The sequence below is a fragment of the Streptomyces sp. NPDC052225 genome, from assembly GCF_040679615.1.
Lineage (GTDB): Bacteria > Actinomycetota > Actinomycetes > Streptomycetales > Streptomycetaceae > Streptomyces.
In genome coordinates this window covers 1-56,709 of sequence record NZ_JBFAVD010000035.1, presented here as the reverse complement: position 1 = coordinate 56,709, position 56,709 = coordinate 1, and the positions used below count along the sequence as shown (strand labels likewise).

Annotated in this window: 50 protein-coding genes (1 of these 50 only partly in view); 20 read left to right on the top strand and 30 right to left on the bottom strand. The window is 71.0% G+C overall.

Going from position 1 to position 56,709, the window contains the following annotated elements; genetic code table 11:
- Both AB0L37_RS34175 and AB0L37_RS34170 read right to left on the bottom strand, forming a co-directional pair.
- On the bottom strand, positions 1-1,326 hold the 5' portion of the coding sequence (locus AB0L37_RS34175; RefSeq protein ID WP_365514532.1) for an Ig-like domain repeat protein. The gene continues 411 nt to the left of window position 1, outside the view; only the first 1,326 of its 1,737 coding nucleotides appear in the window; its start codon is at positions 1,324-1,326; its stop codon lies off the left edge, out of view.
- A gap of 159 nt (positions 1,327-1,485) precedes the next feature.
- The gene (locus tag AB0L37_RS34170) at positions 1,486-3,330 is read right to left on the bottom strand and encodes a phosphoenolpyruvate carboxykinase (GTP) (RefSeq protein ID WP_365514530.1); all 1,845 of its coding nucleotides are present in this window, start codon (positions 3,328-3,330) and stop codon (positions 1,486-1,488) included.
- Positions 3,331-3,628: 298 nt separating this feature from the next.
- Between AB0L37_RS34170 and AB0L37_RS34165 the strand changes: the two genes are divergently transcribed.
- The 3 genes from AB0L37_RS34165 (at position 3,629) to AB0L37_RS34155 (ending at position 6,609) form a co-directional block, all read left to right on the top strand.
- On the top strand, positions 3,629-4,312 hold the full coding sequence (locus AB0L37_RS34165; RefSeq protein ID WP_365514527.1) for a hemolysin III family protein: 684 nt from the start codon (positions 3,629-3,631) through the stop codon (positions 4,310-4,312).
- 111 nt (positions 4,313-4,423) lie between these two features.
- Positions 4,424-5,983, top strand: coding sequence for a DHA2 family efflux MFS transporter permease subunit (locus tag AB0L37_RS34160; RefSeq protein ID WP_365514523.1), 1,560 nt, complete (start codon positions 4,424-4,426; stop codon positions 5,981-5,983).
- Between the two features lie 11 nt (positions 5,984-5,994).
- Positions 5,995-6,609, top strand: a complete 615-nt coding sequence (locus tag AB0L37_RS34155) for a TetR family transcriptional regulator (RefSeq protein ID WP_365514521.1) — start codon at positions 5,995-5,997, stop codon at positions 6,607-6,609.
- Between the two features lie 117 nt (positions 6,610-6,726).
- Here the strand turns inward: AB0L37_RS34155 and AB0L37_RS34150 are convergent, their stop codons facing one another.
- From AB0L37_RS34150 to AB0L37_RS34130, 5 genes are all read right to left on the bottom strand, one after another.
- On the bottom strand, positions 6,727-9,120 hold the full coding sequence (locus AB0L37_RS34150) for a galactose oxidase-like domain-containing protein (RefSeq protein ID WP_365514518.1): 2,394 nt from the start codon (positions 9,118-9,120) through the stop codon (positions 6,727-6,729).
- The gene (locus AB0L37_RS34145; RefSeq protein WP_365514515.1) at positions 9,117-10,292 is read right to left on the bottom strand and encodes a glycosyltransferase family 2 protein; all 1,176 of its coding nucleotides are present in this window, start codon (positions 10,290-10,292) and stop codon (positions 9,117-9,119) included. Before AB0L37_RS34145 ends, AB0L37_RS34150 begins: the two co-directional genes overlap by 4 nt.
- Positions 10,289-11,911 carry a phospholipid carrier-dependent glycosyltransferase gene (locus AB0L37_RS34140; protein WP_365514512.1) on the bottom strand — a complete coding sequence of 541 codons (1,623 nt, stop codon included), beginning with the start codon at positions 11,909-11,911 and terminating at the stop codon, positions 10,289-10,291. The genes AB0L37_RS34145 and AB0L37_RS34140 overlap by 4 nt, the downstream gene beginning before the upstream one ends.
- Positions 11,908-13,182 carry a glycosyltransferase gene (locus AB0L37_RS34135; protein ID WP_365514508.1) on the bottom strand — a complete coding sequence of 425 codons (1,275 nt, stop codon included), beginning with the start codon at positions 13,180-13,182 and terminating at the stop codon, positions 11,908-11,910. Before AB0L37_RS34135 ends, AB0L37_RS34140 begins: the two co-directional genes overlap by 4 nt.
- Positions 13,183-13,329: 147 nt before the next feature.
- Positions 13,330-15,372 (bottom strand): thioredoxin domain-containing protein, encoded by a 2,043-nt coding sequence (locus AB0L37_RS34130; RefSeq protein ID WP_365514505.1) that lies wholly within the window; start codon positions 15,370-15,372, stop codon positions 13,330-13,332.
- A gap of 119 nt (positions 15,373-15,491) precedes the next feature.
- Between AB0L37_RS34130 and AB0L37_RS34125 the strand changes: the two genes are divergently transcribed.
- Complete coding sequence (locus AB0L37_RS34125) at positions 15,492-18,701, top strand: tetratricopeptide repeat protein (protein ID WP_365514502.1); 3,210 nt, start codon at positions 15,492-15,494, stop codon at positions 18,699-18,701.
- Here the strand turns inward: AB0L37_RS34125 and AB0L37_RS34120 are convergent.
- From AB0L37_RS34120 to mca, 3 genes are all read right to left on the bottom strand, one after another.
- Complete coding sequence (locus AB0L37_RS34120) at positions 18,698-19,291, bottom strand: dihydrofolate reductase (protein ID WP_365514499.1); 594 nt, start codon at positions 19,289-19,291, stop codon at positions 18,698-18,700. The genes AB0L37_RS34125 and AB0L37_RS34120 overlap by 4 nt on opposite strands.
- Positions 19,292-19,462: 171 nt before the next feature.
- The gene (locus AB0L37_RS34115; protein ID WP_365514496.1) at positions 19,463-19,702 is read right to left on the bottom strand and encodes a hypothetical protein; all 240 of its coding nucleotides are present in this window, start codon (positions 19,700-19,702) and stop codon (positions 19,463-19,465) included.
- Entirely contained in the window at positions 19,695-20,576 is an 882-nt protein-coding gene (gene mca / locus AB0L37_RS34110; RefSeq protein ID WP_365514493.1) for a mycothiol conjugate amidase Mca, read from the bottom strand. Before mca ends, AB0L37_RS34115 begins: the two co-directional genes overlap by 8 nt.
- Positions 20,577-20,705: 129 nt before the next feature.
- Here mca and AB0L37_RS34105 point away from each other — a divergent pair, with 129 nt between their 5' ends.
- A complete protein-coding gene (locus AB0L37_RS34105) occupies positions 20,706-21,110 on the top strand; it encodes a DUF4307 domain-containing protein (protein WP_365514490.1) in 405 nt (134 codons plus the stop codon).
- 203 nt (positions 21,111-21,313) lie between these two features.
- Complete coding sequence (gene greA, locus AB0L37_RS34100) at positions 21,314-21,811, top strand: transcription elongation factor GreA (RefSeq protein ID WP_365514487.1); 498 nt, start codon at positions 21,314-21,316, stop codon at positions 21,809-21,811.
- Between the two features lie 72 nt (positions 21,812-21,883).
- On the opposite strand, the gene AB0L37_RS34095 is transcribed toward greA, so the two are convergent.
- From AB0L37_RS34095 to ilvA, 3 genes are all read right to left on the bottom strand, one after another.
- Positions 21,884-22,723 (bottom strand): ABC transporter permease, encoded by an 840-nt coding sequence (locus tag AB0L37_RS34095; RefSeq protein ID WP_365514485.1) that lies wholly within the window; start codon positions 22,721-22,723, stop codon positions 21,884-21,886.
- Positions 22,720-23,742: an ATP-binding cassette domain-containing protein gene (locus tag AB0L37_RS34090; RefSeq protein WP_365514482.1), complete on the bottom strand. Its 1,023-nt coding sequence runs from the start codon at positions 23,740-23,742 to the stop codon at positions 22,720-22,722. Before AB0L37_RS34090 ends, AB0L37_RS34095 begins: the two co-directional genes overlap by 4 nt.
- Positions 23,743-23,899: 157 nt before the next feature.
- Positions 23,900-25,141 (bottom strand): threonine ammonia-lyase, encoded by a 1,242-nt coding sequence (gene ilvA, locus AB0L37_RS34085; RefSeq protein ID WP_365514479.1) that lies wholly within the window; start codon positions 25,139-25,141, stop codon positions 23,900-23,902.
- A gap of 175 nt (positions 25,142-25,316) precedes the next feature.
- On the opposite strand from ilvA, the gene AB0L37_RS34080 reads away from it, so the two are divergent.
- The 3 genes from AB0L37_RS34080 to AB0L37_RS34070 all read left to right on the top strand — a co-directional run bounded on the left by AB0L37_RS34080 (position 25,317) and on the right by AB0L37_RS34070 (position 26,619).
- Positions 25,317-25,805, top strand: a complete 489-nt coding sequence (locus tag AB0L37_RS34080) for a MarR family transcriptional regulator (RefSeq protein ID WP_365514568.1) — start codon at positions 25,317-25,319, stop codon at positions 25,803-25,805.
- Between the two features lie 77 nt (positions 25,806-25,882).
- Complete coding sequence (locus AB0L37_RS34075) at positions 25,883-26,368, top strand: sigma factor-like helix-turn-helix DNA-binding protein (RefSeq protein ID WP_365514476.1); 486 nt, start codon at positions 25,883-25,885, stop codon at positions 26,366-26,368.
- Positions 26,365-26,619 (top strand): hypothetical protein, encoded by a 255-nt coding sequence (locus AB0L37_RS34070; protein WP_365514473.1) that lies wholly within the window; start codon positions 26,365-26,367, stop codon positions 26,617-26,619. Before AB0L37_RS34075 ends, AB0L37_RS34070 begins: the two co-directional genes overlap by 4 nt.
- Before the next feature lies 1 nt (position 26,620).
- On the opposite strand, the gene AB0L37_RS34065 is transcribed toward AB0L37_RS34070, so the two are convergent.
- On the bottom strand, positions 26,621-27,793 hold the full coding sequence (locus tag AB0L37_RS34065; protein ID WP_365514470.1) for a cystathionine gamma-synthase: 1,173 nt from the start codon (positions 27,791-27,793) through the stop codon (positions 26,621-26,623).
- Positions 27,794-27,848: 55 nt separating this feature from the next.
- Between AB0L37_RS34065 and AB0L37_RS34060 the strand changes: the two genes are divergently transcribed.
- On the top strand, positions 27,849-28,940 hold the full coding sequence (locus tag AB0L37_RS34060) for a hypothetical protein (RefSeq protein WP_365514468.1): 1,092 nt from the start codon (positions 27,849-27,851) through the stop codon (positions 28,938-28,940).
- Between the two features lie 164 nt (positions 28,941-29,104).
- On the opposite strand, the gene AB0L37_RS34055 is transcribed toward AB0L37_RS34060, so the two are convergent.
- Together AB0L37_RS34055 and AB0L37_RS34050 are read right to left on the bottom strand one after the other, a co-directional pair.
- Positions 29,105-30,037, bottom strand: a complete 933-nt coding sequence (locus tag AB0L37_RS34055; RefSeq protein WP_365514465.1) for a hypothetical protein — start codon at positions 30,035-30,037, stop codon at positions 29,105-29,107.
- Positions 30,038-30,202: 165 nt separating this feature from the next.
- Positions 30,203-30,796 carry a hypothetical protein gene (locus AB0L37_RS34050; protein ID WP_365514462.1) on the bottom strand — a complete coding sequence of 198 codons (594 nt, stop codon included), beginning with the start codon at positions 30,794-30,796 and terminating at the stop codon, positions 30,203-30,205.
- A 90-nt stretch (positions 30,797-30,886) separates the two neighbouring features.
- Between AB0L37_RS34050 and AB0L37_RS34045 the strand changes: the two genes are divergently transcribed.
- From AB0L37_RS34045 to AB0L37_RS34035, 3 genes are all read left to right on the top strand, one after another.
- Positions 30,887-31,501: a DUF4291 domain-containing protein gene (locus AB0L37_RS34045; RefSeq protein ID WP_365514459.1), complete on the top strand. Its 615-nt coding sequence runs from the start codon at positions 30,887-30,889 to the stop codon at positions 31,499-31,501.
- Complete coding sequence (locus AB0L37_RS34040; protein ID WP_365514456.1) at positions 31,488-32,075, top strand: hypothetical protein; 588 nt, start codon at positions 31,488-31,490, stop codon at positions 32,073-32,075. The genes AB0L37_RS34045 and AB0L37_RS34040 overlap by 14 nt, the downstream gene beginning before the upstream one ends.
- Positions 32,076-32,299: 224 nt before the next feature.
- On the top strand, positions 32,300-35,149 hold the full coding sequence (locus tag AB0L37_RS34035; RefSeq protein ID WP_365514453.1) for a family 43 glycosylhydrolase: 2,850 nt from the start codon (positions 32,300-32,302) through the stop codon (positions 35,147-35,149).
- 9 nt (positions 35,150-35,158) lie between these two features.
- On the opposite strand, the gene AB0L37_RS34030 is transcribed toward AB0L37_RS34035, so the two are convergent.
- The gene (locus AB0L37_RS34030) at positions 35,159-35,500 is read right to left on the bottom strand and encodes a DUF1330 domain-containing protein (RefSeq protein WP_365514450.1); all 342 of its coding nucleotides are present in this window, start codon (positions 35,498-35,500) and stop codon (positions 35,159-35,161) included.
- Between the two features lie 115 nt (positions 35,501-35,615).
- A complete protein-coding gene (locus tag AB0L37_RS34025) occupies positions 35,616-36,662 on the bottom strand; it encodes an NAD(P)-dependent alcohol dehydrogenase (protein ID WP_365514447.1) in 1,047 nt (348 codons plus the stop codon).
- 118 nt (positions 36,663-36,780) lie between these two features.
- On the opposite strand from AB0L37_RS34025, the gene AB0L37_RS34020 reads away from it, so the two are divergent.
- Positions 36,781-37,662 (top strand): helix-turn-helix transcriptional regulator, encoded by an 882-nt coding sequence (locus AB0L37_RS34020; RefSeq protein ID WP_365514444.1) that lies wholly within the window; start codon positions 36,781-36,783, stop codon positions 37,660-37,662.
- A gap of 167 nt (positions 37,663-37,829) precedes the next feature.
- Here the strand turns inward: AB0L37_RS34020 and AB0L37_RS34015 are convergent, their stop codons facing one another.
- The 6 genes from AB0L37_RS34015 to AB0L37_RS33990 form a co-directional block, all read right to left on the bottom strand.
- Positions 37,830-38,600: an antibiotic biosynthesis monooxygenase gene (locus AB0L37_RS34015; RefSeq protein WP_365514441.1), complete on the bottom strand. Its 771-nt coding sequence runs from the start codon at positions 38,598-38,600 to the stop codon at positions 37,830-37,832.
- Between the two features lie 127 nt (positions 38,601-38,727).
- Positions 38,728-42,015: a S8 family serine peptidase gene (locus AB0L37_RS34010; RefSeq protein ID WP_365514438.1), complete on the bottom strand. Its 3,288-nt coding sequence runs from the start codon at positions 42,013-42,015 to the stop codon at positions 38,728-38,730.
- 169 nt (positions 42,016-42,184) lie between these two features.
- Positions 42,185-42,865, bottom strand: a complete 681-nt coding sequence (locus AB0L37_RS34005) for an ABC transporter ATP-binding protein (RefSeq protein ID WP_365514436.1) — start codon at positions 42,863-42,865, stop codon at positions 42,185-42,187.
- A 44-nt stretch (positions 42,866-42,909) separates the two neighbouring features.
- Positions 42,910-44,364, bottom strand: coding sequence for an ABC transporter permease (locus AB0L37_RS34000; protein ID WP_365514433.1), 1,455 nt, complete (start codon positions 44,362-44,364; stop codon positions 42,910-42,912).
- A 126-nt stretch (positions 44,365-44,490) separates the two neighbouring features.
- Positions 44,491-45,762: an Ig-like domain-containing protein gene (locus AB0L37_RS33995; protein ID WP_365514429.1), complete on the bottom strand. Its 1,272-nt coding sequence runs from the start codon at positions 45,760-45,762 to the stop codon at positions 44,491-44,493.
- A gap of 266 nt (positions 45,763-46,028) precedes the next feature.
- Positions 46,029-46,370, bottom strand: coding sequence for a hypothetical protein (locus tag AB0L37_RS33990; RefSeq protein WP_365514427.1), 342 nt, complete (start codon positions 46,368-46,370; stop codon positions 46,029-46,031).
- Positions 46,371-46,502: 132 nt separating this feature from the next.
- Between AB0L37_RS33990 and AB0L37_RS33985 the strand changes: the two genes are divergently transcribed.
- Positions 46,503-46,793, top strand: coding sequence for a hypothetical protein (locus AB0L37_RS33985; protein ID WP_365514424.1), 291 nt, complete (start codon positions 46,503-46,505; stop codon positions 46,791-46,793).
- An 88-nt stretch (positions 46,794-46,881) separates the two neighbouring features.
- Here AB0L37_RS33985 and hutH read toward each other — a convergent pair whose 3' ends face one another.
- From hutH to AB0L37_RS33960, 5 genes are all read right to left on the bottom strand, one after another.
- The gene (hutH, locus tag AB0L37_RS33980; RefSeq protein ID WP_365514565.1) at positions 46,882-48,420 is read right to left on the bottom strand and encodes a histidine ammonia-lyase; all 1,539 of its coding nucleotides are present in this window, start codon (positions 48,418-48,420) and stop codon (positions 46,882-46,884) included.
- Positions 48,421-48,548: 128 nt separating this feature from the next.
- On the bottom strand, positions 48,549-49,706 hold the full coding sequence (locus AB0L37_RS33975; protein ID WP_365514421.1) for a sensor domain-containing diguanylate cyclase: 1,158 nt from the start codon (positions 49,704-49,706) through the stop codon (positions 48,549-48,551).
- A 76-nt stretch (positions 49,707-49,782) separates the two neighbouring features.
- On the bottom strand, positions 49,783-50,586 hold the full coding sequence (locus tag AB0L37_RS33970; RefSeq protein ID WP_365514418.1) for an enoyl-CoA hydratase-related protein: 804 nt from the start codon (positions 50,584-50,586) through the stop codon (positions 49,783-49,785).
- A gap of 40 nt (positions 50,587-50,626) precedes the next feature.
- Entirely contained in the window at positions 50,627-51,748 is a 1,122-nt protein-coding gene (locus AB0L37_RS33965) for an adenylate/guanylate cyclase domain-containing protein (protein ID WP_365514415.1), read from the bottom strand.
- A gap of 246 nt (positions 51,749-51,994) precedes the next feature.
- Positions 51,995-52,867 (bottom strand): biotin--[acetyl-CoA-carboxylase] ligase, encoded by an 873-nt coding sequence (locus AB0L37_RS33960; protein WP_365514412.1) that lies wholly within the window; start codon positions 52,865-52,867, stop codon positions 51,995-51,997.
- 117 nt (positions 52,868-52,984) lie between these two features.
- Between AB0L37_RS33960 and AB0L37_RS33955 the strand changes: the two genes are divergently transcribed.
- The 4 genes from AB0L37_RS33955 to AB0L37_RS33940 all read left to right on the top strand — a co-directional run bounded on the left by AB0L37_RS33955 (position 52,985) and on the right by AB0L37_RS33940 (position 55,821).
- Entirely contained in the window at positions 52,985-54,568 is a 1,584-nt protein-coding gene (locus AB0L37_RS33955) for an acyl-CoA carboxylase subunit beta (protein WP_365514409.1), read from the top strand.
- Positions 54,569-54,589: 21 nt separating this feature from the next.
- Positions 54,590-54,796, top strand: a complete 207-nt coding sequence (locus AB0L37_RS33950) for an acyl-CoA carboxylase subunit epsilon (protein ID WP_365514406.1) — start codon at positions 54,590-54,592, stop codon at positions 54,794-54,796.
- 56 nt (positions 54,797-54,852) lie between these two features.
- A complete protein-coding gene (locus AB0L37_RS33945; RefSeq protein ID WP_365514403.1) occupies positions 54,853-54,981 on the top strand; it encodes a hypothetical protein in 129 nt (42 codons plus the stop codon).
- 228 nt (positions 54,982-55,209) lie between these two features.
- Positions 55,210-55,821, top strand: a complete 612-nt coding sequence (locus AB0L37_RS33940) for a nucleoside triphosphate pyrophosphatase (protein ID WP_365514400.1) — start codon at positions 55,210-55,212, stop codon at positions 55,819-55,821.
- On the opposite strand, the gene AB0L37_RS33935 is transcribed toward AB0L37_RS33940, so the two are convergent.
- Positions 55,793-56,272, bottom strand: coding sequence for a hypothetical protein (locus AB0L37_RS33935; RefSeq protein WP_365514397.1), 480 nt, complete (start codon positions 56,270-56,272; stop codon positions 55,793-55,795). The genes AB0L37_RS33940 and AB0L37_RS33935 overlap by 29 nt on opposite strands.
- 346 nt (positions 56,273-56,618) lie before the next feature.
- Here AB0L37_RS33935 and AB0L37_RS33930 point away from each other — a divergent pair.
- The coding region (locus tag AB0L37_RS33930) for a biotin carboxylase N-terminal domain-containing protein (protein ID WP_308427085.1) at positions 56,619-56,709 on the top strand (91 nt) is incomplete at its 3' end.

The following is a 56,709-nucleotide window of genomic DNA, read 5'->3' as shown; positions in this document are numbered from 1 at the left end:
GGTGAACGAGCCGTCGGCGGCGAGCTTGACCGGGGTCAGCTCGGTGGTCGTGCCGTCGGCGTCCCTGCGTACGGCGGTGATCTTCGACGGTGTCGCGGGCGCGCCCCCGTCGAACTCCACCTTGCCGCGCAGCGCGACCGGTTCGCCGACGACGGCGCTGCTCGGGCTCTGCGTCAGACCGCCCGTGAAGCGCGCGTCGTACTGCCTGGCGGGCGGCGTGATGACGTGCAGCCAGTACTCGTAGCTGCCGTGGTGGGTGACGGCGAAGAGGCGGGAGCCGTCCGCCGCGAAGGCGAGGCCGCGCGGGACGACCGCGTCACCGTCGAGGCTGCCCTCGAAAGCGAACTCCAGCGGCGCCGTCGTGTCGGCCGGGTCCGCCGGCTGGATCAGCAGGTCGGGCGTCGAGCCGGAGGCGCTCGCGCCCCGCGCCACGTACGTCCCGTCGCCACTGAACGCGACGGCCGAGCCCTTCGCCCCTTCGGGCAGCGCCTGGTACTGGCCGGCCGCGGTCGTGAGGTCGTCGGCGTTCAGCAGCCGTGTCCCGTACGCCGCGTCGGCCACGGCGACCTTGGTGCCGTCGGCGCTGGGCGCGAGGTCCTTGAAGTCGAGCGCGCCCTTGCCGTCGGCGTCGGCGAAGCGGCGCTCGGGGCCGCGCACCGGGTCGTCGGAGTCGGCGCTGAACGCGGTCACGAACGGGTTCGTCGAGGCGCTGGTCAGCTCCTGGGCGGCGTAGAAGCGGTCGGGCGCGGCCGGTCCGCCGCCGAACAGGTGGATCCGCCCGTAGTCGCCCCAGCCGGTGCGCGGCGACGAGCCGCTGGTCCGGTCGAGGTAGGTGTAGCCGGTCGCGCAGTAGCCCGACTGGTACTCGTACTTGGTGGTGTGCCAGACCCGGCCGCCCGCGACGGCGAGCGAGCGCCCGCAGGTGTCGTAGTTGGCGGTGACGTTGGCCGTCTGCTCCAGCGTCGTGGTGTCGAAGCTGAGGATGCCGCCCTTCTGCCCCACGTACAGGGTGGCGCCGTCGGCGCTGACACCGAGGCCCGACGCGAACGTGGGCACGGCGACCGTCGCGACCTTCTTGCCGTCGAAGTCGTAGACGTGCACGGCCGGGTTGGTCGGGTACTCCGCGTCGCCCTCGCTGACGTAGACCCGCTGGTGCGCCGAGTCGACGGCGAGCGCGGAGAAGTTGGTGACCGGCAGCTTCACGGCGGTGTCGGCGGGCGTCGCGGCGAGCGCCTGCGACGCGGTCCCCGTGACCAGTCCGGCGGCGCCGAGCACCCCTGCGACCAGGAGCGCCGCGGTACGTCTGATGTGCTGAGCCTTGCTCAACTATGCCCCCCACAGGCTGAATTGGCGTCTCATCCCCCTCGATGAGCGCACTTGTGAGGCCATTGAAACATGTGAGGAACCTGTGAAGGGCGTTCATGGGCGGGCGCATGCGAACGAGCCCCCGCACGCCGTTGTGCGGGGGCTCGTTCAGGTCCGGCTTCAGCCGAGGCGGGCCACCAGCTTGCGGTATTCGTCCCACAGCTCGGTCGGCGTGTGATCGCCGAACGTGTTGAGGTGCTCCGGTACCAGTGCGGCCTCCTCGCGCCAGACCTCCTTGTCGACGGTGAGCAGGAACTCCAGGTCCGCGTCGGCCAGTTGGAGGCCGTCCGTGTCCAGGGACTCCTTGGTCGGGAGAATGCCGATCGGGGTCTCGACACCGTCCGCCCGCCCGTCGAGGCGGTCGACGATCCACTTCAGGACGCGGCTGTTCTCACCGAACCCGGGCCACACGAAGCGCCCGTTCGCGTCCTTGCGGAACCAGTTGACGTAGTAGATCTTCGGGAGCTTGGCGGCGCCACCTTCTGTCCGCGCGGCGGCCTTGCCGACGCTCACCCAGTGCCCCATGTAGTCGCCCATGTTGTAGCCGCAGAACGGCAGCATGGCGAACGGGTCGCGGCGCAGTTCGCCGACCTTGCCCTCGGCGGCGGCGGTCTTCTCGGAGGCCACGTTCGCACCGAGGAAGACGCCGTGGTTCCAGTCGAAGGACTCGGTGACCAGCGGCACGGCCGAGGCGCGGCGCCCGCCGAACAGGATCGCCGAGATCGGCACGCCCTTGGGGTCCTCCCACTCCGGCGCGATGATCGGGCACTGAGCGGCGGGGGTGGTGAAGCGGGCGTTGGGGTGCGCGGCCGGGGTGCCCGACTCGGGCGTCCAGGAGTTGCCCTCCCAGTCGGTCAGATGGGCCGGGGTCTCCTCCGTCATGCCCTCCCACCACACGTCGTTGTCGTCGGTGAGCGCGACGTTCGTGAAGACGGAGTTGCCCCACAGGGTCTTCATGGCGTTGGCGTTGGTGTGCTCGCCGGTGCCGGGCGCGACACCGAAGAAGCCGGCCTCGGGGTTGATCGCGTAGAGCCGGCCGTCCTCGCCGAACCGCATCCAGGCGATGTCGTCGCCGATCGTCTCGACGGTCCAGCCGGAGATCGTGGGCTCCAGCATCGCGAGGTTCGTCTTGCCGCACGCGGACGGGAAGGCCGCGGCGACGTACTTCGACTCCCCGGCCGGCGGGGTCAGCTTGAGGATCAGCATGTGCTCGGCGAGCCAGCCCTCGTCGCGCGCCATGACGGACGCGATGCGCAGGGCGTAGCACTTCTTGCCGAGCAGGGCGTTGCCGCCGTACCCGGACCCGTACGACCAGATCTCCCGGTCCTCGGGGAAGTGCGAGATGTACTTCGTGGAGTTGCACGGCCACGGCACGTCCTGCTCGCCGTCGGCCAGCGGGGCGCCCAGCGTGTGCACGGCCTTCACGAAGAAGCCGTCGTCACCGAGTTCGTCCAGGACCGCCTGGCCCATCCGGGTCATCGTGCGCATGGAGACGGCGACGTACGCCGAATCGGTGATCTCGACGCCGATCGCGGACAGCGGCGAGCCGACCGGGCCCATGCAGAACGGGACGACGTACATCGTCCGGCCCTTCATCGAGCCGCGGAAGACGCCCTTCTCGCCCGCGAAGATCTCCCGCATCTCGGCGGGGTCCTTCCAGTGGTTCGTCGGCCCGGCGTCCTTCTCCTCCTTGGAGCAGATGAACGTGCGGTCCTCGACGCGCGCGACATCGGTCGGGTCCGAGGCGGCGTAGTACGAGTTGGGGCGCTTGATCGGGTCGAGCTTCTTGAACGTTCCCTTGGCGACGAGCTCCTCGGCGAGCCGCTCGTACTCGGCCTCGGAACCGTCGCACCAGACCACACGGTCCGGCTGCGTCAGTTCCGCGATCTCGTTGACCCACGAGATCAGTTCCTGGTGGTTGGTCGGGAGGGTGCCCAGGGCGGGAGCCGCGATGTCGCGCGCCACGATCGCTCCTAAATGAGGATGTTGAGTTGGGTGCCCCGTGGGGGCCGCGACCCGGACGCTGCGCCTCCCGTTCCACTGAAACGTCAGTGAGCGCTCATCCGGTGCCGACCACACTCATTTGATCATCCGACCGTTTCGCCCATCTGTCCAGGGGGCTTCACACCTGAGCGGAGTGAGGATCGCCACTCGTTTCCTGCGGATTAGGGATCAGAACGCCGCGCCCACCTGGGGTTAACCCCAGGTGAGATCTGACGCCCGCCATATCCAGGACCTACGGGGGCGTAGGTACGATGCCTGGATGAGCGTTGCCGCAGAGCAGACCGAAGTCGTCGCCACCGAGCCGCCGTTGCTGAAGCCGAGAATGCGGGGCTGGCTGCACGCCGGCATGTTCCCGGCCGTCCTGATCTCGGGCATCTTCCTCACTGCCCTCGCCGACTCCACGCGGGGCCGCATCGCCTGCGCCATCTTCTCGCTGACCGCCTGCCTCCTGTTCGGCGTGAGCGCGCTCTACCACCGGGGCAACTGGGGCCCGCGCGCGGACGGCGTACTGCGCAGGCTCGACCACGCGAACATCTTCCTGATCATCGCGGGAACGTATACGCCGCTGACGCTCCTGCTGCTGCCCGACTCCAAGGGCGACGCGCTGCTGTGGAGCATCTGGGCGGCGGCCGCGGCGGGCATCGCCTTCCGCGTCTTCTGGGTCGGCGCCCCGCGCTGGCTCTACACGCCGTGCTACATCGCGATGGGCTGGGCGGCCGTCTTCTTCCTGCCCGACTTCCTGCGCACGGGCGGCATCGCGGTGCTCGTCCTGGTCGTCGTGGGCGGGCTGCTGTACAGCGCGGGCGGCGTGATCTACGGCATCAAGCGCCCGAACCCGTCCCCGCGCTGGTTCGGCTTCCACGAGGTGTTCCACTCGCTCACGCTGGCCGCCTTCATCGTGCACTACGTCGGAATCTCCCTGGTGGCGTACCAGCACGCCTGACGCTCCCACCCCACTCCCCCGAGGCCGCGGCTCACGCCGCGGCCTTTTTCGCGTTCCCTGAGAGCGCCTCGTTATTGACAGACACACCGAACTGAGAGCTACTCTCATTTCATGGTTACTGTCACTCGGCAAGTGGAATCGCGCCTGGATCCCCGGCGCTGGTGGGCCCTGGGGGCCCTGGTCGCGAGCATGCTCGTGCTCGGTTTCGACATGACGATCCTCAACGTGGCGCTGCCGACGATCGCGGAGGACCTCGGCGCCACCACCGGTCAGCAGCAGTGGACGGCGGACGCGTACATCGTCGTGTTCGCCGCGCTGATGCTTCCGGCCGGGCTGCTCGGCGACCGGTTCGGGCGGCGCCGGATGCTCATCGCCGGGCTCGGCGTCTTCCTCGCCGCCTCCCTCGTGGGCGCCTTCGCCGGCGACGTCGCCCAGGTCATCGCGGCCCGCGCCCTGATGGGCGTCGGCGGGGCGCTCGTGATGCCGCTCGCCATGTCCGTGGTGCCCTCGCTCTTCCCGCGCGAGGAGCAGACCAAGGCCATCGGCATGATCTCGGCGGCCTCCGCGCTCGGCATGCCGCTCGGCCCGATCATCGGCGGCTGGCTCCTCAACCACTTCTGGTGGGGCTCGGTCTTCGTCCTGAACGTGCCGATGGTCGCCATCGGCATCACCGCCTGCCTGTTCCTGCTCCCGGAGAGCAAGGACCCGGCCGCGCCCCGGGTCGACATCGTCTCCACCGCCCTGACCGCGCTCGGCCTCGGCTCCCTGATCTACGCGATCATCGAGGGCCCGGCGAAGGGCTGGAGCGACCCCGTCGTCATCGGCGGGTTCGGCGCGGCCGTCGTCCTGCTCGGCGCCCTCGTCCTGCGCGAGCGGCGCAGCGAGCGCCCCATGCTCGACCTCTCGCTCCTGTCGCACCGCGGCTTCCTCAGCAACACCGTCGCGGCGACGCTCGGCATGTTCGTCATGTCCGGCGTGATGTTCCTGCTGCCGCAGTACCTCCAGGCCGTGCTCGGCACCGACTCGCTCGGCACCGGCGTACGGATGGTCCCGCTGATGGGCGGCATGCTCGTCGCGGCGAAGCTGGCGCAGCCGCTGGTCGTCACGTTCGGGGCGCGGGCGGTGATCGTCGTGTCCCTGGTGGTGCTCGCCTTCTCGGCGTTCCTCGGCGCACGCACGACCGTCGACTCCGGCTACGGCTTCACGGCGCTGTGGCTGTCGCTCGCCGGTGTCGGTATTGCCTTCGCGATGATCCCCGCGATGGGCGGCGCCCTCGGCGCGCTCGCCAAGGACCGGGCGGGCCGCGGCGCCGGGCTGCTCAGCACGGTGCGGCAGACGGGCAGCGCGCTCGGTGTCGCCCTGCTCGGCGCGCTCGTCGCCGGCGCGTACACGGCGAAGCTCAGCACGGCGGGCCTGCCGGGCGCCGCGGCGGACGCGGCGCGCGACTCGGTCATCGGCGCCCATGTGGTGGCGGGCGAACTCGGCGACCGGGCACTGACGGCGTCGGCGAACTCCGCGTTCGTCCACGGCATGGACCTCGCCCTGGTCGTCATCGGCATCGTCTCGCTGGCCGCCGCCGCGCTCTCGGCGGTCCTGATGCCCGGCCGCCCGGGCCCGGCCGAGCCGGCCGTCGCCGACCCGGAGGTGGCCCCCGTCAGGACGGATGCCTGACAATGGTGGTCATGGCCGCCTCAGCACAGACGACCCCGGAGCCCCGGCTCGGGCTCCGGGAGCGCAAGAAGCTCAAGACCCGCATCGCGATCCGCGAGGCGACGTACCGGCTCATCCTGGAGCAGGGGTACGACGCCACGACGGTGGAGCAGATCGCCGAGGCCGCCGAGGTGTCGCCGTCCACGGTCTTCCGGTACTTCCCGACCAAGGAGGACATCGTCCTCACGGACGAGTACGACGCGGTCCTGGAGGAGCAGCTGCGCTCGCGTCCCGCGGACGAGTCGGTCGTCGACTCCCTCAAGCACGTGATCTCCGAGGCCGTGAACCTCGGCTTCACCGACGACCCCGAGGTGTCCCGGCTGCGCTCCCGGCTCCAGCTGGAGGTGCCCGCGGTGCGCTCGCGGATGATGGAGTCGATGTCCGTCACCGGTCAGATGCTGTGCCGGGTCATCGCCGAGCGCACCGGCCGCGACGCGGGCGACCTGGAGGTACGGGTCTTCGCGATGGCCCTGGTGGGCGCGCTCATGGAGACGACGCTCTACTGGGCCGAGCACGAGCACGAGGAGGAGCTGCGGGACCTGGTCGGCCGCGCGCTCGACACGTTCCAGAACGGCCTGGCCCACTGAGCCACCCGGGTCGGACCGCGCGTCCCTGAAACAGCGCACGAAGTGCGTGCGCTGTTTCAGGGACGCGGAGAACTGCGCGACCAGCCCCCACCGGACCGGCACCCGACAGCACAACCGTCATCGGGCCGACGAGAAGTCCCCCCGCCCACAGGCGACCCCGTCCCGATTCCGGTCCAACCTCAACGGGTCATCCCGCCCGTTCACCTTCAACGGCCCGTAGTCCTGCCGCTTCAACCAGGCGCACCGGGACCGGACGCCGGCCGGGAACACCGTAGGCACGCACACATTCACGGACCCGTAGTGCCGGTCGCACCCGGAGACCGTAGGGCTGACCGGCGCCGAAGACCGCTGCCCCCGAACCGCCTTGGGCTCGGCCGCAAGCTCCCCGGCGAACTCGTGCACATGCGCGTCGGGCGCGGAGGCAGCCAAAGCGTCCGGCCCCGTCAGATGCACCCACCGAGCCACCGAGGGCACCCCGTTCGCGTCCACCGCGAAGAGCATGTACCACCCGGGCGGCGCCATGTTCGGGTTCGACGTCACGTTCAGGTCGACGTTGTTCCCGTCCACGGACAGCGGCAGATCCACGTACCGCTGGTTCGGGTCGGAGGAGTGCGTCACCGCGGCCGGACGGATCAGCTCGGCCTTGGCGATGGGCCGGTCGACCGTGATCCGCTGCGTGTCCCCGTACTTCCACTCCTGGTCGATGACCGACGTGATCGACGGGCGCGCGCCCTTGAGCAGGTACGGCGGTGTGTAGAGGGAGACGTTGTGGTTCCAGGTGCCGTTGCCCGGGTTGTCGCCGGTCGTCATGACGCGGCCGTCGGGCAGCAGGAACGCGGAGGAGTGGTAGCCGCGGGCCTCCGGGTCGGGCGCGACCGGGTCGAAGGTCGTCGTCGCCGGGTCGAAGATCGACGACTCGTAGACCGGGTTCGCGCGGTTGTGGAGGGCGCCGCCGGTCTCCAGGACCTTGCCGTCGGGCAGCAGGACGGCGGAGACGTACATCTTGCCCTGCGCGCCGGTCTCGGGCTGCGGCCCGTTCCCCAGGTCGACCTTCCCCTGCGGAAGTTGGGGCCCGGCCACGTACGACGGGTTCGCGGCCTTCAGGTCGATGATGTCGACGAGCCGGTTCGCGTCCGGGTTGGAGTCGATGTTGCCGCCGCCCATGGTGAGGACCTTCTGGTCCTGCGCCGGGGGCAGCAGCACGCTCGCCGACTGGTCGCGCTGGTCCTTGTTCTGGAGGCCCGGCACGTCGGTGACGGTGTTCTTGTCGTAGTCGTAGACGGACGATCCGGTGCCCGGGGTGCCGTTGCCGAAGACGTGGCTGCCGGAGTAGAAGAGCCGGCCGTCCTGCATGAGGATCATCGACGGGTACAGGCCCCAGTACGACCAGGTCTGGTTGACCTGCGTCATCGGCAGCCACTGCCCGGTGGACGAGTCGAAGCGCTCGGCGGTCACCGACCCGGTCGAGTCCTCGCGCAGACCGCCGAAGGACATGACGTCGCCGTCGCCCATGACGGTCGCGGACGGGTACCAGTGACCGTCGTTCATGTCGTTGGTCTTGCTGTACGTCTCGGTCGCCGGGTCGAAGATGTACGAGTCCTTGAAGCCCTCGTAGCCGTGCGAACCGTCGGCGGCCGGGAAGGCCTTGTTGCCGCTCATGACGAGGACGCGGCCGTCGGCGAGCTGGACGTGGCCCGCGCAGAACATGTCCTTGGGCGTCGGGATCTGCTTGTACGTGCCGGTCGCCGGGTTGTAGACCGCCGACGTGAACGTGCCGGCCTTGAACATCTCCTCGCTGTTGCCCGAGCCCGCGATCAGCAGGACCTTGCCGTTGTTGAGGACGACCGAGTGCATGGAGCGGACCGGGTTCTGCGTGGGCAGGACCTGCCACTTGCCGTTCGCGCACTCGTCGGCGGTGCCGGTGCAGACGGGGTCGGGGACCGGATCGGCGACCTGTTCCATCGTGTAGTCGTCGGTGGTCGCGGAGCCGGTTCCGTAGACGGAGACGCCCCAGCTGATCCGGTCGGTCCCGGCGGGCACCTCCGGCGTACGGACGCTCGCCTGCGCCCAACCGCCGCTGATCGGCAGCGTCTTGAGGTCGGTCCAGTACTGCCAGCCCGCCGTCTTGTCGTGCCGGAAGAGGGTGAGGGACGTGTCGGGTGTCGTCGACTTGTACCAGAGGCCCAGGTCGTACTGCTTGCCGACGCCGACCGGCGGCGCGCAGGTGTCGGACTCGGTGATGAGCGCCTTGCGGTCGCCGCTGACCCGGCGGATCAGCTCGACCTTCATGGCCTTGGAGCCGGTGTGCGCGTCGGAGGTCGCGGTGAACGAGAAGTCGTTGTCGCCCCAGCCGGACTTCTCCCAGCAGGACGGCATGTCGCCGGTCCCGGCCGTCTCGAAGCCGGGGTTCTTGATGAGGTTCGCGGCGGACGCGGGCTGGGGCACCGCCATGAGCAGCGAGGCGGCGAGGGCCACCACGCCGGTCAGTGCGGTGCGGCGGTTCGTTCTCATGCGGCGGCTCCCTCGGTGGTCTGCGTGGCCTTCTTCGCGTAGACGAGCGCTTCGGTCCCCATGAAGCGCAGGACGAACGTGGTGACGAGGGCGAGAGCCGTCGCGGACACCACTGCGAGCCCCAACTCCCTTACGAACAGGGCGATCAGCGGGATGCGCAGCACCAGGTCCGCGTTGGCGAGCAGCGCGAAGCGGGCCGTGCGGTCGGCCCAGTGGCGGTGGCGCCGCCGGTCGCGGAAGAGGAGGCCCTCGATGAGCAGGAAGTTCCAGGCGACGCCCGCCTGGTTGGCGATGATCTCGGCGGGCAGGTAGTGCACGCCCAGCTGAGTGAGGCCCCACAGGGCGCCGAGGTTGGGCACGAAGCCGGTCAGGCCGATGAGGCCGAAGACCAGCATGCGGGCGGCCGGTGACGCGGTGCGCAGCGCGACCATGTGACGCAGGCAGCGCAGCACCTCACGGATCCCGGCCTTGGACGTGCCCGCGTACCGCTCCTGGAACGCGAACGGCACTTCGCTCACCCTCAACAGGCCGCAGCGCACGGCCAGTTCGAGCAGGATCTTGTAGCCCAGCGGCCGCAGGTCGTCCGTCCGCACGGCCGCGCGGCGGATCGCGAAGAAGCCGCTCATCGGGTCGCCGATGCCGCGCAGGGCGCGTGGGAAGAGCCCCTTGGCGAGCCAGGTGAGGACGCGGGACCCGGCGACACGGTGGCCGCCCGCGAGGCCGGCCCGGCTCGCGCCCTTCGCGTAGCGGCTGGCGACGACCAGCTGGACGCCGTCGCGCTCGCCGTGCTCGACCAACTCCGGTACGAGGGACGGCGGATGCTGGAGGTCGCCGTCCATCACGACGACCCAGTCGGACGTGGCGGCCCTGATGCCCTCGACGACGGCGCCGCCGAGGCCGCCGTCCGGTGCGTCGCGGTGCAGGACCGTCACCGGGAACGGGCAGTCCTTCGCCGCCTCCCGGACGACGTCTGCGGTGTCGTCGGTGGAGTCGTCGACGAAGACGACCTCGCAGGGCAGCCGCCCCGGCACCGATTCGGTGATCCGGCGCAGCAACTCCCGTACGTTGTCCCGCTCGTTGAAGGTCGGTACGACGACGGTGACGGCGCCCGGCTCGGGCACCTCGGCGGCGTCGATGCGGGGCTCCACCCCGGACTCGGGATGAGAGGTCATCGCGCGGCCCCCTCCGCCCGTACCTCACGGATCTCGATCCGGTCGGCGCCCTCGCCGAAGGTGGCGACCGGCGCCGAGTGCTTGAGCGCGTCACGCACCTGCGGCAGGTCGGCCGCGTCACGGCGGACCGTCGGCGAGGCGACGACGTAGTCCACGTCCCGCCAGCCGTGCGGCATCGTCCTGGCGACGGCCGGGTCGAGGTCGGCCTTGTAGAACCAGATGGCGCCGCGTCCGGGCTCGTATCCGGCGTGGACGAGGTCGAGCCAGAGCGCGTCGTCGACGAGGACGCGGGTATGGGCCGGGTCCTTCACCTTCGTCGCCATCCAGGCGGCGGCGCCCCGGTAGGGCGCGTTCGCGTCGACGGTCATCGCGGTGCGGTCCCCGTCGTACCAGCGCGGCACGACGAACCCGGCGGCGCAGGCCGCGAGGACCGCGACCGCCGTGATCCGTACGCCCTTCGGCCCGCGCCCCCGGTTGAGCAGCGCGTGCGCGACGCCCGCCGCCGCCCCCGCGAGGACGAGCGCGAGGAACGGCAGGGCCTGGACCGCGTACATCGCGGGCAGGTAGCCGGACGGCCGCAGCGCGACCAGGGCGAGCAGCGCGACGGCCAGGGCGGGGCCCGCGAGCGCCCGCGCCGTCACCGACCAGCGCAGCACCACCAGCAGGAACAGGGCCGCCGCGAGCCCGCCGATCGGCAGGACCCTGTCGTAGTACAGCCAGGAGTGCAGTACGCCGTACGAGCCCGAGCCCGGGTCGAGGATGAAACCGGAGCCGGGCCGGCTCATCTGGTAGGTGATGCCGTCCCACAGCGAGACGTGCCCGCCGCCGGGGAACAGCTCGCCCTTGAGCAGGGCGAAGAGCGGGTACGAGAGGCCGACGAGCGCGCACGCGGTGATCGCGCCGGTCAGCGCGAACTTGCGGGTCGCCGGATGCCCGTGCCGCCACATCGTCACCAGGAGCGCGGGCAGCAGCACGAGCATCGTCTCTTTGCTGAGCACGCCCGTCGCGGCCGCGAGGCCCGCCGCGAAGTGGTGCCACAGGTGCCGGTTCGGGGACGCGGCGAGGCAGAACGCGAGGAGCATCCACATCACGGCGATGTTGTCGAGGAAGATCTCCCGCTGGAGGACGACGGAGAGCGGTGAGAGCCCGAACAGGACCATGGCCAGGCCGGCCGCCCACATCGGAAGCCGCAGCCTGCGCGCGAGGACGTACAGCAGGACGGCGCTCGCGGCGCTGACCCCGAGCATGATCAGCCGCATCGTGCCGACCGTCATCGCGGACGGGTCGGCGAGCGAAGGCAACCAGCTCACCGCCGCCAACTGGAGCCAGCCGAGCGGCGGATGGTCGTACCAGTACGTGTAGTGCGCGAGGCCCTTGCCCTGCTGCACGGCCCACGCCTGGGCGAGGTAGGTGCCCTCGTCGTCGCTGAACCCCGGGTACCCGGCGATGTTCCAGCCCTGCACGAGGACGATCGCGGCGAGCAGCGCGCCGCACAGCGCGAGATCGGCCGGTGAGCTGCGGAACCGTACGGCACGCTGCGGCGTGCGCAGGCGGGCGGGGACAGGTGTGCTCTGCGCGACGGGCTTGGAGCTGCCCGCCGCGGGAAGGGTCGCGGTCACGCGAGGACGTCCTCTCGGGCCGGAATCGGGCCGGGCTCGTCGAGGTGAGCTCCCGTATGGCGGGTCAACTCCCAGTCGCCGTGCCCGCGTTGCTCACGCCAGACGGCACGGATCGCCGCTCCCGCGAGCAGCACCTGGTAGAACGGCCCGCCCACGATGAGCTTCAGGTAGTGCGGCAGGCGCACCTTCAGCCCGTACTGCTTGCCGAAGTCGTGCAGGCCGACGACCTCGAAGACGAACGTCACGAACGCGGTGACGGCCGGCAGGAAGGTGACGAAGGCGATGCCGACGGGCACGTCGACGAGGACCGCGACGGCGATGTTCAGCGGGATGATCAGCCCGGTGAACGCCTGAAGGAACGGCGTCATCAGCGTGTACCGGGCGAGCAACCGCTGCCGGAACGTGGGCAGTTGCTTCCAGTCCTTCTTCCGGTAGACCTGGAGGAAGCCCTGGTTCCAGCGGGTGCGCTGCTTGAGGAGCGAGACCAGCGTGCCCGGCGTCTCCTCACGGGTCACCATGTCGGAGTCGTACGCGACGACGACCTTCTTGCCGGTGCTCGACAGGCGTACGCCCAGGTCGCAGTCCTCGGCGAGGCACTCGGGGTCCCAGCCGCCGGCCTCGCGCAGCACATCGGTGCGCACGAAGACGGTGTTGCCGCCGAGCGGGATGAACCCCTTCTGCGCGTGCAGGTGAAGGCGGGAGCGGAACCAGAAGAAGTACTCCAGGCAGTTGCGCAGCGCGTACCAGCTGGAGTGGAAGTTGATCAGCTGGACGCCGCCCTGCACGACGTCGGCGCCGGTCGAGCGGAAGGCGTGGTCGACGTGCGCGAGCAGGTCGTGGTGGACCTGGTCCTCGGCGTCGAAGACCCCCACGACGTCGCCGCGGCAGTGCGGCAGCGCCGTGTTGAGCGCCTTGGGCTTGTTCTTCCTCGCGTGCGTGTCCACGACGACGCGTACACGCGGATCGCGGGCGGCGGCCTTCTCGGCGACCTCCGCGGTCTCCGGGTCGTCGTGCCCCACGACGACGATGATCTCGAAGTCACGGTGCCCGGACTCCAGGAGACGCTGAATGGTGTGATCGAGCACCGCCTGCTCGTGCCGGGCCGGCAGCAGCAGCGAGAAGGACAGAGCCCCGTGATCGTCGGGGCTCCCGAAGCGGGTGGAGGCGAGCACTTCCGGCGTGCGCCAGGCGTGCATCTGCCACCACAGGGTGAAGGCGGCCATCCAGAACAAGGCCAGTGAGACGGCCGCCACTAGCGCAGCGCTGAGCACAGCGCCGACCTCGGACGCGAACAAGCAGATCCCCCCAGATCTTCCCGGCTCCCCCAGGTGTGACGACCCGTCACACCCAACACCGATGCATCGAAGAATATGGGGAAACTGTGAATCCGGAGGTCGTATTACGTTAAATATCTCGCATCAAAGGCTGCGCCGGGCCTGTGTTTCGCCCAAGATCCCACCGAGTCGGTCGATGTCGGTCACCGGGGCGTCGCACACGAAGTGACGGCAGACGTACGCGGTTTCACGCCCCTCGACGCGCGGCCGGTCGGCGAGCAGCGGCAGTTCGTCGCTGCCCTCCGCGCCCGCGGCGACCACGGCGCCGGGCGCGGTCCCGGTGAGCGCGGCGTGGTGCATCCGCCCGCCGATCTCGCCGACGACGGCGACCTCGCGCGGTCCGTCGAGCAGCGCCTCGGCGACCGCGAGGCCGTTGCCGATGAAGCGCGGCGCGCGCGGTCCGAGCGCCTTGACGACGCCCAACGCCCGTTCGGCGGCGGTCCGGTGGGCCTCCGACCCGGTCTGCGCGGCGTACGAGAGCAGGGCGCCGGCCGCCGCGGTCCATCCGGAGGGCGTGGCGTTGTCCGTCGGGTCCTGCGGCCGCCTGATCAGCTTCTCGGCGTCGCTCGCGGTGTCGTACAGCGCCCCGCTCTCCCGGTCCACGAACAGGTCGAGCACGTGGTCCAGCAGGAAGCCGGCGAACTCCAGCCAGACCCCTTCGCCGGTGACGGACGCGAGCGCCAGGAACCCTTCGGCGACGTCCGCGTAGTCCTCCAGCACTCCGGCGTTGGCGCCGAGTTGGCCGTCCTTGCTGGTACGGGAGATGCGGGCGTGCGTGTCCATGTGGAGCCGGACGAGGAGGTCGCCCGCGCACACGGCGGCGTCCACGAGGTCCTGGCGGCCGAAGTAGGCGCCGGTCTCGGCGAGCGCGGCGATCGCCAGGCCGTTCCAGGCGGCGACGACCTTGTCGTCACGGCCGGGCGCGGGCCGTGCGTCCCGGGCGGTGCGCAGGCCGTCCCGGATCCGGGCGATCTGCGCGGCGTCGAACACCTCGTCACTCTGCGGCAGTTGAAGAACCGAGGCTCCCTCTTCGAAGGTTCCCTCCTCGGTCACACCGAAGTACCGGGCGGCGACAGCCCCGTCCTCGGTACCGAGCACGTCGTTCAACTGCGCGGGCGTCCATACGTAGTACGCGCCCTCGACATGCTTCCCGCTCGCGGGGTCCTCACTGTCGGCGTCGAGCGCGGACGCGAACCCGCCCTCGTTCGTGCGCAGTTCGCGCACCATGAAGTCGGCGGTCTCCAATGCGACCCGCTTGGCGAGCTCCGAGCCGGTCGACCTCCACAGATGCGCGTAGGCCCGGCACAGCAGCGCGTTGTCGTACAGCATCTTCTCGAAGTGCGGCACCGTGAACTCGCGGTCCACGCTGTAGCGCGCGAAGCCGCCGCCGAGCTGGTCGTAGATCCCGCCGCGCGCCATCCGCTCGCACGTGTCGGCGGCCATCTGGAGCGCGCCCTCGGCGCCGGTGCGGGCGTGGTGGCGCAGCAGGAACTCGATGACCATGGACGGCGGGAACTTGGGCGCGCCGCCGAACCCGCCGTGCGTGGCGTCGTACTCGCGCACGAGCCCGAGCAGCGCCTGTCCCAGCTCCTCCTCGCCGGGCACCTGCGTGTCCCCGTACGGCAGTTCGCGAGCGGCCAGATCGGCGGTGATCTTCCCGGCGACCTCGGTGACCTCGCCGCGCCGGTCGGTCCAGGCGCTGTGCACGCCGTCCAGGACCTGGGTGAAGGAGGGCATGCCGTGGCGGGGCTCCGGCGGGAAGTACGTGCCGAAGTAGAACGGCTCGGCGTCCGGCGTCAGGAACACGGTCATGGGCCAGCCGCCCTGGCCGGTGGCGGCCTGCACGGCCTCCATGTAGACGGCGTCGACGTCGGGGCGCTCCTCGCGGTCGACCTTGATGTTCACGAACTTCTCGTTGAGGACGGCGGCGGTGGCGTCGTCCTCGAAGGACTCGTGCGCCATAACATGGCACCAGTGGCAGCTGGAGTACCCGACACTGAGCAGCACCGGCACCCCCCGCCGCCGCGCCTCCTCGAAGGCCTCGGCCGACCAGGGCCACCAGTCCACCGGGTTGTCGGCGTGCTGGAGGAGGTAGGGGGACGTCTCTTGGGCCAGTCGGTTCGGCATACCGTCCATCCTCGCTCATGCCTGTCACAGTCGCGTCTTTGATCGCCGAGCCCCTCGCGCCTTCACCCCATACGCAGGACACTTGACCCGGAACTGACGCCACCGGAGGGGGACCGAAGATGCGAGACAGCCATCGGGCGGAGGCCGAGCGGCTGTTGGCCCGGGCCGTGGAGGAAGAGGTCAGGCGGTCGGGCGGGCGTACGGACGGCGGGGTGCTGCTCTCGCGGGCGCGGGGCGCACTGGACGCCATGGGGCAGACGGCCGCGGAGGAGTACGCCGCGTACAGCCGGGCCCTGGACGAGGCCGAGGCCGGGCAGATGACGTTCCGGGAGCGGTTCGCGAAGGAGGGCGGGTCGACTCCCTTGCAGGTGGCGGGGGTTGGCGCCGTCACCGCCGTGCTCGCCGACCTGGCGCTGGGCACCGGGGCCGGGATCGCCATGGGGACGGGCGCCGCGGTGGCGGTGCTCGGGGCCTCCGCGACGTTCGTGAAGGTGGCCGCCTCGCACGTACCGGCGGCGAGCCGCAGCGCGGGCGCGCTGAGCCAGCCGGGCGGGCCCGAGCAACTGCGCCTTCAGTGGCTGACCGCCCTGGAGGTGCGGGGCATCCGGCCGTTCCTCGACCAGCAGCGCGTGCTCGCCGCGACGACGGGCGCCGGGGGCGCGAAGAAGCCGACGCCGCAGTTGCGCCGCACCGACAAGAGCGCGGCGGCCCGGCGGCGGAACGTCCTTGAGCAGTCGTTCGGCCAACTGCCCGCGCCGGAGGGCCCGTTCGCCGGGCGGCGCGAGGCCATGTCGCGGATCGCGCAGTGGGTGCACGCGGCGCGGGCCAGTACGGAGACCCGGCCGACGGTCGTGGTCCTGCACGGGGCGCCGGGGTCCGGGCGCACCACGCTGGCGGTGCGGGCGGCGCACGAGCTGCGGGACCAGTTCCGCGGGGCGTGCGTGGTGGACCTGCGCGGGGACCGGGCCGACGCGCCGCCGCTGACGACGCGCGAGGCGCTGCTCCACCTCCTCAACCGGCTCGGGGCGCCGCGCGAGCAGCTCCTCTTCCGGGAGCGCTCCTCGCCGGAGCAGCAGGTCAAGCGGCTGAGCGAGCTCTACCACCAGCATCTGACGGGGCTGCCGGTCACCATCGTCCTCGACGACGCGCAGGACGCGCAGCAGGTCCGCACGCTCATCCCCGAGCGCTCCGACAGCCTCGTCGTCGTCACCGCGCGCAAGCCGCTGACGCTGCCCGACGACACCCCGGCGTGGGTGCACCACCTGCCGGTGGAGGCGCTGGACGAGGCCGGCGCGGAGGAGCTGCTCCGCGAGGCGGCCGAGGACACCAGCGGCCCCTACGACGCCGAGTCGTCCGAAGCAGTACGGGAGTTGTGCGGCGGCCTGCCGCTGGCGCTGCGCGTCGCCGGGTCGGCCATCGGCCCGCGCACGACCCGCCGGCTCGCCGCCGACCTGAGCGCGTACGGGCCCGTGGAGCCGGTCGAACGGGTGCTGTGGCTGCGCTACACCGACCAGTCCGAGCAGGGCCGCCGCCTCCTGCGCCGGCTCGCGCTCGCCGGACGGGCCTCGCTGGGCGCGGCCGCTGCGGCGGCGCTGCTCGCCACCGACGAGCAGGAGGCGACCCGCCAGCTGACCGCCCTGTCCCGCGCGGGCCTCATCGACCACGTCCGCGGCAGCCGCTACCGCCTGCACGACCTCGTGCGCACCTTCGCGCAGGCCCGCCTCGCCGACGAGGAGGAGCCCGCCGAGCGCACGGCCGCGCAGGAGCGCCTCATCCAGAACTACGCGGACCTCGCCGACTCCGTGATCCGTCTCGTCGACGGCAACATGTCGACGCGGGCCGGACAGATGGGCCCGCACGGCTTCACGTCCCTGGACGCGGCACTGCGCTGGCTGGACGACGAGTCGAGCTTCATCACGGCGGCGCTGCGCCACGCGGAGGGCGTCAACCAGAACGCGGTCCTCGGCCTGCTCGGCGCCCTGTGCGACTACTGCCTGCTGCGCGGCGACCTCTACCGCCTGGGCGAGATCAGCGAGTTGACGCAGGCCATCGACCAGGGTCTGCTGGTGCGCTCGGTCCAGTGGCGCACCGGCATCGCGGCCCGCCAGCTCGGCGAACTCGACCAGGCGCGCACCACCCTGTCCTCGGTGGTCGACCTCTACCGCGAGGCCCACCACCAGGCGGGCGAGGCCCGCGCCCTGTGCTCGCTCGGCATCACCCTGCACCACCAGGGCCAACTCACCGAAGCCGCGGCCAAGTTGAGGGAGGCCCTCGACCTCCAGACGACGCCGGAGACCAAGGGCGACCGCGGCTGGACGCTGCACGCCCTCGCGGCCGTCGAGCGCGACCGTGCCCACGTGCGCGCATCGCTCGCGCTGCTCACCGACGCGCTCGCCCTGCACCGCGAGAACGAGTCGCTGCACGGCGAGGCGTGGGCGCACTTCCAGCTCGGGCAGCTGTGCCTGCGGATGGGTGATGTGCCGCGCGCGGACGAGGAGTTGAGGTCCGCGCTCGATCTGTACGGGCGCACCCGCGACGCCCGCGGCGAGGCGTGGGCGCTCACCCAGCTGGCCCGCGCCCGGCTCGTCGACGGTGACCCGTCGACGGCGGTGGACGGCCTGCGCCAGGCCGCCTCCCGGCACCGCGACAACGAGGACGCGCGCGGCGAGGCCTGGTCGTACTACTACCTGGGCCAGGCCCTGGAGGAGACCGGCAACCTCGACCAGGCGGTGCGCGAGCTGGAGCGTTCCCGCACGATGTTCTCCCGGATGCGCGACGTGTACGGCCTGGCCTGCGCCCGGCACCACTCGGCCCGCGTCACCCGCGACCAGCGCGCCGCGCAGACCGGCTCGCTGCGCAACTCCGGCTTCGCCCGCCAGCTCCTCGTCGACGCCCGCGCCGACTTCCAGCGGATCGGCGTCGCGCACGGCGAGGCGTGGACGTGCCTGGAGCTCGCGGTCGTCGACGCGGGCAACGCCCGCCTCCAGCAGGCCGTCGCCCTGTGCGAGGAAGCGGCGTCGCTCTTCTCCTCGTACGGGGACCGCCGCGGCGAGGACTGGGCGGTCTTCCTGCGCTGCACGCTGCTCCCGTACGCGTCCCCGGGCGGCTCGGAGGTGGGCGCGGCCGTCGCCCAGGAGGAGCTGACCCAGCTCGCCCGCACCCCGAACCCCACCCGCGACGGCAAGCTCGACGACTACGTGGAGGCGTACGGGCTGCTCCTGGAGCGGGGCGTGGACCTGGACGCGGGCTGGCAGGCCTGGCGCCTCGGCATGGTCCCGGACCGGCATGCGCGGGACGTGATGGGGGTGGTGGTCGGCGAGACGGCCTAGCCCTTGGAGGCCCGGTACTGGAGGTGCAGCACCCGGTCCCCCTGGATCACCACGTGCGGGTCCTCCAGGAGGTGCTGCCCCTCGGTGGCGCCGAAGTAGCGCTTGCCGGAGCCGAAGACGACGGGGACGACGTCCATCGCCACGATGTCGACGAGGCCGAGGGCGAAGGCCTGGCCGCCGATGTCCCCGGCGGTGATCGCCACGGACCGTCCTGCCGCGAGGTCCTTCGCGGTGGCGACGGCCTCGGCCACGTCACCGGCGAAGTGGTAGTGCGCGGCCTCGGGGTGCCAGTCGGCGGGCCGGGGCCGGTGCGAGACCACGACGACGTGCTCGCCGGCCGGCGGCTTCGCGTCCCAGCCGTTGGTGATGTCGAACAGGTGCCGGCCCATGATCGTCACGCCGAGGCTGTCCCACATCGGCCGGGTGTAGTCGGCGGACGCCTCGGAGATCCGGAACCCGCCTCCGTCGCCGAGCGGCACATCGCCGTTGCCGTACCAGTCGAACAGCGGTCCCACCTGGTCCTGGGCGTCGGCGATGAACCCGTCGACGGAGACGACGGCGTGCATGAGGACGGGGCTCGTAGAGGTCATACCTGTACGACCCCGCGCACCCGCGAAACTCATCGCCGCGCGGGTGCGGGACTCTCCGCCGAGCGGCCGGCGACGGCCGCGATCCGTGCCGCGGCGCCGGAGCCCGCAGAGCAGAGTCCGACCGGCACCCGCCGGCCGGACCGGCGGTCGCCGTGGCCGGTCGTCGCAGCGTCAGGCCGACGTACGCACCTCGTCCGACTCCGCGTCCGCCTCGTCGGCGGAGCCCTTCTCCTTGAAGTCGACCTTGCCCATGTGCCGGTTCATCGACTTCATCAGGCCCCAGACGGCGAGCGCCATCACGGCGAAGACGATGAACCCGAGCACACCCGGGGTCACCTTGTTCTCGTCGACCTCCTGGGCGGCAAGAGGGACGAGATGGGTCATTGCCAGATTCGCAGTCACATCAGGCATTGTGACGGACGCCCGCGAAGAGGTCGTCCTCGGGGAGGGAGGTATCGACGAGCGACTTCGCGAGCTCGTACTCCTCGGTGGGCCACACGGCCTTCTGGATCTCCAGCGGCACCCGGAACCAGCCGCCGTCCGGGTCGATCTGCGTGGCGTGTGCGATCAGGGCCTTGTCGCGGATCTCGAAGAACTCGGCGCACGGAACATGCGTGGTCAGCGTGCGCTCGACCCGCCCGAACTCGTCCCACCGCTTCAGCCAGTCCTCGTACGGCGACTCCATGCCGCGCGAGATGAGCGCCTCGTGCAGCGCCTCGGTGCGCGGCCGGTTGAAGCCCTGGTTGTAGTAGAGCTTCGACGGCTGGAAGACCGGGCCGAACTCGTCCTCGGGGTACTTCTCCGCGTCGGCCGCTCCGTCGAACGCCACCATCGTGATCTTGTGGGTCATGATGTGGTCGGGGTGCGGGTAGCCGCCGTTCTCGTCGTACGTCGTGATGACCTGCGGACGGAACGAACGGATCTGCTTCACGAGGCGGCCGGCCGCGTAGTCGACGTCCTCCAGGGCGAAGCAGCCTTCGGGCAGCGGCGGCAGCGGGTCGCCCTCGGGCAGGCCGGAGTCGACGAAGCCCAGCCAGTCCTGCTTGACGCCGAGGATCTCGCGGGCCTCCTCCATCTCCTTCCTGCGCACCTCGTGGATGTGCTCCTCGATGTACTTGTCGCCCTGGAGCTTCGGGTTGAGGATCGAGCCGCGCTCGCCTCCCGTGCAGGTCACGACATGCACATCCACCCCCTCGGACACGTACTTGGCCATGGTGGCCGCGCCCTTGGACGATTCATCGTCGGGGTGGGCGTGAACGGCCATCAGTCGCAGCTGCTCAGTCAAGACAAGATCCTCAAGAGATAAGGCGCCCTGGTGTTTTTCGGCGCAATGGGCGCTTCTATAGTGACCGAACCGGGGGGCGGAAAATTCCGGTGCCCGGATGTTGGCGGGCGACGCGAGAGGAACTGGCCGATGAGCGCCGTGCAGCAGCTGCCCGAGGGCCGGTACGGGTCGTCGCGCTCGGCCGACGCCCGCGCCGACCGGAAGCTGAAGATCGCCGCGATCGTGCTGGGCGCCCTGTTCGCCGCGCTGATGGTCTGGTTCGGCTGGTACTACGTCGCCGGGAACAAGTTCAGCGGCGAGGTCATCGCCTTCAAGGCCTACGACGACAACGTCAAGGTCCATCTGGAGATCCGCAAGGACACCGGCGCGAGCGGCTACTGCACGATCCGCTCGCAGGACGCGGACGGCGCCGAGGTCGGCCGCGCCGACTTCCGCTTCGACCAGCACAAGGACCGCATCGACAAGGTCGTCACGCTGCGTACGGCGGGCGGCAAGGGCACGACGGCCGAGCTCGTCGGTTGTCACTCCGACTGAGTCCCTCCGGCTCCCGCCGACTCCGGCCGGCTCGGTCCAGGCCGGGTTTGCTGGCGTTGACCTGCGTCGACGTAAAACTGATGCCTTATGTCCTCCCCCTTTGACCCGTGAATTGTTAGGCTCGTGGTTTCGCCCACCCGAGGGGGAACATCCTTCTGGGTAGGGCGATGCTTTGTATTCCCAGTACCTACGAGGAGCGACCTGTGACCCAGACCAGCGAAGACGTCACCTGGCTGACGCAGGAGGCGTACACCAAGCTCAAGGACGAGCTGGCGTACCTGTCTGGTCCCGCGCGCGAGGAAGTCACGCAGAAGATTGCGGCGGCGCGCGAGGAGGGCGACCTGCGCGAGAACGGCGGGTACCACGCGGCCAAGGAGGAGCAGGGCAAGCAGGAGCTCCGCATCCGCCAGCTGACCCAGCTCCTGGAGCGCGCGAAGGTCGGTGAGGCCCCGGCCGCGACCGGCGTGGTCGCGCCCGGCATGGTCGTCACGATCGCTTTCGACGGCGACGAGGACGACACCATGGAGTTCCTGCTCGCCTCCCGCGAGTACGCGAGCTCCGACATCGAGACGTACTCGCCGCAGTCGCCCCTGGGCACGGGCGTGAACGGCAAGAAGGTCGGGGAGGACGCCGAGTACGAGCTGCCGAACGGCAAGTTCGCCTCGGTGAAGATCCTCAAGGCGGAGCCGTACGGCGGCTGACGCCCGGGTGACACATGAAGCGGGGCCCCGGATCACATCCGGGGCCCCGCTTCATGTGCGGAGGGGTCCGGCTCAGGCCGCGGCGGAGCGGTACTTGCGGACCGCGAGCGTGCGGAAGAGCAGGATGATCAGCACCGAGTAGATCACCGACGCCCAGACCGCGTGCTGCATCGGCCAGGCCGGTGAGTTCGAGACGCCGGGGTTGCCGAACAGCTCGCGGCATGCCTGCACGGTGGCGCTGAACGGATTCCAGTCCGCCACGTGGCGCAGCCAGGGGGTCATCTTGCTGGAGTCCACGAACGCGTTCGACACGAAGGTGACCGGGAAGAGCCAGATCAGGCCGCCGGAGGTCGCCGCCTCCGGGGTGCGCACGGACAGGCCGATGAGCGCGCCGACCCAGGTGAACGCGTACCCCAGCAGGAGCAGCAGGCCGAAGGCGCCGAGCGCCTTCCAGATGCCCTCGTGGATCCGCCAGCCGACCAGGAGCGCGACGATCGCGAGGACCAGCAGGGTCAGCGCCGTCTGCACCAGGTCGGCGATGGTGCGGCCGGTGAGGACCGCGCCGCGCGCCATGGGCAGCGAACGGAACCGGTCGATGAGCCCCTTGTGCATGTCGTCGGCGATGCCCGCGCCGGCGCCCGCCGTGGCGAAGGTGACGGTCTGCGCGAAGATGCCGGCCATCAGGAAGTTGCGGTAGTCGACCGGGTCCGTGGAGTTCCCGACGACCATCGAGCCGCCGAACACGTAGCTGAACAGCACCACGAACATGATCGGCTGGATCAGGCCGAAGATGACCATCTCGGGGATCCGCGTCATGCGGATCAGATTGCGCTTGGCGACGACCAGGGAGTCCCGGATCGACTGGCCGATGCCGCCCGCGGGGCGCGGCGCGGTCGTGGTGACGGCGGTCATGTCACGGCCCCCTTCTTCTCGGCCTTGCCGGACTTGGCGGACTTGCCGGCCTTGGCGGCCTCGTCGGTCTCGTCGGCCTCTTCGGCGAGGTGGCCGGTCAGGGAGATGAACACGTCGTCGAGGGTCGGGCGGCGCAGGCCGATGTCGTCGATCTCGATGCCGCGGGTGTCGAGCTCGCGGATCACCTCGGCGAGCAGCTTCGCGCCGCCGGAGACCGGCACCGTCAGCTTCCTGGTGTGCTGCTCGGCGGCGACCTCGCCCTTGCCGAAGCCGCGCAGGACCTCGGCGGCGGGGTCGAGGTGCTCGCGCTCGTGCACGACGACCTCGACGCGCTCGCCGCCGGTCTGGGCCTTGAGCTGGTCGGAGGTGCCGCGGGCGATGACGCGGCCGTGGTCGACGACGCAGATGTCGTGGGCGAGGTGGTCGGCCTCTTCGAGGTACTGGGTGGTCAGGAGCAGGGTCGTGCCGCCGGCCACCAGCTCCTGGATGACCTCCCACAGCTGCTGCCGGTTGCGCGGGTCGAGGCCGGTGGTCGGCTCGTCCATGAACATGACGGGCGGCGAGACGACGAGGGCGGCCGCGAGGTCGAGGCGGCGGCGCATGCCGCCCGAGTACGTCTTGGAGGGCCGGTCGGCGGCGTCCGCGAGGTTGAACCGCTCCAGGAGCTCGCCCGCGCGGGCCTTCGCCTCCTTGGCCCGCATCTGGTAGAGCTGGCCGACCATCTGGAGGTTCTCCCGGCCGGTCAGGTATTCGTCGACGGCGGCGAACTGGCCGGACAGGCCGATCGAGCGCCGCACTTCGTTCGGCTGCTTCAGTACGTCGATGCCCGCGACGACCGCCTTGCCGCTGTCCGGCGTGAGCAGGGTCGTCAGGCAGCGCACCGCGGTCGTCTTGCCCGCTCCGTTCGGCCCGAGCAGTCCGAGGACGGTGCCTTCCGGTACGTCGAGATCGACGCCGTCCAGAGCCCGTACGTCGCCGAAGGTCTTCACCAGACCTTCGGCGTAGATGGCGCCTGGCATGTCGCTCCCCCAAGGGTGGATGTTCCTGTGATCCGGTCCCGCGCGTTCCTTATGTGGAGAAAGTCTAGATTTGCCGTGCCACACCCGCCCGCTGTCGAGTGACGCGCGCCACACGCTATCGCGATGTATCGCGTCGCTTCAACGGGTTTTCCGTGATTCAGCCGATGACGGTGTAGCCCGCCTCGCGCAGGGCGGCGCCGACCTCGGCGCAGTGCGCGGGCCCCTTCGTCTCCAGGTGCAGCTCGACCTCCGCCTCCGTGAGCCCGAGGCGCGGATCGGTGCGGACGTGACTCACGTCCAGGACGTTGGCATCGGCGACCGACAGCACCCCGAGGAGCGTGGCCAGGGCGCCGGGGCGGTCGGTCAGGCGCAGGCGCAGGGAGAGGTAGCGGCCGGCGGCGGCCATGCCGTGGGTGAGGACGCGCTGCATCAGGAGCGGGTCCACGTTGCCCCCGGAGAGCAGGGCGACGACCGGACCCTCGAAGGACTCCGGCTCGCTCAGGAGCGCCGCCACGGGGCTCGCCCCGGCCGGTTCGACGACCAGCTTGGCGCGCTCCAGGCAGAGCAGCAGGGCGCTGGACAGGGCGTCCTCCGACACCGTACGGACGTCGTCGACGAGGTCGCGGACGAGCGTGAACGGGACGTCGCCGGGGCGGCCCACCTTGATGCCGTCGGCCATCGTCGCCGGGGCCGGGATCGCCACCGGGTGCCCGGCCGTCAGGGAGGGCGGGTACGCGGCCGCGCCCGCCGCCTGCACGCCGATGACCCGCACGTCGGGGCGGAGCGCCTTGACCGCGACGGCGATGCCCGCCGCGAGACCGCCGCCGCCGACGCCCACGACGATGGTGCGCACCTCCGGGCACTGCTCCAGGATCTCCAGGCCGAGCGTGCCCTGGCCGGCGACGATGTCCGGGTGGTCGAAGGGGTGGATGAACACGGCGCCGGTCCGCTCGGCGTACTCCTGGGCGGCGGCGAGGGTCTCGTCGACGACCTGTCCGTGCAGCCGCACCTCGGCGCCGTAGTCGCGGGTCGCGGCGACCTTCGGCAGGGGCGCGCCGACCGGCATGAACACCGTGGAGCGCACGCCCAGGAGCGAGGAGGCGAGGGCCACTCCTTGCGCGTGGTTGCCCGCGCTGGCCGCGACGACCCCGGCCGCGCGCTCCTCGGGCAGCAGCCCCGCGATCCGCACGTAGGCGCCGCGCAGCTTGAAGGATCCGGTCCGCTGGAGGTTCTCGCACTTGAGGTGCACGGGGGTGCCGACCAGCTGTGACAGGTGGTGACTGTGCTGCAGGGCGGTCACCTTGGCCACGCCGGAGAGCATCTTCTGGGCGCCTCGTACGTCGTCGAGCGTCACCGTGGGCGCCTTGGCGGGCAAGTAGTCAGACGCGCTGTAGCTCATGACCGAAGTCTCGCAGCTCACGGCATACGTCTCCTGGGATGTTCACGCTCCGAGACCGGATTGCGCAGCGCAGGTACGGCCAGCGCTTTCGCCGCGTACCCTGTGCCCCAATCCAGTGCAATCCACCACCCACGCATGAAGTGAGCACCCGGCCATGCCCACACCACAGGAAACGATGGACATGACGACCGTCGGCGACTCCGGCCTCCTCGACACGCTGCAGCACGAGGTGGCGGTCTTCGCCCGTCGCGCCGAACAGACCCGCCTCGGCGGGGTAGGGCAGGTGCGCAACTCGATGGACCGGGCGGCATACCTGCTGCTCAACCGCCTCGACAAGGAAGGCCCCATGGGCGTCAAGGCGCTCGCGTCGAGCATGGGCATCGACTCCTCGACGGTGACCCGCCAGGTCGCCCCGCTGGTCGACACGGGTCTCGTCAAGCGCACCTCGCACCCGGAGGACGGGCGTGCGGTGGTGCTCCAGCTGTCGCCGCGCGGTCTCGCGCGCCTCGACGAGGTCCGCTCGTCCAGGCGAGAGCTGATGGCGCAGTTGACGCAGGAGTGGGAGCCGCAGGAGCGCGAGCAGTTCTGCGCGCTCCTCACGCGCTTCAACTCGGCGCTCTCGGCACGCCAGAGCGGCCAGCCCGCTCCGTCGCCCGAGGACTGACGCCTCACGCGTCCCCCGTACGACCAGTGCGGCTCCCGCCTCTTGACCGGGGGGCCGCGGCTGGCCTCATATGAAGCGTGCGCGAACGGCAGGCGTCGAGGAACGCCCGCCGGGCCCGTGAGTTCGAGGCGTTCGTCGCGGGCGCGGCCGGGCGGCTGCTGCATGCCGCGACCCTGCTGACCGCCGAGCCCCCGGACGACAATCCGCGCGCGCAGCGGCTGCTGACGGCCGCCCTCGCCCGTACGTATGCCTCCTGGGACCGTCTTCGGGGCGAGGATCCCTACGACTGCGCCCGTAAGGAACTGGCCGTCCGCTTCGCGCACGGCATGTGGCTTCCGTATCAACACCACGACCGCGGCGGCGTGCTGGGGCATCTGACCGCGCAGGAGCGTCTCGTCCTCGTCCTGCGTCTCTTCGAGGGCATCGGCGAGGAGCAGGCCGCGGCCCTGCTCGGGCTCCCCACGGAGCGGGTCCGCGCCGTGCATCTGCGCGCGATGGCCCTCGTCCTGCACCCGCCGCGCGGCCCCGCGCCGGCCGAACTCCAGGGGGCGAGTCCCGCATGAGTCTTCAGGAGCGCAAGGAGGCGACGGTACGGGCCGTGCTCGACGCCGCGCCGCCGCCGGTGGTGCCGGCCGAGCTGTGCGCCGAGGCGATGCGCAGGGGCGGCCGGGTGCTGCGGCGCCGGCTGCTCGTACGGCGGCTGCTGTGGTGCGTGCTGTGCCTGGCGGTGGTGGCGTTCCTCGTGTGGGCGACGATGGCGCGCCCGTGGGTGGAGCCGCCGTCGACGACGACTCCACCGATGACCGGCTGGTGAACTAGCCCTTGTTCAGGGCCTGTTGCAGGTCGGCGAGCAGGTCGTCGACCGACTCGATGCCCACGGAGAGGCGTACGAGATCGGCGGGCACCTCCAGGGCGGACCCCGCGACGGAGGCGTGCGTCATGCGGCCCGGGTGCTCGATGAGGGACTCGACACCGCCGAGGGACTCACCGAGCGTGAAGAGCTTGGCGCGGTTGCACACCTCGACAGCGGCCTCCTCGCCGCCCTCCACCTGGAACGACACCATGCCGCCGAACGCCTTCATCTGCTTGGCGGCGATCTCGTGGCCCGGGTGCTCGGGCAGGCCCGGGTAGAGGACCTTGGTGACGCGCGGGTGGCGGGTGAGCATCTCGGTGACGCGGCCGGCGTTCTCGCTGTGCCGGTCCATGCGGACGGGCAGCGTCTTGATGCCGCGCAGCACGAGCCAGGAGTCGAACGGGCCCGCGACGGCGCCCATCGCGTTCTGGTGGTACGCCAACTCGTCACCCAGGGCAGGGTCGTTGACGACGAGAGCGCCGCCGACGACGTCCGAGTGACCGCCCATGTACTTGGTCATCGAGTGCACGACGATGTCCGCGCCGAGCGCGAGCGGCTGCTGGAGGTAGGGGCTCGCGAAGGTGTTGTCGACGACGAGGCGCGCGCCCGCCTCACGGGCGACCTGGGCGACGGCGGCGATGTCGGTGATGCCGAGCAGGGGGTTCGAGGGCGTCTCGACCCACACGGCCTTCGTCTTCGGGGTGAGCGCGGCGCGCACGGAGTCGACGTCGCTCGTATCGGCGACGGACCACTGCACACCCCACCGCGAGACGACCTTGTCGAACAGACGGAACGTGCCGCCGTACGCGTCGTTCGGGATGACCACGTGGTCGCCCGGGCTCAGCACCGTACGGAGCAGGCAGTCCTCGGCGGCGAGGCCCGAGGCGAAGGCGAGACCGCGCCGGCCGCCCTCCAGGGCCGCGAGGTTCTCCTCCAGTGCGGTGCGCGTGGGGTTGGCGCTGCGGCTGTACTCGTATCCGCCGCGCAGGCCGCCGACGCCGTCCTGCTTGTACGTGGAGACCTGGTAGATCGGGGGGACGACGGCGCCGGTGACGGGATCTGCCGTGTTGCCGGCGTGGATGGCGGTGGTCTCGAACCCGCGGGGTCCGGACTGGCTGCTGTGCGTGTTGCTCATGCCGCCCGAGAGTAGTGCGCCGAAGCGGTCGCGCGACCTCGGTTAGCTTGTAGGTATGGGAATTCTCTGGGTCCTGATGGCCGTCCTCATGATCGCCTGGGTGGTGATGCTGCGGCGGCGCGGCGGTATCCGTCAGGTCGCCCCCGGCTCCCCGGACGCCGCCGACCCGGCCGACTACGGCTTCGTACGGCAGGAAGAGCTGGACGTACGGCTGCCCGGCCCCGACCAGGACCTCCTGGACGTGATGGCCGTGGTGCAGCGCACGCAGGACTTCACGGCGGCCTCGCAGCTGCTCGCCGGGACCGGCAAGGAGACCGAGGCGCGCTGGGAGCGGGTGCAGGCGATCGCCGGCGCCGCCGCTCTGGAGATGCAGCAGACGGAGCGGCGCGGGGCCGGGTGGCTCCAGTCGTGGCGCACGCAGCAGCCGAAGGACGCGGGCGGGGCGCAGGTCTTCGCCGAGTTCCTGGTGCAGCAGGCGTGGCGCGGCGGCGGGACGCCGGACGAGCAGCGCATCGTCCTGGAGGAGGCCCGCTCCGCGTGCGAGCAGGCGGCCCTGCTCGCGCCCGGTGACCCGGTCCCGCACATCACGCACCTGGCGGTGGCGCGCGGCCTCGGCTACTCGCGGTCCGAGTTCGAGCAGCTGTGGCTGAAGATCCTCGACACCGCGCCCGGGCACATGGGCGCGCACCTGGCGGGCCTGCGCTACTGGACGGAGAAGTGGCACGGCTCGCGCGACGAGGCGTTCGCGTTCGCCGAGGCCGCGGCGGCGCGCGCCCCGCGCGGTTCCCTCCTCGCCGCGCTCCCCCTGTTCGCCCTGTACGAGCACATGCCCGACCTCAACCTGGTGCGCGGCTTCTACGAGAGCGAGGTCGTCACCAAGGCGCTGCACGGCGCCCTGTACGCGGTGCACGAGGCCCGCCCGGACGACCCGATGCTCGCCCACGTCCGTCACCTGCTGGTCTTCTTCCTGGTCCGCAGCGAGCGCTGGGCCGAGGCGATGCAGCAGCTCGTACGGGTCGACGGCCACATCGGCGCGATCCCGTGGACGGCGGAGGAGGACCCGGCGTCGTCGTACGCCGTCTACCGGGCGCTGGCGGTAGCGGGCTACGAGGCGAACGGCGGCAGCCCGGCGACCCTGCGCGCCTGACACCCCGTCCGACCAGCCGGAGGGCCCGCTTCGGCGGGCCCTCTCCGGCCACCGCCTCCCGGGCGATCCGCAGCCGCGGCCATGCCTCCTGCCCGTCCGGGCGAGCTCCGCTTCGAGCGCCTCCACCCGGGCCCGTGCAGCCGCCCCTCACGCGCAGTCGTACGTCAGCCCGCCCGCTCATAGGTCAGGACGGTCTTCGGGTGGTTGCCGATCTTGCGCAGGCGCAGCGGGCCGTCCGAGGACTTCACGTCGAAGGAGTACTCGAGCTCCTTCGGCGGGCAGTTGACGGTCCTGGTGCCCTGATCGAGCTTGAAGTTCCTCATGGACAGGTCGTGCTGGTCGATGCCGGAGACAATGGCGCTGCCCGCGCATCGCGGGCCGGTGCGGGACTCGATGACCACGCGTGCGCGTCTGCCCGGCCCGACCTGGTGGAAGGTCAGCTCCTGACTGCCGTCCGTGGCTCGCCACCGGCCCACGAACCAGGGGTGGATGGGCTTGTACTCCGTGGCCACCTCGGCGAATCCGGAGCCTTTGCGCCAGGTCAGCGTGGTGGTTTCCAGCATGCTGCGATCGACGAAGTCCACTCGGGCGCCACCGTCGCGGATGCGGGCCTTCGGCCAGGGGACGGTGTTCCTGGTCGGGTCGGTGGTCCAGGTGGAGAGGTCCCCGGTGGCGACGGCCGCGATCACCTCTTGCGGTTCTTCGCCGTCCCTGCAGTACACGCCGAAGCCGGCCGCGAGCCACACGGTGTCCCGGTACGCCTTCGCCCTGATGCCGTGGCACGGTTTGGTGCCGGTCTCATAGACCGTCTGCCGGGCGGACCAGGCGTCGTGAGACGTGTGGCGATGCTGTGCCTCCAGGCCGCGGCGAGTGAAGCGGAGGGACACCTGCCGGCCGTCGGACAGTTCGAGGACGGTGTGGTCGTCGTCGTCCTCGACGACCCGTGAATCAGGCTTGTCCTCGGGTTCGCGGTCGGACTTCGTGTGCTTCGCGCCGCTGCCGGACGGTCCCTTGTCCGTTTGCCCGGCACAGCCGCCGACGGCCGCGCCGAGCATCAGCACCGCTACCGCCCACGCCGCTGCGCTCTTCGTCCTCATGCCGTGTCAGCTCCCCTGTAGGCCGTGCCGCGATGCCCGGGCCGGTGGGTGGCACGAACTCGGCGATGCTAGTCGGTGGGCGGCCCGCCCCGCTCGGCCCCCGGCACAGTGGGGCCCCGGCGGGCGGGCGGGGCGGTCCTCCGAGGCCCCGGGAGCGGATGACGTCTACGCGGCAGGGGCCGCCGGTCGCCGAACCTCCAGGACGACTGCCGACCCGGCCACCGACCGGTCCTCGTGCATCGTGATCACCTGGCCGGGCCCGAGATGCCGCCACCGCTGAGGATCAAGGGGCGCGAGGCGCACCGTGGCTCGTCCGCCGGGTTCGAGGAAGGGGGTGCGCTCGACCCAGAGGCGGGCGATGTCGAGGGCCGGGTCGTCGCCTGTCGGGGTTCGGTTTCCGATGTTCCACATCGGGCGCAGGACGCCGGCGCCGGAGATGGGCGTCCGGCGCCGTGCCTCGGCGGCCGGGCGGAGGGTGAGGTCGGCGCGGATGATGCCGTGGCATGCCTCGTAGGAGCGCCAATGGCACCAGGCCGCGCTCTTCTCCAGCCGCAACTGCTCGGCGGCGGTGGCCAGGTCTTCCCAGAAGCCGAGCGGAAGCGGCCGGGCATCGGCGAGTTCCTCCAGGAGCCCGAGGGCCAGCTCCCATTCGTCGTGGGTGAGGTACTCCCAGACGTCGGCCACCGTGATGTCGTTCTCGGTGGCGCTCTCCTCGGGAACCAACAGGCCGGCGGCTTCCAGCAGTTCGGGGACATCCATGCCCCGATGTTCCACCACGGCCCTCGCCGCGCTCACCCGGCAGCCGAAATTCGGTGGCCGCCTCCGCCCCCGCGACGCACCCTGAACCGCATGACACCCGAGCGACCGCCTCACGAGATCCGTGCCGCGTACACCGGCTCCACCGTCACCGTCTACCAGGCCTACTCCCCCGGGATCGGCCTGCCCGCCGCTCGTGACGGGCGGTTTCCGGAGGGGTGGAAGCGGGACCGGATGACGTGGATCAAGCCGTCGTTCCTGTGGATGATGTACCGCTGCGGCTGGGCCGCGAAGCCCGGGCAGGAGGTCGTGCTCGCCGTCGAGATCGAGCGCGCCGGCTTCGAGTGGGCGCTGCGCAACGCCTGCCTGTCGAGCTACACGCGCGGGGTGCACACCGATCAGGCCTCCTGGAAGCGGGAGTTGAGGCAGGCGCCCGCCCGTGTGCAGTGGGACCCCGAGCGGGACCTGCGGTTGCGGCCGCTGCCGTACCGGTCGTTGCAGCTGGGGCTGTCCGGGGAGGCGGTGCGGCGGTACGCCGATGAGTGGGCCGTGGGCATCACGGACGTGACGCCGCTCGCCCATGAGGTCCGGGCGCTCGTGGCGGCGGGCGAGGTGGAGTCCGCGGCCGGGCTGCTTCCGGTGGAGCTGCCGTATCCGGGGCAGGAGCGGTTGACGGAGCGGCTGGTGAGGGCACGTGTCGGGTGTTGAAGGGCTCGCTGCGTTGTGGCGGGCGCGGCGCGGACCGTGCCCGCCGCTCGCCCATCGGTTCCGTACGGTGTACGCGGACCGCTGGGTGCGGTTGCACAGCCTGCCCGGATCGAAGCGGTACCCGGAGGACGAGAGCGAGTACGCCGTCGTGCTCGGGCGGTACAACACCGCGCTCGACGAACTGTTCGCCGGGCAGGAGGTGTTCGTGGTCTCCATGGACTGGTCGGACACCGCGGACGGACCCGTCGGCGACGCCTCCCCGCGGCCTCGGCTGCACCCCGAGGGTGAGCGGTGGTGGACGGAGTCCGACGTGAGCGATCCCGACCCCGCCTGCCACGTCCACTTCCGGCTGTACGCGGACCGGCGGCCGTGGCGGCGCGGCTGTGTCGACCCATTGCTGCGCGCCGTCGCGGACGAGAAGGTCGCCGAGGTCTTCGTCACCGACACCGGGCTGCGCCGCATTCATCACCCCTACGACGGCGGCGCCGACCTGATCCTCACGACGCCCGCCGAACGGGACGGCGTCCGGGCCCGGCATCAAGCCTGGCTTTCCGGCCATCCGACCGGACTGTGACCGAGGGGCCCCTGCCGGACGAGGGCCCGATGTCTCCGGTATGCGTCGCTTCATCCCACCTTCTCGTTCGGCATCTCGACCATCCTTCGGGTTTTCGGACCGATCTCTGTCAAAGATCTTGACCGGGGCGGTTCGAACTTCTTCACTGGCCAGCGCCGAGAACACCGACACCGCCGCCACCCCCTGCCCCCACGGACTCCCCCGCACCCCGAGGAGCAGTACGCATGCCCCGTAACGGAACATCCCGTCCCTCCGCCTCCGCGCTGTCGCGGCGGAATCTGCTCATCGCCGGAGCGCTCACCCTGGGGGCGTCCGCGCTCGCATCGAACGGGCGGGCCCGGGCCGCCGAGGGGGCGTACGAGGGGTATCTCTTCGTGTACTTCACCGGTGAGGGCACGGCGAACGGCGAGCAGATCTACATGGCGCTCAGCCGGGGCGACGACCCCGTGCACTTCCGGGAGTTGAACGCCGCCGCGCCCGTGCTCACGTCCGACCTCGGCGACAAGGGGGTGCGCGATCCGTTCGTCATCCGGTCGCCCGACGGGGACAGGTTCTTCCTCATCGCCACCGACCTGAAGATCAACGGCGGGGCGAGCTGGGACTACGTGCAGCGGCACGGCAGCCGGTCGATCATCGTGTGGGAGTCGGCCGACCTCGTCACCTGGGACGGGCCCCGGTCCGTGCGGGTGTCGCCCGAGACCGCCGGCAACACCTGGGCGCCCGAGGCCTATTGGAGCGACGAGCTCGGCGAGTACGTGGTGTTCTGGGCTTCGAAGGTGTACGACGCCGGCGACACCGAGCATGCCGGGAACACGTACAACCGGATGCTGTACGCCACCACGAAGGACTTCCGGACCTTCAGCGAGGCGAAGGTGTGGAACGACCCGGGGTACTCCGTGATCGACTCCACCGTCATCGCGCACGACGGGACGTACTACCGCTTCACGAAGGACGAGCGGTCCGCGTCGCAGTCGCCGTACGGGAAGTTCATCCTGGAGGAGAAGGCGACCGATCTGCTCGACAGCGACTGGGACACGGTCGCCGAGGGCATCGGGATGGGCGCGATGGCGCAGGGCGAGGGGCCGTTGGTCTTCAAGGCCAATGGGGAGAGCAAGTGGTACCTGTTCATCGACGACTACACCGGGAGCGGGTACGTTCCCTTCGTCTCCGATGATCTCGGGGGCGGGGTCTGGACCGCCGTCGAGCAGCGGCGGCTGCCCGCCGCCCCGCGCCACGGGACCGTACTGCCCGTCACCAAGGCCGAGTTCGAGCGGATCCAGGCGAAGTGGGCGATGGCTCCCGTACGCGCCGACGCCGACGGGCTCGTCGCCCACTGGCCGCTGACCGCCGACGCCGAGGACGCCTCGGGGCACGGCTACCACGGCGCGCCCGCCGGTGATGCCTCCTTCGCCGACGGCGCGCTCGTGCTCGGCGGCGCGGGCGGGCACGTCAAACTGCCCGACGACCTGCTGGCCGGGCTCGACGCCGTCACCGTCGCCGCCGACGTGTGGGTCGACGCCGACCAGCCGACGCCGTACTTCCTGTACGGGTTCGGGAACACCGCCGCCTCCACCGGGTACGGGAACGGGTATCTGTTCGCGACCGGCGGCACCGCCGACTCCGGGTTCCGGGCCGGCCTCTCCGACGGCAACTGGAAGCGGGAGGAGGCCGTCGCCGCCAACTCCGGGCTCCCGCGCGGACGTTGGGCTCAGGTGACGTACACCGTCGGCGGCGGCAGCGCCCGCCTCTACCTCGACGGCGCCGTCGTCGCCGCCGACACGAGCGTGAACCTCACCCCGGGCGACATCGGCGGCGGCCGCACCACCGCCAACCACCTGGGCCGCTCCCCGTACACCGGCGACCACACCCTCAAGGGGCGGCTGCGCGACGTGCGGCTCTACAACCGGGCCCTGTCCGCCGACGAGATCGCCGCGCTGCCCGCCAACGCGACCCGCATCCGGGGCGTGGAGGTGAAGGAGCTGAAGGTGCCCGCCGTCATCGAGAGCGAGGGCGGGACTGTAGTACTGCCCGTCGCTCCCGGGGCCGAACTGCGGCGGCTGCGGCCGGAGTTCACGCTCGCGCCGGGAGCGCGCATCAGCCCGGCGAGCGGCAAGGCGGTGGATCTGCGCAAGCCCGTGACGTACACGGTGACCTCCGCGCGGGGTGACAGGCGCCAGTGGAAGGTGTCGGCCGTGGAGATGCGTACGCCCGTGCTGCCCGGGTTCCACGCCGACCCCAACATCGCCGCGTTCGGCGGGACTTACTACCTCTACACCACCAACGACGGCTTCGCCGGCTGGGGCGGCACCACCTTCAGCGTGTGGTCGTCGAAGAACCTCGTCGACTGGACCGACCACGGCGTCATCCTCGACCTCGGCAAGGACGTGAGCTGGGCCGAGTCGCGGGCCTGGGCGCCGACCATCGCCGAGAAGGACGGGAAGTTCTACTTCTACTACTGCGCCGAGGCGAAGATCGGGGTCGCCGTCGCCGACTCCCCCACCGGCCCGTTCACCGACAGCGGCAAGGTCCTGATCGCCGCGAACCCGGACGGCGGCGGCCAGGCCATCGACCCGGCGGCCTTCACCGACAAGGACGGCAAGGCGTATCTGTACTGGGGCAACGGGTCCGCGTGGGTCGTGCCGCTCAACGACGACATGGTCTCGTACGACACCTCAAAGGTGCGGCAGATCAAGGGACTTGAGGACTTCAGGGAGGGGCTGTTCGTCGCGCGGCGGGGTGACGTCTACCACCTGACGTACTCGATCGACGACACCCGCAGCGAGAACTACCGCGTCGGCTACGCCACCTCCGACTCGCCGTACGGCCCGTTCACCAACCACGGCGTGATCCTGGAGAAGGACCCCGCGCAGGGCATCCTCGGCACCGGGCACAACTCGCTGCTCCAGGTGCCCGGGACGGACGAGTGGTACATCGCCTATCACCGGTTCGCGATCCCGGACGGGGACGGCACGCACCGGGAGACCACCATCGACCGGGTCGCGTTCGGCGCGGACGGGCTGATGAAGCCGGTGACGCCGACGCTGAGCGGCGTGAAGCCCCGGCGGATTCCGTAGGCGTACGTATCACTGGGCCGCGCGGATCGCCTGCGCCGTCCGCGACGCGTCGTACGCCTGCGGTACGCCGTCGAGGAACACCAGCTCGCCGGGCATGTGAGCCGTGCGCAGCGGGAGGATCTCCTGATAGGCGGGCGACGCGTACCAGGCGTGGGCGCGCTCCAGGTCGGGGAACTCGACCAGGACGACGTCGCCGAGGCGCTCGCCCTCCAGCCACTCGCCGGGCTTGCCGTGCGAGAGGAAGCGGCCGCCGTACGGCTCGAAGGTGGACTGGACGCGCTCGATGTACTCCAGGACCTCCGGGTGGAGCGGGGGCGTGGGGCGGAGCACGGCGATGGCGTAGGCGGTCATGAGCGAGCCCTCCTCGGGTTCCGGCGGAGCATCTGCTGATTACGCGGATGATCCTGCCGGAGCCCGGGGAGGGCGTCGATTACCCCGGAGGTAACTCACGGGGTACGGGGTCGGCTCAGATGGTCGCCGTGTCGATCACGAAGCGGTACCGCACGTCCGAGGCGAGCACACGCTCGTACGCCTCGTTGATCCGGCTCGCCTCGATCAGCTCGATCTCGGAGCCCAGGCCGTGCTCGGCGCAGAAGTCCAGCATCTCCTGGGTCTCGGCGATGCCGCCGATCATGGAGCCTGCGAGGGTCTTGTTGCCGCCGATGAGGGAGAAGAGGTTGAGCGCGATGGGCTCCTCGGGGGCACCGACGTTGACCAGCGCGCCGCCCGTCTTCAGCAGGCTCAGGTAGGCGCCGAAGTTCAGCGGGGCGGAGACCGTGGAGAGGATCAGGTCGAAGGAGCCGGCGAGCTCCTCGAAGGTCTTCTCGTCGCTGGTCGCGTAGTAGTGGTCGGCGCCCAGCTTCAGGCCGTCGTCCTTCTTGCGCAGCGACTGGGACAGGACCGTCACCTCGGCGCCGAGCGCGTGCGCGATCTTGACGCCCATGTGGCCGAGGCCGCCGAGGCCGACGATCGCGACCTTCTTGCCGGGGCCCGCGCCCCAGTGCTTCAGCGGGGAGTACGTGGTGATGCCGGCGCAGAGCAGCGGCGCGGCCACGTCCAGGGAGAGACCGTCGGGGATGCGGACCGCGAAGTTCTCGTCGACGACGAGCTTCTGCGAGTAGCCGCCGTAGTTCGGGGTGCCGTCGCGGCCGATGGCGTTGTACGTGGCGCCGATGCTGCCGTTCTTGCAGTGCTGCTCCATGCCGGCCTTGCAGTTCTCGCACTCGCGGCACGAGTCGACCATGCAGCCGACGCCGACGCGGTCGCCGACCTTGTACTTCGTCACGTCGGAGCCGACCTCGGAGACGACACCGGCGATCTCGTGGCCCGGGACCATCGGGAAGAGGGCCTCGCCCCAGCCCTCGCGGGCCTGGTGAATGTCGGAGTGACAGATTCCGGCGAACTTGATGTCGATCAGGATGTCGTGCGCGCCGACCGTGCGGCGCTCGATGTTGGTGCGCTCCAGCGGGGCCTTGGCGCTGGGCGCGGCATATGCGGCAACAGTCGTGGTCATGGTCACCAGCGTGCCTGCCCGCGCGCGGTTTACCCAGGTCACCGCTTTGCGTACGTCCAGTGGTCCTACTACTGACGGGGTCAGGCTCGCGGGCGTACGACCGGGAATACTGGAAGCCATGGACGGCAACCCGGACGACAGTCCCACCCTGGACCGCAGGGCCGAGCTGAGCGAGTTCCTGCGTACCCGGCGGGCCCGGCTCAAGCCGGAGGACGTGGGGATCCCGTCGATCGGGCGGGCCCGGCGGGTGCCGGGGCTGCGCCGCGAGGAGCTGGCGCAGCTGGCCGGGGTCTCCGTGGCGTACTACACACGCCTGGAGCAGGGCAACGGGCGCAACGTGTCGGCGGAGGTGCTCGACGCCATCGCGCGCGCCCTCCAGCTGACCGACGCCGAGCACGCCCACCTCGTCCATCTGGCCCGGCCCACGCAGACCCGCAGGAAGAGCCCGGCGCCCCGGCGCCAGCACGTGCGGCCCGCGCTGCGCCATCTGCTCGACTCGATGGAGGGCGTCCCCGCGTACATCGGCGGGGCCCGCTCGGACATCCTCGCCTGGAACCGGACGGCGGCCGCGCTCTTCGGCGACTGGGGAAAGATGGCCCCGGCCGAGCGGAACTGGGCCCGGCTGACCTTCCTCAACCCCGACTACCGCGAGCTGTTCCTCAACTGGGAGTCGAAGGCGTCGGACATGGTCAGCTATCTGCGCCTGTACGCGGGCCGCAACCCGGAGGACCCCGAGCTGTCGGCGCTCGTCGGTGAACTCTCCGTCAAGAGCGAGCAGTTCAGGAAGTTGTGGGCCACGCACGACGTGAAGGAGAAGGGCCACGGGGTGAAGCGGATGCGGCACCCGCTGGTGGGCGAGCTGACGCTCTCGTACGAGACGCTGCACCTGCCCGACGACGACGGGCAGTTCCTGAGCGTGTACCACGCGGAGCCGGATTCGGAGTCGGCGGAGGCGCTGCGGATGCTTGCCAGCTGGGGCGTGGATCCGGTGCCGCGTTAGTTCCGCCCCCTAGGGGCGCGGGGAACTGCGCGATCAGCCACAACGGTGCTGCGCTCGCTCACGAAGCGCAACCGGCAACGGCGCTGAGCCCCGGGGCGCTGCCCCGGACCCCGCTGCTCAATCGCCGCAGGGGCTTGATTTGCCAGCGCTTGATTTGACCGGCCGCTTCAAGAAATCCAAGGCGGGGCCGCGCCCCAGTTCCAGCGGGGGACCGGCTGTTCCGCGGGGCGGGTCGCGTCGGGGCCCGAGAAGTAGACGGCCAGGCGCGTGCCCCACTCCACGTACGCGCAGAACGCGGAGCGGAACTCCGCATCGGTGGGCAGGCCCGCCTCGTCCGCCGCGTCCTGGATCAGGTTGACCCACCGGCGCCGCTGCCGCTCCGTGATCGCCTTGCCGATGTGCATCGCGACCATGTGGCTGTGTCCGCCGTGCTGCTCGGTGTAGGCCGTGGGGCCGCCGAAGACCTCGCCGAGCCAGACCGCCACGTGCGCGGCGTGCTCGGCGGGCAGGTCGGCGAAGAGCGGACCGAGGAGGTCGTCCTTGAGGACCTTGTCGTAGAAGACGGTCGTCAGGCGCTCGAAAGCCTCGGCGCCGCCCGCCCACTCGTACAGGGTCGGCTCGGAGGAGCCCCTGCCCCGCACCGTCGTCGGCTTGTAGTGGCGCATCTCCTGGATGTCACCGACGTACGGGCGGATCTCGGCGAGGAAGTCGGGGAACAGGTCCGACTTCCGGAAGCCCTCGACGTGGTCCTCGGTCGACGTCCGCACGATGCGCAGGACGAAGTGCGCGAAGTCCTCCTCGCAGCGCGCCAGTTCGTACGAGACACAGTGCGGGGACGCGGCCAGGTGGCGGGACGCGCGGGTGTAGGCGGCCAGGAACTCGGCCGAACGGTCCTCGGGGATCAGGTAGCGGATGTACTCGACCGTCTGCGTCGTCATGCGGCCAGCCAAACACACCTCCCCTACGCAGTCACCGGTCCGGCGGCCGTATCGCCCCCCGTTCCCGAAAGGGGTGGCCGGGCACTGCGCCCGGCCACCCAATCCCGTCACCTACCGTGCCGGGGCGTCACTTCCCGTAGTAGGCGTTGTGGATCGAGATCGTCGACGTGTTGCCCTTCTTGTCGACGACCTTGGCGCGCAGCGACACCGCCTTCCCCTGGGCGGGGTTGGTGACGGTGACCTTGCCGCTCTTGACGGTGACCTTCTTCCAGTTGGCGCCGCCGTCGTAACTGGCGTACACGGCGAGGGACTTGAGGTTGCGGCCGGCGGCCGCGCCCTGGACCGTCACCGGGAAGGTCTGCTTCTTGCCCGCGGCGACCGTGCTGTCGAGACCGGTGGCCGCGGCGAAGCGGACGCCGGACGCGGGCAGGACGGCCAGGTCGTCGGCGCCGGGCTTCTTGGAGCGGAAGGTCCAGCTCGCGTCGATCCGGCTGGAGGCCTGCGCGACCTTCGCGTCGCGCCGCACCGACGTGGTCAGCCGGTACGCGGCGTCACCCGAGGGGACCTTGAAGGCCTCGTCCCCGAAGAGCGGGTCCTTGATCGTGCCGACCTTCGCACCGTTGCGGTAGAGCGTCGTCGCGACCGAGGTGAAGTCGGACGAACCCGCGTGGGTCTTGCCGTCGGCGAACAGCGGCAGGTAGCCGTAGATCTGGTTGCCGTCGCGGAACAGGCCGTAGTCGCCGCCGACGCGCGGCCCGAACACGGCGGTGTTGAACGTCTTCTCGTAGCTCCTGCCCGCCTTGAAGGTCTGCGGGTTGCCGAGCGTGTAGAAGGCGTCGGAGACCGGGAGGCCCTTGGCGTCCTTGCCCACGTACTGGCTGAAGTCGAGACCCCACTGCACGCCGCCACCCGTCGACAGGTAGAGGGTGCGGGCGGCGGGCAGCTTCTGCTCGACCGGCACACCGAAGAAGAAGTCGTCGGGGAGCAGCCCGCTGGCGCTCAGCGCCCCCGTCCTGCCGGGCGCGGACGCCCCCAACTTACCGGTGACCGTGGCGAGTTCGGACTTCTTGAAGTGCTTCACCTTGTCGCCCTGGAGGTGCTTGACCTTGGCGCTGGTCGCCACGTCGTACTCGGCGCCGCCGCCCTTGGCCCACTGGCCGAACCAGGTCTGCGACAGACCCCTGGTGACGTCACCGCCGAGCGGTGCGATGCGGATGTCGGCGAACGAGCCGAGCATGACGCCGATGCCGACGAGCGCGGGGTCGTACATGTAGTCGATGCTCGCGCTGAGCGGCTTCGCCGCGGCGTCCGGCACCGTGATGTCGGCCGCCTTGGTCTTACGGGCGTCCAGTGTCAGCGACACGTTCTTGGTGACGCTCAGCTTGGGCTGGACGAACCAGTCGACGCCGCCCTCGAACTTCTCGATGTCCTTCGCGAGCAGCCCGTCGACCAGGTACGTGCCCTTCGGCACGCGCAGCTTCACCGTCCCGGACGCGACCTGCGGCGCGGAGAACGCCTGGTCCTTGGCGAGACCCGCGTACGCGAACAGGTCCGTCAGGTACGTGGACTGCGGCTTCCCGTCGCGTCCGATGTGGTGGAGCGTGACGTCGTACGACTCGACCTCGCGCTGCACCGCGGCCGCCGTGCGCACGGACTGGCCGCCGCCGGTCGCCGTGACGTACGCGGAGTAGGCGCCGTCGACGGTGCCGCCGAGCTTCGTGTTCGCGCTCAGGTCGACGGAGGCGGTGCCGCCCGCGGGGACGGTCACCTTCGTGGCGCCGAGCTTGAAGAACCCGGCGGGGGCCGCGGCACCCTTGGGGTTGGTCGCGGAGACGGCCAGGTCGAGGGTGACGTCCTTGGTGCCGGTGTTCTTGTACGTCACCTTCTTGGTGATCGCCGTGTCGTCGGTGTGCGGCCACTGCGCGACGCCGAAGCTCACCGAGACCGGCTCGGCGAACACGGTCTGCTTGATCGCCCTGTCCACCTGGACACGGCCGCTGCCCTGCTGGAACGGCGTGTACTTGCCGCCCTTCGCGGAGCCGACGAGCGCGCCCTTCAGCTCCTGGTACGTCCAGTCCGGGTGCTCCTGCTTGAGGATCGCGGCGGCACCGGCGACGTGCGGCGTCGCCATCGACGTACCGGAGATCGTCAGATACCCGGCGGGCTTCTCGCCGACCTCCTGGTCGATGACGCTGCCGGGAGCGGCGGCGGCCGTGATGTCGACGCCCGGCGCGGTCACGTCCGGCTTCACCGCGCCGTCGCCGACGCGCGGCCCGGTCGAGGAGAAGTCGGCGAGCTTGTCCAAGCCGTCGACGGCGCCGACGGTGAGCGCGGCGTCGGCGGAGCCGGGCGAGCCGATCGAGTTCGGGCCCTCGTTGCCCGCCGCGATGGCGAACAGGACGCCCTTCTCCTGCGACAGCTTGTTGACCTCGGCCTCGAGCGGGTCGATCTCGGCGGTGTCGGTGCCGCCGAGGCTCAGGTTCACGACGTCGGCGCCCTGCCCGGCCGCCCACTCCATCCCGGCCAGGATGTCGGAGTCGTCGCCGTAGCCCTCGTCGTCGAGCACCTTGCCGTTGAGCAGTTTCGCGCCCGGGGCGACACCCTTGTACTTGCCGCCCGACTTCGCGCCCGTACCGGCGGCGATGGACGCCACGTGCGTGCCGTGGCCGAAGTGGTCGGTGGCGTCGGCGGCGGCGGAGAAGTTCTTCGCCTCGGCGACCTGGCCCTTCAGGTCGGCGTGCGTGGCGTCGACGCCCGTGTCGAGCACGGCGATCTTGACACCCTTGCCGTCGTAGCCCGCGGCCCACGCCTTGGGCGCGCCGATCTGCGGCACCGACTTGTCGAGGCTGGCCCTGCGGATGCCGTCGAGCCAGATGCGGCTGACGCCGGCGGCGGTGGCGCCCTCGCCGTTCGTGACCGCGTCCCACAGCTCGGCCGCGTCGTCCTTCGGCGTGGTGACCGCGTCCGCGTTCAGCGTCTTCAGGGTGCGGCGCACCCTCGTGTCGCCGGCGCCGCGCACGTCGGCCTTCGCGCCGGCGGCGGCTCCCTTGTAGCCGACGATGACCTTCAGGCCGCTCTTCCGCGCCGTGGCGTACGCGGCCTTCGACAGCTCCGTGACGTCGAAGAGCCGCCGGTCGAGCTTGCCCGCGGCGATCATCCGCTGGGCGTCGGCCGGCACGACGTACGTGTGTCCGGCGATCTTGCGTATCTGTACGGGTATGTGGCCGCGCCCGGCGGCCCGCTCGATCCCGACCGGCTTGCCCTTCGCGTCGAGCGCGACGCGGTCGCCGGTGATGAGCGTGACGTGCGTCCTCGGCTTCAGCCCGGCGCGGTCGGCCGCGGCGTGCGCGGCGGCGACGGTGCCTCCGGACGCGACGGCCGGGGTGGTCAGCCCGGCCGCCAGCGCGACGGTCACGGCGGCGGCGACGGCGGTCGCCGTACGACGCGATCGAGTATGTCCGTGTCTGTGCAACTTTCCCCCTGGTGACGGAAGTTCACCGAGGGGAGCCGCGTGTGGCCCCCTCGCGTGAAGATGTCGTGGAGGGCCACTTGGTTGCTCCGATCGGACGGGACCTGGTCGGGGCCTACGAGACGTTCTCCGTCACCGTGATCCGGCCCTTGCGGATGGTCGCCAGCCGCGGCGCCTTCCGGGCGATGGCCGAGTCGTGGGTGACCATGATGAACGTCAGGCCGTGCTCCTTCCACTGCGCTTCGAGTACGTCCATGATCTCGTCCCGCATGGACTCGTCGAGGTTCCCTGTCGGCTCGTCCGCGAGCAGCACCTTCGGGTTCTTCACCAACGCCCGTGCGATGGCCACGCGTTGCTGCTGACCGCCCGACATCTCCGAGGGTAGATGGCTCAGCCGCTCCCCCAGGCCCACCGACTTCAGCGCCTCGGCGGCGCGCTCGCGCCGGTCGGATGCCTTGAGCCGGAGGGGGACCAGCGCGGTCTCCACGTTCTCCTGCGCGGTGAGCGTCGGGATGAGGTTGAAGGACTGGAAGACGAACCCGATGGACTCCGAGCGGACCCGGGTCAGCCGGGCCTCGGGCAGCCGGGCCATGTCGACGCCGTCGAGCTCGACGCTGCCGGACGTGGGCCGGTCGAGCCCGCCGAGCATCTGGAGCAGCGTCGACTTGCCGCCGCCGGTGGGCCCCTGGATGACGAGCCGGTCGCCGTCGCCGATGGTCAGGTCGACCCCGTCGAGTGCGGTGATGGTGTCCTTGCCGCGCCGGTACTGCTTGGTGACGTCTCTGAGGTGATACATGGTGCAACTCCTGTGCTGCGTGAGGAAGTCGGGGCGGCCGGGAACTACTCGACGCGGCGCAGGGCGTCCGCGGGGCGCAGCCGCGAGGCCCGCCAGCCGCCGAACGCACCGGCGATCAGACCGCCCGCGACGGCGAGGCCGACCGCGAGGGCGATGGTCGTGGCGTCGACCGGGGCGGTCAGCGCGATGTCGAGCGTCTTGCTCGCCGCCTGCCGCGCGGGCCCGCCGGGGCCCGTGCCGCCACCGGAGCCGCCGGCGCCGCCGGTGGAGCCGAGCGAGGCCGACAGGGTGGGGCTGATCGCGGTCACGGCGTAGGCGCCCGCGAGGCCGACGGCGATGCCGAGGACACCGCCGATGAGCCCGTTGACGACGGCCTCGCCGACGACCTGCCGGGTGACCCGGCCCGACTTCCAGCCGAGCGCCTTGAGCGTGCCGAACTCGCGCACGCGCCGCGACACCGCGGACGAGGTGAGCAGCCCCGCCACCAGGAACGCGGCGACGAGAACAGCGATCGACAGCCACGTGCCGACGTTCGAGGCGAGCGAGGAGGCCGTGGACAGCGAACCGGAGACGGTCTCGGCGAGGTCGGCCGAGGTGGTGACCGTGGTCCCCGAGATGTTCTCGGTGATGGTCGACTTCACGGCGTCGATCTGCTGCGAGTCGGTCGCCTTCACATAGACCGTCGTCACCTTGTCCTTCATGCCGGCGACGGTCTGCGCCCGCTTCAGCGGGATGTACAGGTTGGCCGCCGAGTCACCGCTGTCGGCGGTGGAGACGCCGATGACCTTGAACTTCGTACCGTGGATGGTGACGTTGTCGCCCAGGGCGAGCTTCTTCTCCTTGGCGTACGAGGCGTCGGCGACGACGACCTTCGCGTTGGTCTCGGACGCCTTGAAGGTCCGCCCCTCGGTGATCTTCGAGGTGGTCAGCGGGCCGAGGTTCTGCTTGGTGACGTCGGTGCCGTAGACGGAGTACGAGTTGACCTGGAAGTCGGCGCCGCCGCCCTGGACACGGCCCTGCGGCTGGCCGGTGCCGCCACCGCCCTGGCCCTTCTGCCCCTGGCTGCCCGGATCCTGCTTGAACTGGCCGCGCGTGAACTGCCCGTCGACCTTCATGACTTGGAGGTTCAGGCCGCCCACCGTGTCGGCGACGCCCTTCTGTTCGGCGACCTTGGCGACCGTCGAGGAGGCGAGGGTCTGGAACCCCTGCACCATGACGCGGTCGGTGGACTGCTTCTCGTCGGAGTCGCCGTCCTTCGCGTCGAACGTGAAGTTCGGGCGCTGGTTGTCCCCGGTCTGAGCGGCTGCCGCCTTGGTGACGGTCATGTCGGTGCCGAGGCCGTACAGGGACTGCAGGACCTTGTCCTGCGCCTTGTTCATCCCGGAGGACACGGAACTGACGACGATGACGAGCGCGATCCCGAGCGCGAGCCCGGAGGCGACGACGAGCGCCGCCTTTCTGCGGCGGCGCAACTCACGCCGGAGATAGGTGAAGAACATGGCCGCAACGTATTGAGGCCCTGTAAGGGTTGCGTGAGGTCCGGATGAGAGCGGGATGAGACCCGAACAGGCGTGAACCCCGGTGTGCGTCGCACACCGGGGTTCATCACTCGGGCTCGGGAAGGATCAGGCGGCGGAGCCGGCCTTCCAGTCCGCCCAGCTCAGGTTCCAGCCGTTGAGGCCGTTGTCCGGCTGGACCGTCTTGTCGCCGGTGTTCTTCACGATGACGACGTCGCCGACCATGGAGTTGTCGTAGAACCAGGCGCCGGGGGTGCTGGAGTCGTTCGCGCCCTTGGCGTCGGCGAGACCGACACAGCCGTGGCTGGTGTTCACGGAACCGAAGATGGACTTCGCGCCCCAGTAGTTGCCGTGGATGAACGTGCCGGAGTTCGACAGACGCATCGCGTGCGGCACGTCCTTGATGTCGTACTCGCCCTTGCCGTCGTCGTCGGTGAAGCCGACCGTCGCGCCGTTCATCCGGGTCTCCTTGAACTTCTCGGAGATCACCATCTGGCCCTCGTACGTCTTGTTCTCGGGCGACCCGGCGGAGATCGGGATGGTCTTGACGACCTTGCCGTCACGGGTGACGGTCATCTGCTTGGTCTTGGCGTCGACCGTGGAGACCTGGTTGCGCCCGACCTTGAACGTGACGGTCTTCTGCTGGACACCGGTCACGCCGTCCGCGCCCTCGACGCCGTCGAGGTCGAGCTTGAGGGTGACGGTGGAGCCGCCCGTCCAGTAGTCCTCGGGGCGGAAGTCCAGGCGGTTCGGGCTGAACCAGTGCCCGACGACCTCCTGGCCGCTGCTGGAGGAGACGGTGATGTGGGACTCGACGTCGGCCTTGTTGGTGATGGCCTTGTCGAAGTTGATCGATACGGGCATGCCCACGCCCACGGTCGAACCGTCCTCCGGCGTGAAGTTGCCGATGAAGCTGTTCGTCGGGGAGACCGTGGTGAACGACGCGTTCTCGTGCGCGACGCGGTTGTCGGCGTCCTTCGCCTCGGCGGCGATCCTGTACGTGGTCGCGCGCTCGAGCTGGTTGGTGGGCTTCCAGCTCTTCTTGTCCGCAGATATCTGACCGGCGACCGCCGTGCCGTCGGCCGTCGTCATCTTGACGTCGGTGAGCGTGCCCTTGCTCACCGTGACCTTGGCGGCGTTGTTGATGCTCGCGTTGTCGGAGCCGTCCTTCGGGGCGATCTTGATGTCGGCCTCGGACGTCTTCTTGGCGGCGGCCTCGTCGGCCTGCTGCTGCTGAGAGTCCTTCTTGCCGCTCGACGAGCCGCTCGCGTCGCTGTCGCCCCCGCTGCACGCAGAGAGCACCAGCACACCGCCGAGCAGGGCGGACGCGGCCATCAGACCCTTGCGCCGCTTACTGTCCGTCATCACACGCTTCTCCATAGTCGCCGATTTCCCCGACTTCCCCGACAGGGAACACAGGGGTTCCCCATTACCCGTACACAACGCCGTGACCGGTTCGTCCCGTTCCCGAAAATGTGCCGATGTGGGGGACGCCACGTCGGCCGAGGCGGTGACCACAGGCGCACCGGTGGTAACGGCACCCCGTCCGGCCCCTCGCCGCACTGACGTGACTCCCCTCTCGGGACGACGAAACCCCGGGCCGCGGTTGCCGCCCGGGGTTCCCGATCCGCACACCGCGGTACGCGCTACCCGCGCTCGTCCCCGCCGTCCTGCTGCTCATCATCCTCGTCCAGGTCCCAGTCCGGCGAATCGGGGTCGTAGTCGACCTGCTCGCTGGACCACGAGGCCTGCACGAGCTCGGCCCCCGGCACGTCGCCGACCAGGTCGAACGGGTCCACCAGGTACGCGACGGCCTCCGCCTCGTCCTCCTGCACGGCCCCCTCGGCGTGCGTCCGCTCCTCGGCCGGCATCGCCTCGTCCTCGGCGATCCGCTGCAACGCGGCCCCGGTCAGCGCCTCCCCGTCGGCCACCTCGAGGACCAGCTCCACCTTCAGCCGGACAAACCGCGACGTCTCATCAGTGCTCATACCGCGGAGCGTACGGCCTGCGGGAGCGAGTCCCGGAGTCCGACGTCGCCGGTGAGGTGCGTTCGCGGGCCTGGGGTGACTAACATCAGCGGACACGGTCAAGTCACCAGCGCCACAAGGGGGATCACATCCGTGTCCGCCGCACGCCGATCGCTGCTCACCGCCACCGCCGCCGGGACGCTCCTGGGCGCCCTGTGGTTCGTACCCAACGCCACGGCCACCCCCGAGGACGCGCCGCGCACCGACCGGACGCGCACCGCGTCCGCGGTCGCCGCCCAGTCCGACCAGCAACTCCGCCTGGCCGACACGGGAACGGTGGACACGACCCCGTACGTGGTCGGCGGCTCGGTCTTCCTGGGCCTGGGCGTGGGCTTCGTGGCGTATTCCGTACGCAGGGGCCGGTCACTGGAGGCGCCCCTTTAGGGGCGCGGGGAACTGCGCGAACAACCACGACGGACGCCGCAGCCGGCTGCAAACAGCAACCACCCACGGCGTCCCTCCGCGACCGCGGCTAGGCCAGCGCCCCGGTGACCGCCTCAACGGCCTTGACCAGCCCACCGGTTCGCACGAACGCATCCGCCGCCGCCAGATCCGGCGCCAGGAACCGGTCGGGCCCGGGGCCCTGGACCCCCGCCGCCCGCACCGCGGCGATCGCCGCCCGCGACGCCGGCGCCGGCGTCAGCCCCTCGCGCAGCTCGATGCCGCGCGTGGCCGCGTACAGCTCGACGGCGACGATCCGCGCCAGGTTGTCGACGGCCGTACGGAGCTTGCGCGCCGCCGACCAGCCCATCGAGACATGGTCCTCCTGCATCGCCGAGGAGGGGATCGAGTCCGCCGACGCGGGCACCGCGAGCCGCTTCATCTCGCTGACCAGCGCCGCCTGCGTGTACTGGGCGATCATCAGGCCCGAGTCGACCCCGGCGTCGTCCGCGAGGAACGGCGGCAGGCCGTGCGAGCGGTTCTTGTCGAGGAGCCGGTCCGTGCGCCGCTCGGCGATCGAGCCGAGGTCGGCGGCCGCGATGGCGAGGAAGTCGAGGACGTAGGCGACCGGCGCGCCATGGAAGTTGCCGTTGGACTCGACCCGCCCGTCGGGCAGTACGACCGGGTTGTCGACGGCCGCCGCCAGCTCCCGCTCGGCGACGAGACGCGCGTGCGCCATCGTGTCGCGCCCGGCACCGGCGACCTGCGGAGCGCACCGCACCGAGTACGCGTCCTGCACGCGCGGCGCGTCGTCCTGGTGGTGTCCGGTCAGGCCCGAACCCTTCAGCACGGCCAGCATGTTGGCGGCCGACGCGGCCTGTCCGGGGTGCGGGCGGATGGCGTGCAGCTCGGGCGCGAGGACCATGTCCGTGCCGAGGAGCGCCTCCATCGACAGGGCCGCCGTGATGTCGGCGGACTTGTAGAGGGTGTCCAGGTCGGCGAGCGCCATGATCAGCATGCCGAGCATGCCGTCGGTTCCGTTGAGGAGGGCCAGGCCCTCCTTCTCGCGCAGCTCGACGGGCGCGATGCCGTGCGCGGCGAGGAGTTCACCGGCGGGCCGCACGACCCCGTCGGGCCCCTCCGCGTCGCCCTCGCCCATGAGCGTGAGCGCGCAGTGCGACAGCGGGGCCAGGTCGCCGGAGCAGCCGAGCGAGCCGTACTCGTGGACGACCGGCGTGATCCCGGCGTTGAGCACGTCCGCCATCGTCTGCGCGACCTCGGGCCGCACGCCCGTGTGCCCGGAGCAGACCGTCTTCAGGCGCAGGAACATCAGCGCCCGTACGACCTCGCGCTCCACCCGCGGGCCCATCCCGGCGGCGTGCGAGCGCACGATGTTGCGCTGGAGCTGCGCGCGCAGCTCGGTGCTGATGTGCCGGGTGGCGAGCGCGCCGAACCCGGTGGAGACGCCGTAGACGGGCTCCGGCTTCGCGGCGAGCGCGTCGACGATCTCGCGGGCGGCGGCCAGCGCGGCCACCGCCTCCGAGGAGAGCTCGATCCGGGCGTTACGGCGCGCAACAGCGACGACATCGGCTGCGGTGACCCCGGTGGTCCCCAGCACCACAGTGTGCATATCCATATTCAGGAGCGTACGCAGTGAATCTCAAGATGTCACGACCGAGTTCCGGGAAGACCCCTTACCGCTCCCGACCCGTTACGAGCACCGCCCCCGGCCCGTTACGAGCACCGCCCCCCGGCCCGTTACGCGCCCGGGTCGCGCCCCCTGATCCGCCGCCGCTCCCCGTCCTCCGCGACCGGCGGCGGCGAGTCCGCGAGCCGTACGACGGGGTCGTCCAGGCCGCCGTCCCGCCCCGCGACCACCGGTTTGACCGCGCGGAGCGCCTTCGCCCTGTACTGGGCGGCGTCCGCGAGCCGGAACAGCCGGCGCGCGCTGGTGACCTCGCCGATCGGGTCCCCGGTCGAGGCGATCCCGCAGGCCACCCCGTCCCCGAGCTCCAACTCGGCGGCGCGCGAACAGACTTCGTCGCCCACCCGCACCACCTCGTCGGCCGACGGGCCCACCGCGAGCAGACAGAACTCGTCGCCGCCGAGCCGCGCCGCGAGCGCGCCGGGCAGCATCGCGCCGCACAGCGAGAGCACCGAGCCGAAACGTTCCAGGAGCCGGTCGCCGATGGCGTGCCCGAGGGTGTCGTTGACCCGCTTCAGGCCGTTCACGTCGCACACCACGAGGCTGACGACCGAGCCGTCGGCCCGGTGCCGGGCGACCGCCTCGTCGAGGCGCATGTCGACGGCCCGCCGGTTGGCGAGCCCCGTCAGCGCGTCGGTGAAGGCGAGCCGCCGCGCCTCCTCCAGGCGTTCGGTCTGCGCGATCCCGGCGGCGACGACCGAGGCGAGCACGGTCGCGAAGTCGGCGTCGCCCGGCCCGAACACCGGTACCGCGACCGGCCGCGCCACATACAGCTCGCCCCACGCCCGCCCGTGCAGCACGATCGGCGCGACGACACAACTGCCGCGCCCGCGCCGCCGCAGCGCGGCGACCCGCTGATGGCAGTAGCCGCCCCGGTCGACGGGCCCGGTGGCGGTCTCCACCCACGCGTTCGGCTCGCCGCCCCCGGCCCACCGCTCGTGCAGGAACTCGGTGATCTCCGGGAACTGGTTCACCGGATACGCCTCGTCCTCGGGGAACTCCTCCTCGCCCGCGGCTCGCTCCCCCACGTTGACCAGGACCCGGAGCCGGCCGCGCCCGCGCTCCCACATGGACAGCGCGGCGAAGCTCCCCTGCAAGGCGTGACAGGCGCCGAGGGCGGCGGCCCGCCAGGACTCGCGGGGGCTCTGCGCAGCGGCCATGCCCTGCGCGAGCGTCACCACGGCCCGCAGCCGGCCGTCCTCCTCACCCATTGCTCCAGGCTAGGGAGAATTCCGGCATTACGGTGAATTCAGTACGGCCGTACCGGTGGGCGCGCCGCACCGCATGTCACTCACCGGGCCACTGCGGCGTGCGCTTCTCGTTGAACGCGGCGACGCCCTCGGCCCGGTCCCCGGAGAACGCCACCGACCGCCACGCCGCGTCCTCCACCTCAAGACCGGCCCGCAGATCGAGCCCCTGCCCGAGCCGCAGCGCGCGCTTGGCCGCGCGCAGCCCGACCGGCGAGTTGGCGGCGATCCGCGCGGCGAGCTCCAGGGCCGCGTCCCGGTCCCGGCCCGCCTCCACGAGGTCGTCGACAAGGCCGTACTCCCGGGCCTGCGCGGCCTGCACCCGGCGCGCCGAGAAGATCAGCTCGGCGGCCCGCGCGGCCCCGACCCGGCGCGGCAGCAGCTGCGTACCGCCGCCGCCGGGGATCACACCCACCGACACCTCGGGAAGCCCCACCACCGCCGTCGCGTCGGCCACGATCACATCGCAGGCGAGGGCCAGCTCGAAGCCGCCGCCGAGCGCGAACCCGTGCACCGCGGCGATCGTCGGCATCGACAGTTCGAGAACGCCGGTGTACGCGGCGCGCGCGACGGGCCGCTGGCGCACCAGCTCGGCGTCGGAGAACGAGTTGCGCTCCTTCAGGTCGGCGCCGACACAGAAGGCCCGCTCGTTGCTGGAGGTGACGACGACGGCCCGTACGTCCCGGTCCTCGTCCAGCGCCCGGCACGCGGCGCCGATCGACCGCGCCATCTCGCTCGACACCGCGTTCATGGCCTTGGGCCGGTCGAGCACCAACTCGGCGACGGTCCCGCCCTCGTGGCGCCGTACGCCCACGAACTCCCCGAACCGCAGCTCATCACCCATGACACAGACCCTCCGGTTAACGTCAGTTAACCGGAGGGTCTCAGGTGCGCCGGGTCAGCGTCCAGGGCTCCACGACGCCGAGGCCGCGGACCGGCCGCTGCCACATCGGCTGCAACGCGAAGCGGTACGTGGGCGGCTCCTCGCCGGCCTCCTCCGCCTTCTGCGCCTCGGTGGCGGCCTCCGCCTCGGACGTCGGCGCGTCGCCGGTGCGGACCAGCTCCTCGGCGAAGGCTCCGTCGACGAGGACGGTGTCCCGAGGAGCTATCGACGTCAGCCGGCTCGCGAGGTTCACGGTCGTGCCGAACACGTCGCCCATCCGCGTCGTCACCGTGCCGAACGCGATGCCGACGCGCAGCTCCGGCATCGTCTCGTCGTTGCTCATCGTCTCGATCAGGCGCAGCGCGATCTCGCTCGCCACTCCCGCGTCGTCGGCGGCGTAGAGCACCTCGTCGCCGAGGGTCTTGATGAGCCGGCCGCCGTGCGCCGCGACCAGGTCGGCCGCGGTGGTCTCGAAGGCCTCGACGAGCTCGCCGAGTTCCTCCTCCTCCATGCGCCGGGTGAGCCGGGTGAACCCGACGAGGTCGGCGAACCCGACGGCGAGCCGCCGGTCCACCATCTCCTCGTCGTCACCGGCCTGCACGACGCGCCCGGTCGCCGCGGCGAGCTGCCGCCGCCACACGTAGACGAGGAACTCCTCCAGCTCGGGCAGGAGCAGCTCTATCAGGGGATACGTGACCTCGGTGCGGGTCATGCCGGGTTCCGGCGGCTCGGTGAGCCCCTCGAGGAACGAGTCGATCTGCCACTCGGCGAGCCGCGCGGTGGTCTGCCCGGTGGACCGGGCGACCTGCACGGCCATCGCCTCGCTGAGCAGCCCGGCCTCGACCAGACCCGCGAGCCGCCGCAGCGCCAGGACGTCGGCCTCGGTCAGCGCCTTGGCCTGCCCGATGTCGGCGAAGCCCATGGCCCGCCAGAACCGCGAGGCCAGCTCCATGGAGACGCCGGCGCTGCGGGCCGCCTGGAACGGGGTGTAACGGCGCTCGGCGCCGAGGATGAGTTGTTCGAGCCGGAGAGCGAGGGGGTCCTCGGTCTCCTGCTCGTCCCCCTCCGGCTTCTCGGGGTCGGGTGGGGAGCCCGTGCCGGAGCCCGAGTCGTCGACGGTCACGCCTGCTGCCCTTCCGATCTGCCGCGGTCAGGTATCGACCGGCGTCAACTCTACGGCAGCCCCTGTGTGCCAGGTCACTCCGTTCGGACCGGGATCCGCCTATTGGGGGTGCGCCGTTTGGTCGGGCGGCGGCTGCGGGTTGTGTGTGGCTGGTCGCGCAGTTCCCCGCGCCCCTGAAGCATGCGCTGCGCGCAGCTTCCCCAGGGGCGCGGCCAGCCCCCACCGAAGCCGCAGACGAACGAACCGTTACGCGGGACGCAGGTGCACGATGTCGCCCGCCCCGACCGCCTCCCGGCGACCATCCGCCCCGGCGATGACGAGGCGCCCGTCCCCGTCGACGGCCACCGCCTCGCCGACCAGCTCCCGGTCCCCGGGAAGAAGAGCCCGCACAGACCGCCCGAGCGTCGCGCACCCCGCCGCATACGTCTCCTGCAACCCGGAAAGCCCGGGATCACCCTCAGCCGCGCACCACTGCACGTACCACCGCTCGAACGACCTGAGCACAGCCCGCAGCACAGGCTCCCGGTCAAGCACCTTCGCCCCGGCCAGCGCCAGCGACCCCGCCCCGGGCACCGGCAACTGGTCCGCCCGCAGCGACACATTGAGCCCGACGCCCACGACGACCCCGCCCGAGCCGGAGGCCTCCGCGAGAATGCCGCCCGCCTTGCGCTCCTCGTCGCCGACGGTGACGAGGAGGTCGTTGGGCCACTTCAGCGCGGTGTCGACGCCGGCCGCCGAGGACAGGGCCGTCGCGACGGCCACCCCGGTGAGCAGCGGCAGCCAGCCCCAGCGCTCCACCGGCACCTCGTGGTCGCCGGGCTTGACCAGGACGGAGAAGAAGAGGCCCGAGCGCGGCGGCGCCGTCCAGGTGCGGTCGAGGCGGCCGCGGCCCGCGCTCTGTTCCTCGGCGACGAGCACGGCGCCCTCGTCGGCGGTGCCCGCGGCGGCCCGCGCCACCAGGTCCGTGTTCGTGGAGCCCGTACGGGGCAGCACCTCCACGGACGACCACAGGCCGCCCTCGCGTACGAGGGACCTGCTCAGGCCCGTCCCGTTGAGGGGCGGGCGGTCCAGGTCGGACCACCGGTTGTCATGCACGTCTGAACCATCTCGCGGCGTCATGCAACCCACCCTAGGTGTGGTAAACGCCGCACTGCGCAGCCGTATTCGCGCCACTACCCTACGAGTCAGTAGCCCCACCCCCAGCGTTCGTCGAATCAGGCAGGGAGCCGCATCCCGATGTCCGAGTTGGAACAGGTCGACATCCACACCACCGCAGGCAAGATCGAGGATCTGCGGCGCCGTATCGACGAGGCGACGCATGCGGGCTCCGCGCGCGCGGTCGAAAAGCAGCACGCCAAGGGCAAGTTGACGGCCCGTGAGCGGATCGAGCTGCTGCTCGACGAGGACTCCTTCGTGGAGCTGGACGAGTTCGCGCGGCACCGCTCCACCGACTTCGGCCTCGACGCCAACAAGCCGTACGGCGACGGTGTCGTGACCGGTTACGGCACCGTCGACGGCCGCCCGGTGGCCGTGTTCTCGCAGGACTTCACCGTCTTCGGCGGCGCCCTCGGCGAGGTCTTCGGGCAGAAGATCATGAAGGTGATGGACTTCGCGCTGAAGACCGGCTGCCCGGTCATCGGCATCAACGACTCCGGCGGCGCCCGCATCCAGGAAGGCGTGATGGCCCTGGGCATGTACGGCGAGATCTTCCGCCGCAACACCCACGCGTCGGGCGTCATCCCGCAGATCAGCCTGGTCGTCGGGCCGTGTGCGGGCGGCGCGGTCTACTCCCCCGCCATCACCGACTTCACGGTCATGGTCGACCAGACCTCGCACATGTTCATCACAGGCCCGGACGTCATCAAGACGGTCACCGGTGAGGACGTCGGCTTCGAGGAGCTGGGCGGCGCGCGCACCCACAACTCCGCCTCCGGCGTGGCCCACCACATGGCGGGCGACGAGAAGGACGCCATCGAGTACGTCAAGCAGCTGCTGTCGTACCTGCCGTCCAACAACCTCAGCGAGCCGCCCGCCTTCCCCGAGGAAGCGGACCTGGCCCTGACGGACGAGGACCGCGAGCTCGACACCCTCATCCCGGACAGCGCGAACCAGCCGTACGACATGCACACGGTGATCGAACACGTCCTGGACGACGCCGAGTTCTTCGAGACGCAGTCGCTGTTCGCGCCGAACATCCTCACCGGCTTCGGCCGCGTCGAGGGCCGCCCGGTCGGCATCGTCGCCAACCAGCCGATGCAGTTCGCCGGCTGCCTCGACATCGACGCGTCCGAGAAGGCCGCGCGCTTCGTGCGCACCTGCGACGCCTTCAACGTGCCGGTCCTGACCTTCGTCGACGTGCCGGGCTTCCTGCCGGGCGTCGAGCAGGAGCACACCGGCATCATCCGGCGCGGCGCCAAGCTCATCTACGCGTACGCCGAGGCCACGGTCCCGCTCATCACGATCATCACGCGCAAGGCGTTCGGCGGCGCGTACGACGTCATGGGCTCCAAGCACCTGGGCGCCGACCTGAACCTGGCCTGGCCCACCGCGCAGATCGCGGTCATGGGCGCGCAGGGCGCGGTCAACATCCTGCACCGCAAGACGCTGGCCGCCGCCGACGACGTAGAGGCCACGCGCGCCCGGCTGATCCAGGAGTACGAGGACACGCTCCTCAACCCCTACACGGCGGCCGAGCGCGGCTACATCGACGCGGTGGTCCTGCCGTCCGACACCCGCGCCCACGTCGTACGGGGTCTGCGTCAGCTGCGCACCAAGCGGGAATCCCTGCCTCCGAAGAAGCACGGCAACATCCCCCTCTAGGAACCCCTAGGAGCCCCGGTCATGATGATCAAGGTCGTACGGGGAAACCCGACCCCCGAGGAGCTGGCCGCCGCACTGGCGGTGGTCCAGGCCCGCGCCGCGGCGGTGCCCGATGCCCCGGCCGCCACGGCGCAGCGGGACGCGTGGGCCGACCCGTCCCGCGTCGCGGGCCGCCGCCTGCCGGCCCCGGGCGCGACGGCCTGGGCCCGCACCTACTGGCCCGGGTGACACATTGAGTACGCGTACTCAGGCGCCCCGCAACCCGGGCATCGCACTATGCGGAGGTGCTGTGGTCAGACCCGGAGGACGGGCCCCCCGAGGAAGCCCGCGAGACGCAGGCGATGCTGCGTCGCGCGGGTGTGATCGTCGCCCTGGCGATGTTCGCGGCGATGCTCATCCTGGGCGTGCTGTAGCCGCCAACCCACCGTAGGGGGACCTGTTTCATCGCGGCTGCGGGCCGGCGGGGGCTGGTCGCGCAGTTCCCCGCGCCCCTGAAATGCAGACGCTTCGCGTCGCATTTCCCCGACGAACGCGCCCCATGAGATGCCGCACCGACGGGGCGCGACCAGCGACGGCGAAACCCGCACCCGCGGTCAAAGCCCGGCCCCTACGGCGGATCGGCGCCCCGTACCCTGGCCCGCATGAACACCCCGCGCCGCCTCATCCTGGCCTCACAGTCCCCGGCCCGACTCGGCCTGCTCCGCAATTCCGGCTTCGCACCGGAGGTGATCGTCAGCGGGGTGGACGAGGACGCCGTCACCGCCCCCACCCCCGCCGAGCTGGCCCTCGCCCTCGCCGAGGCCAAGGCCTCCGTGGTCGCCGCGAAGCCCGAGGCGAGGGGCGCCGTCGTCATCGGCTGCGACTCCGTGCTCGACCTCGACGGCGAGGCGCTCGGCAAGCCCGCCGACGCCGAGGAGGCGACGGCCCGCTGGAAGGCGATGCGCGGCCGCGCGGGCACGCTCCAGACCGGGCACTGCGTGTACGACACGGACAGCGGCCGGTACGTCTCAGGGACCGCGTCGACCGTCGTCCGGTTCGGCGAGCCGAGCGACGCGGAGATCGCCGCGTACGTCGCGACGGGCGAGCCCCTCTACGTGGCGGGCGCGTTCACGCTCGACGGCCGCTCGGCCCCGTTCATCGACGGCATCGACGGCGACCACGGCAACGTCATCGGGCTCTCGCTGCCGCTGCTGCGCCGCCTGCTGGCCGAACTGGGCATCGGCATCACGGAGTTGTGGGCTCCGGCGAGCTAGGGGCGATCGGGGGCGGGGGCGGAGCCTGGTCGGCGGCCTGCTCCCCGTTCTCGTACCGGTCGTACGCCACGAGCGTCAGCACGATCAGGGCGAGCACGACCATCATGAAGGCGAAGGCGGCCCAGCCCACGAGGCCGATGGAGAACGCGCCGAGCAGCCCGTGCACCACGGCCGCGCTGATCAGCAGGATGCGGCCGAGGCCGGCCGGGCGCCGGTCGGCGGCCGCGCAACGGGCCAGGACGAAGGCGCACAGCGCCAGGTAGAGCCCGAACAGGCCGCCGGCCACCCAGGCGCCGACCGACATCGCCCGCGGGTCGAGACCGGCCAGGGACATGTCCTGGCGGTCGACGACCAGCCCCAGGAACCAGTTCAGGAGCACGATCCCGATCGCCTCCGCGAGAAGCACGATCGCGGCCACCCATGCCACCGGTCTGCGCGCCACCGGTCCCACCCACCTTCAACTGACGGTTACCCCGAGTACGTTCGAGACATCGCGAACGCTACTAACGGGTAAACCTCGGGACAAGGGTTCCGGCGCAGGCAAAGAATCGTTGGGCCATTCGTAGGGACTCCACAAAGAATGCCGACCTCGCGCGGCACGGTCTCACAGAGACCTAGGCCACATCGCCGGGCTAGGGTTGCTGCGAGGAATCCCGTGCAGCCAGGCACGACAAGGGATTTCACGGACCGGGCGAGCCTCGAGTCACACTCCGTGTGGGCAAGCTCACCATTGGGGACGGGTCGTAAGGCCGTGTCGGCTGTCCCTAAACTCGGCTTGTTTCAAGGAGGGAGCCATCGTGCGCAAGGTGCTCATCGCCAACCGTGGCGAAATCGCTGTCCGCGTGGCCCGGGCGTGCCGGGACGCCGGGATCGCGAGCGTTGCCGTCT

Coding starts and splice junctions, on each gene's coding strand:
- AB0L37_RS34015 (WP_365514441.1), bottom strand. CDS start 38,600: ATGACGACGCAGACGGTCGAGTACATCCGCTACCTGATCCCCGAGGAC.
- AB0L37_RS34145 (WP_365514515.1), bottom strand. CDS start 10,292: ATGACCTCTCATCCCGAGTCCGGGGTGGAGCCCCGCATCGACGCCGCC.
- AB0L37_RS34030 (WP_365514450.1), bottom strand. CDS start 35,500: ATGACCGCCTACGCCATCGCCGTGCTCCGCCCCACGCCCCCGCTCCAC.
- AB0L37_RS34070 (WP_365514473.1), top strand. CDS start 26,365: ATGAGTCTTCAGGAGCGCAAGGAGGCGACGGTACGGGCCGTGCTCGAC.
- AB0L37_RS34055 (WP_365514465.1), bottom strand. CDS start 30,037: ATGAGGACGAAGAGCGCAGCGGCGTGGGCGGTAGCGGTGCTGATGCTC.
- AB0L37_RS34025 (WP_365514447.1), bottom strand. CDS start 36,662: ATGACCACGACTGTTGCCGCATATGCCGCGCCCAGCGCCAAGGCCCCG.
- AB0L37_RS34020 (WP_365514444.1), top strand. CDS start 36,781: ATGGACGGCAACCCGGACGACAGTCCCACCCTGGACCGCAGGGCCGAG.
- AB0L37_RS34050 (WP_365514462.1), bottom strand. CDS start 30,796: ATGGATGTCCCCGAACTGCTGGAAGCCGCCGGCCTGTTGGTTCCCGAG.
- ilvA (WP_365514479.1), bottom strand. CDS start 25,141: ATGAGCTACAGCGCGTCTGACTACTTGCCCGCCAAGGCGCCCACGGTG.
- hutH (WP_365514565.1), bottom strand. CDS start 48,420: ATGCACACTGTGGTGCTGGGGACCACCGGGGTCACCGCAGCCGATGTC.
- AB0L37_RS33950 (WP_365514406.1), top strand. CDS start 54,590: ATGATGATCAAGGTCGTACGGGGAAACCCGACCCCCGAGGAGCTGGCC.
- AB0L37_RS34120 (WP_365514499.1), bottom strand. CDS start 19,291: ATGACCTCTACGAGCCCCGTCCTCATGCACGCCGTCGTCTCCGTCGAC.
- AB0L37_RS33960 (WP_365514412.1), bottom strand. CDS start 52,867: ATGACGCCGCGAGATGGTTCAGACGTGCATGACAACCGGTGGTCCGAC.
- AB0L37_RS34045 (WP_365514459.1), top strand. CDS start 30,887: ATGACACCCGAGCGACCGCCTCACGAGATCCGTGCCGCGTACACCGGC.
- AB0L37_RS33970 (WP_365514418.1), bottom strand. CDS start 50,586: ATGGGTGATGAGCTGCGGTTCGGGGAGTTCGTGGGCGTACGGCGCCAC.
- AB0L37_RS34065 (WP_365514470.1), bottom strand. CDS start 27,793: ATGAGCAACACGCACAGCAGCCAGTCCGGACCCCGCGGGTTCGAGACC.
- AB0L37_RS34080 (WP_365514568.1), top strand. CDS start 25,317: ATGGACATGACGACCGTCGGCGACTCCGGCCTCCTCGACACGCTGCAG.
- AB0L37_RS34060 (WP_365514468.1), top strand. CDS start 27,849: ATGGGAATTCTCTGGGTCCTGATGGCCGTCCTCATGATCGCCTGGGTG.
- AB0L37_RS34155 (WP_365514521.1), top strand. CDS start 5,995: ATGGCCGCCTCAGCACAGACGACCCCGGAGCCCCGGCTCGGGCTCCGG.
- AB0L37_RS33955 (WP_365514409.1), top strand. CDS start 52,985: ATGTCCGAGTTGGAACAGGTCGACATCCACACCACCGCAGGCAAGATC.
- AB0L37_RS33995 (WP_365514429.1), bottom strand. CDS start 45,762: ATGGAGAAGCGTGTGATGACGGACAGTAAGCGGCGCAAGGGTCTGATG.
- AB0L37_RS34165 (WP_365514527.1), top strand. CDS start 3,629: ATGAGCGTTGCCGCAGAGCAGACCGAAGTCGTCGCCACCGAGCCGCCG.
- AB0L37_RS34150 (WP_365514518.1), bottom strand. CDS start 9,120: ATGAGAACGAACCGCCGCACCGCACTGACCGGCGTGGTGGCCCTCGCC.
- AB0L37_RS33990 (WP_365514427.1), bottom strand. CDS start 46,370: ATGAGCACTGATGAGACGTCGCGGTTTGTCCGGCTGAAGGTGGAGCTG.
- AB0L37_RS34000 (WP_365514433.1), bottom strand. CDS start 44,364: ATGTTCTTCACCTATCTCCGGCGTGAGTTGCGCCGCCGCAGAAAGGCG.
- AB0L37_RS34005 (WP_365514436.1), bottom strand. CDS start 42,865: ATGTATCACCTCAGAGACGTCACCAAGCAGTACCGGCGCGGCAAGGAC.
- AB0L37_RS34125 (WP_365514502.1), top strand. CDS start 15,492: ATGCGAGACAGCCATCGGGCGGAGGCCGAGCGGCTGTTGGCCCGGGCC.
- AB0L37_RS34115 (WP_365514496.1), bottom strand. CDS start 19,702: ATGCCTGATGTGACTGCGAATCTGGCAATGACCCATCTCGTCCCTCTT.
- AB0L37_RS34095 (WP_365514485.1), bottom strand. CDS start 22,723: ATGACCGCCGTCACCACGACCGCGCCGCGCCCCGCGGGCGGCATCGGC.
- AB0L37_RS33940 (WP_365514400.1), top strand. CDS start 55,210: ATGAACACCCCGCGCCGCCTCATCCTGGCCTCACAGTCCCCGGCCCGA.
- AB0L37_RS34035 (WP_365514453.1), top strand. CDS start 32,300: ATGCCCCGTAACGGAACATCCCGTCCCTCCGCCTCCGCGCTGTCGCGG.
- AB0L37_RS34130 (WP_365514505.1), bottom strand. CDS start 15,372: ATGCCGAACCGACTGGCCCAAGAGACGTCCCCCTACCTCCTCCAGCAC.
- AB0L37_RS33975 (WP_365514421.1), bottom strand. CDS start 49,706: ATGGGTGAGGAGGACGGCCGGCTGCGGGCCGTGGTGACGCTCGCGCAG.
- AB0L37_RS34160 (WP_365514523.1), top strand. CDS start 4,424: ATGGTTACTGTCACTCGGCAAGTGGAATCGCGCCTGGATCCCCGGCGC.
- AB0L37_RS34105 (WP_365514490.1), top strand. CDS start 20,706: ATGAGCGCCGTGCAGCAGCTGCCCGAGGGCCGGTACGGGTCGTCGCGC.
- AB0L37_RS34090 (WP_365514482.1), bottom strand. CDS start 23,742: ATGCCAGGCGCCATCTACGCCGAAGGTCTGGTGAAGACCTTCGGCGAC.